The following is a 48,808-nucleotide window of genomic DNA, read 5'->3' as shown; positions in this document are numbered from 1 at the left end:
TCTCCAGATACAGCGACGCGTACAGCGAGGGCAACGGCCCGGTTCCGTCCAGTTCCTCCGGGGGCGAACCCATTCCCATGACGGTGAAAGCGAAGTCGGGGTCAGGCATGCCGCGAGCGTCGAGCACCTCGTCGATCGTGATGCGGTCCAGTTCGATCGATGTTCCCGTCAGAGCCAACGCCAATCGCTCACCGATGACGCCCGGGCTCACTCCGACGCCGAAGAGCGTCGAATCGCCTTCCTTACATGCTTGGGCGAACATGTGCTCGCGCTCGGTGCCGTGTGCGCGGGGGAAGTGCTGCCCGGCCGTCGTGATCACGTTGATCCCGGCGCGCAGCAGACGGCACAAATCGTCGTCGTGGCGTTCGTACGGAATCTGCAAACGCGGACTGTGGATGAGAACCTGGGGGCGCGAGCGGATGATCTCGTCCACGTCGCGTGTGGCGATCACGCCCGTCGGCGCGCGTCTGGCTATGTCGCCGGCATCGCGCCCGGCCTTGGCATCGCTGTAGACGTACAGGCCGACCAACTCGAGGTCGGGACGATCGATGATTCCGCGGAGCGCGGTCTTGCCGATGGCGCCGGTCGCCCACTGGGCAACACGAATCGGATCGCTCATGATCGAGTGGTCAGTTCGCCGGCGAAGAGGAGCTTGCCCAGTCCGCGTTCGTACCGAATCGGGTCTCGAGCCAGACGCGCACGGGCGTCGATTGCCATGAAATCGGTGTCGCACGTCCACTCGCCGCGTTGCATGGCGGCGAGTCCGGTCGCGGCGATGTCGAGGGGATTTTCCTTGTGGCCCTGCACGTGTGAAGCCATGCGGGTGTCGACACTGCCGACGATCAACGAGGTGACGGTGATGCCGTGCGGTTCGAGTTCGGCACGGGCGATGCCACCGAGCGACAGAGCAGCCGCCTTGGCCGGTGAATAGCCGCCCATGAAGGCGGTTGGTGCGATTGCGGCGACTGACAAGACGTTGACTATCGATCCTCCGCCGCGGGCGGCGAGGACCGGCGCGAAGGCTCGGATCATCGTCAGCGGTCCGAAGTAGTTGACCTCCATCTCGGCTCGAGCGGCCTCTCGGTCGTCGGCCTCGATCAGCCGATTCCCGGTGAACAGCCCGGCGTTGTTGACGACGACCGTGGTGTCACCGCACGCCCCGGCGGCAGTGTCGACGAGTCCTGGATCGGTGACGTCGAGTTCGACGATGTGCGCACCGGTGGCTCGGAGTTCGGCCGGCACCTCGTCGGGATTTCTCACCCCCGCATAGATTTTGGCTGCGCCCATCAACTTCGCCTGTTGGACGAAGGCCAACCCGAGGCCTCGATTGGCGCCGGTGACGAGGACGGTCGCACCCTCGACCGGAGTTCCGCGAAAGGTTGTCATGAGTTCTCCTGTGTCTGTCGGGTGTAGATGAGGTCGTCGGGGAATTTCTTGCTCTTCTTCAATGACGTTTCAGGCGCGAGCATCCCGAAGATCCAGCCTTCGGCTGTGGCCATGTCGTGGTTCCAGTCCCACCGCAGTGCGCGGTGGCGGATTCCCCACCTGCCGTCCTCGAAACCGAAGCGGTCGATCAGGCGCGCCGCGGTGAGTGTGTCGGCTATGCCGTCCGAGGTCTTGATTCGTGCGAAGGCAAGCACGTAGGACTCGACGTGTGCTGTATCCCCGTCGAGTTCGACCAAGACGTTGGTCATTGCGTGGGTGGTCAGCGATCGTGGGTGGGTGATGGCCCCGGCGATGTGGTCGATGTAGTCGTCGGCGGTGCCGGTGAAGACACCCCCGTGGTCTTCGGTTGCGCCGGGCAGATAACACCGCCTGGCGTCCTCGACGTCGCCGCGGTCTGCGGCTCGGAGGAAACGAGCCAGAACCTCGTAGATTTCTTGCTTGGCGACGAGAGCGTCGACCGGGCTGTAGTCCCTGACGTCTGGGCCCCCGCCGCTGTCGACTGCGTGAATGTTGTTGGACCTCACGATGATGTCCCTTCTCGGCTCCGGATCGGGGGCCGCACGTTGACGGAGTGCCTCTGTTTACTGTAGTAATCTCTATCACACTGTTAATTGAAGTGTCACGAGGAGGTGAAACCAATGCTTGGAAACACACCACCCGCACAACCTGGGAATGCACCGGTCGTACTCACGCTTTCCGATGTGTCGATCGAATTCGGCGGAGTCACGGCTCTCGACGCCGTCGGCTTCGACGTCCGCGCGGGACAGATCTGCGGACTCATCGGGCCGAACGGCGCTGGTAAGACCACGCTGTTCAACTGCATCACAAGGATTTACGAACCGAGTCGCGGTGTCATCACCTGGCAAGGAACCGACCTGTTGGGATTGCGTCCCTATGCGTTGGCATCTGCAGGAATCGCTCGAACTTTTCAGAATCTCGCGCTGTTCGGCGGCATGAGTGTCTTCGACAACACCATGGTCGGTGGATCGTCGCGAGGTCGCTTCGGGCTCGCGAGCGGGCTTCTCGGCCTGCCTCCGGCGCGTGCCCGAGTCCGAGAACTTCGAGAGAAGGCCTGGTACCTGCTCGAACGTCTCGAACTCGTCGACGTCGCGAATGCACCCGCGTCCGGTCTACCGTTCGGAACTCTCAAGCGTGTCGAACTGGCACGGGCATTGATGTCCGAGCCCTCGCTGCTTCTGCTGGACGAACCTGCCGGCGGGCTCACGCACAGTGAAGTCAAAGAACTGGGAGAACTGATCGTCTCGCTCCGCGACGACTTCGGCTTCGGCGCGCTTCTGGTCGAACACCACATGGGATTGGTGCTCGGGATCTCCGATCACGTTGTCGCCCTGAACTTCGGCCACAAAATTGCCCAGGGAACCCCGGCGGAGATCCAGCAGGACGACGCCGTGATCAACGCATATCTGGGGCGTGCGGCATGACCCTGCTGAGCGTCGACGATCTGCATGCCGGTTACGGGCGAGGCAATGTACTGCACGGGATTTCGCTCGACGTGGAACCCGGCGGGGTCGCTGTCGTTCTCGGCGCGAACGGTGCAGGCAAGACCACCATGATGCGCGCGCTTGCCGGATTGATCCCGCATCAGGGAACGATCACCTTCAACGGTTCGCCGTTGGGATCCAAACCTGAACGCGCCGTGGCCGCCGGCGTCAGCCTTGTCCCACAGGGCCGCGGAACTCTCGGTCAACTGTCGGTGCGTGACAACCTGCTCGTCGGCGCTGCCCTTCGTAAGGACAAGGCGGAGATCGAAGCCGACATCGAGCGGTGGTGTGAGACATTCCCCGTGCTCGCGAGGAGGTCCACACAGTTGGCCGGTTCGCTGTCAGGCGGTGAACAGCAGATGCTCGCGGTCGCACGGGCATTGATGAGCCGTCCCACCCTTCTTTTGTGCGACGAACCGAGCCTGGGGCTGGCGCCCATCGTCATTGCCGAATTGTTCGACACGCTCGGTGCGATCAACCGCAGCGACGGAACTGCACTGCTGATCGTGGAACAGAACGCCGATCTCGCGATGAAACTCGCGTCGAAGGTCTTCCTGCTCGACGTAGGCACCATCGTCGCTGCCGGAACGCCCGAGGAATTTCGTTCCGACGACGTCGTGCGCAGCGCTTACCTCGGGTACCAGGAGTAAACGGTGACACTCTTTCTCGAACGACTCATTTCCGGATTGACCAACGGGTCGATCTACGCAATTCTCGCGCTGGCACTAGTGGTGGTGTTTCGCGCCACCGGCACGATCAACTTCGCTCAGGGCGAGTTGGCCCTGTTCACAACCTTTGTCGCCTGGTGGCTGACGACGATGTCCTGGCCGATCTGGTCGGCGATCGGAGCGGCCCTGGCTTTGGGGTTCCTACTCGGAGCATTGATGGAGCGTCTGCTCATTCGGCCGGTTCAGCGTCGAAGCGACATGGCAGTGCTGATCGTGGCACTGGGATTGTTCACCGGGCTCAACTCGTTGGCCGGAATGCTGTGGGGGAGCGATACCAAGATAATGCCGAGCCCGTTCCCCAACGGTCCCACCGACTACATCTCGGTGGGCGGTGCGCGCGTGTACGGCGACGCACTGGGCGTACTGGTGGCGCTCGTTGTCCTACTTGTGTTGATGTCCTTGCTCTTTCGCAAGACGAGAGTCGGTCTGCACATGCGTGCCGTCGCGGACAATGCCGAATCTGCCACTCTCGCCGGAGTTCCGACCAGCCGGATACTCGCAATCGGTTGGGGAGTAGCAGCTGCCATCGGTGCCCTGGCCGGTGTCCTGGTCACTCCGCTCTCGCCGCAACAACTCGGTCTCACGACCATGTTCCCGATCTTCATCGCAGCATCCGCCGCAGCGCTGTTCGGCGGTCTGGACAGTCTCGTCGGCGCCGTGGTCGGCGGGTTGACGATCGGTGTCCTGGAATCGATGCTCAGCGGCTACATTTCGGTCATCGGCGGTTCGCTGCAGCAGACATCCGCCCTGTTGATCATCGTGGTGATCCTTTTCGTCAGACCCAATGGACTGTTCGGTACCAAGAAACTGGAGCGGGTATGACGACGCTTGCCGAGAGAAATGAACCCGCCGTCGCCGAAAAGGCAGTCAGGCGACCGCGGGTAGTGGTCGCCGGATCGACGTCGTACCGGATACTCCAGTTGGTTCTGCTGGTGGCTGCCGTGTGTGCGTTGCTTCTCGCGTCACAGAGCGCGCCGTTTCGCGTGGGCCAGTTCACGAGCGTCTTCATCATCGCGATTGCCATTGCGGGACTCAATATCGTCAGCGGATACACCGGACTTCTGTCGATCGGCCATTCTGCCTTCTTCGGCCTGGGCGCGTACACGACCGGCGTTCTGATCGTCGATCGCGGATACTCGCCGTTGACCACGATCCCGATGGCGGTCGTATTGTGTTTTGTACTAGGGCTTCTCGTCGGTCTTCCCTCGTTGCGGATCAAGGGGCTGTATCTGGCTCTCGTGACACTCGCCGTCGCTGTTGCATTTCCCGAGGTGATCCGCAAGACCGGGGATCTGACCGGTGGTGCCGCCGGAATGGTGGTTCGCGCAAATCTGCTCGTTCCGCCGAAATGGACGGGTCTGACCCGAGCCGACACCTACCTCTGGATCTTTTGGGTGTCGGTGGTGACTCTGGCGATCGTCATGCTCCTGATTCGCAATCTCGTCAAGAGTCGATTCGGTCTGGCTATGGTCGCGGTGCGTGACAACGAGATCGCGGCGAGCGCAAATGGCATCAACGTCGCGCGGGTCAAGATTCTCGCTTTCGGGCTTTCCGGCGCGATCACGGGCCTGGCAGGTTCACTGTTCACGATGTACATCGGCGCGCTCTCACCCGAATCCTTCTCGCTGATGAAGTCGATCGAGTTCATCACCGGACTGGTGTTGGGCGGAATCGCAACCCAATTCGGCCCGATCGTTGGGGCAACGGCAGTGGTGTTCTTGCCGTACTACACCGGAAGCGTCACCGACGGCCCCGTGTCGGGAGTGGTGTTCGGCGCGGTGCTGATCGCGATCGTGTTCTTGATGCCGGACGGAATCGTCGGACGGATCAACAGCGTGCTCCGACGGTTCGTCCTCGTGGTTCCCGCAGATCATCCCAAGTATCGCGAGGGTGAACCTCGCACCTGAGCGCCGTCTCCCTCGCCCACTCTCGTTTCCCTCAACTCACAGCAAGGAACTGGACGATATGAAAAGGCAGACCACGATTCCCGCAGTCATCGCCGCTGCGGCACTACTCCTTTCGGCCTGCGGAGGTAGCTCCGACGCAGAGAGCAACACGTCGACATCGGCCGGCGCAGTATCGGTCGACGACTGCAGTGATCCCAGCGGTGCCGCAGCGCCGATCACCGACAAACTCACGGTGGGATGGAGTGGGCCGACGTCAGGCCCGCTCGCCGATGCCGTCGGCAACGTGATCGAAGGAATGCGAGCACGGTTCGAGGTGGAGAACTCGGCCGGCGGCGTCGGCGGCGTCAAGCTCGACGTCGTGGTCAAGGACGATGCATTCTCCCCGGAGCGCGCCAAAGCCAACGTCGGAGAGTTCATTCAGAAGGACAAGGTCGACGTTCTGGGCACCTTCGGGGCCGGGCAGTTGAACGCCATCGCGGACGATCAGACCACTGCCTGCGTGCCGTTGCTCTTCGCGCAGGCAGGCATGCCCGAGTTCCGGGTCATCGAAGACTTCCCGTGGACCACGGAGTATCTACCGGATCCGGGCGTCGAGATGGAGGTAGTGGTCGAGAGCTTGAAGAAGAAGTATCCGAACGGCGCCAAGGTCGCACTGGCCACGAACCAGACCGAGTCCGGACAGGGAATCGCCAACGGCTTCAAGTCCGCGATCGAAGGAACCAACTTCGAGATCGCGGCGGAGGAGGCGCTGACCGACCCCAAGACGGCGGCTTCGACTCTCAAGGCCAGCGGCGCCGAGGTTTTGGTGGTCGCCGGTGTCACTACCGACTGCCTCGCGATCACTCAGGCGATCGGACGTGTCGGATGGAAGCCCGACACCGTGATTCAGCCGTCGAACTGCGTCGACGGTGCGACCCTGTATGCACCCGCCGGTGATGCTGCCGACGGGCAGCAGGTGATGGTGTGGCTCAAAGATCCCAACAACGCTCTCTACAAGGACGACGCGGCGGTGCGCGACTATCTCGCCGGTGCAGCGGCTCACGGTGCAGATTCCCCGACCAACAGCTACACCGTGAACGGCTGGGCCATCGGTGACCTGTTGGTGGACAACTTCACTCGGGCCTCTCAGTCATCCGACGGACTCTCACGTGCCACCATCATGAGTGCCGCGCGAACGCAGGACTACCACCCGCCGATGTTCATCGACGGAATCAAGTTCACGATGACCGCGGACCATGCGTTGGGAATCCTGGCCTTTCAGCCGTTCGAGTGGAATGCCGCTACTCAGGCGTTCGAGAAGCAGGGCGACGTGATCGACATTTCCGGCCGTTACGAGAACTGAATCGAGTGCGCGAATGAACAAGACACACAGGGGATTGCATCCTCGCGTCAAGGTGGACGAATACACCTCGAAAGGGTGGTGGTCCGACGAGACGATCGATCACGTGTTCCGGGTGCAGGTGCGGACCCGAGGGGACGAGCTTGCCGTAGTTGATCCGGCGAACCGCAGCGAGTTGTCCGGCGGAGATCCACGACGCCTCAGTTGGAACGAACTGGAGAGCGAAGTCATCTCGCTCGCTGCGCGCTTCACCGAGGCAGGCTTGGGCCGGGGAGACGTTCTGGGCGTTCAGATGCCTAACACCGTCGAACTGGTCGAGGTCTACCTTGCAGCGTGGTCGCTGGGGATCGTGGTCTCACCCTTGCCCATGCAGTACCGCGAACGTGAAGTGGAAGGAATGGCCAACCAGGCGGCGTTTGCAGCATTTGTCACCGTGCCCAGCTTCGGCGACAGATTCCCGGCTACGGAGATCGCTGCAATCAGATCCCGGATTGCCTCTCTGAGATCGGTATTCGTCTACGCTCCCGAATCAGAGCTTCCGGCTGAGCTTCCCACCGGCGTCGTGGGGCTGAGTCCTCGCGCAGCCACCGAATCGCAGCGAAGTGCTCTGGACAGACGAAACACCGAAGATCCGAACGACCCCAACGACGCGATGACGATCTGTTGGACCTCCGGAACCGAAAGCGAGCCGAAGGGGGTCCCACGTTCGCACTACGAGTGGCTGGCCATCTGCTGGGCCACGATCGATGCTCCCGACATCGTCGTCGACGACGTCCTGCTTAACCCGTTCCCGATGGTCAACATGGCCGGAATCAACGGAATGTTCCTGCCCTGGCTCCGCACGGGATGTGTACTGGTACAGCACCACCCGTTCGACCTTCGAGTGTTCCTCGGACAGATCGAGGCCGAGCGGGTGACATACACGGTAGCGCCGCCTGCTCTGTTGTGGATGCTGCTTGCCGACGAGTCGATGCTCGCGGCGGTCGATCTGTCGAGCTTGACGCGGATCGGTTCGGGTTCTGTGCCACTGCAACCTCCGATGGTGCGGGGATGGCAGGAGCGATATGGAATCGGAGTCATCAACTTCTTCGGATCCAACGAAGGCATCAGTCTGCTCTCCTCGCCTGCGGACATGCCGGATCCGGACGACCGCGCACGGTACTTCCCTCGTTTCGGTGTCGAGAACTTTCGCTGGAGCACCAGGATCTCGGACTGGATGGACGTTCGCTTGGTCGACGTGGTCACTGGCGAGGACATCACGGAAGTCGGGCACCCGGGTGAGTTGCGAATCAGCGGACCGACGGTCTTTGCCGGCTATCTCGGCGATCGGCCGTCACCGTTCGACGAGCGCGGATTCCTGTGCACCGGAGATATCTTCGAGATTGCCGGTGATCACGGACAATTCCTCCGCTACCTGGATCGCGGCAAGGACCTGGTGATCCGCGGTGGAATGAACATCGCTCCGGCCGAATTGGAGGGGTTGATCGCCGAGCATCCGGCCGTCGCGGACGTGGCCGTCATCGGCGACCCCGACGAAGTGCTCGGTGAGCGCGTCGCAGCAGTGGTGACACTTCGACCCGAGACGGAACTCGAACTCGATGCTCTGGTTGCGTTCCTGAAGGACAAGCGCATCGCGTCGTACAAACTTCCCGAGCGGCTGGAGATTCGGAAAGAACTGCCGCGCAATTCGACCGGAAAGATCCTCAAGCGTGAGCTTCGACAGAAGAGTGTGGCATGAGTGTGATGAACGACAGTGACAAGCTTGCGTTGGCGCGTGAGATGTTCCAGGCGTGGGACGTCATGGACTGGGCACGCGTCGTCGACCTGTTCGCCGAAGACGGTGTGCTCCACAGCGTGATGCAGGAACCTCTTGTCGGCAAGGAGGCTGTAGCGGGCCGAATTGCATTGCTGGCAAGTAAGTGTGAACGGATCACCCTGAAGATCGAGTCGCTCGGCGTGATCGACGGCAGGGTTTTTGTACAGCGAGTGGACGATTTCCACTTCGACGGGACCCACGGCGTCGTTCCTGTTGTCGGAATCCTCAGCATGGCAGACGGGCTGGTCACAGAGTGGCTCGAGTACTACGACCGTCCGACACTCTTGAAGGGAATGGGTCTTGTCTCCGATTTCGAATAGCGGGATTTCGAAAAGCGGGATTTCGAGGAGCCGACTGCCGACGATCGACATCTCCTTGGGTTTGTGGCAGGACCGTCCGCCACGGGAGGTGACCACTACTGCACGCCTCGCCGACAAACTGGGGTTCGGCCGAGTGTGGGTGGGGGAGATGGCGACGTACGACGCCTTTGCTCTGGCGACGTCAGTCGGCGCCGGCTTCGAGCACTCCGAGTTGGTGGTCGGCCCGCTCGCGGTGACGGTTCGTGATCCGGCGATGATCGCGATCGGGGCGGCGTCGGTAGCCGACCTGACCGGGCGTCACGTGTCGATAGCGTTGGGCACGTCCAGCGCTGTCGTGGTCGAAAAATGGCATGGGCGAAGCAGATCCGGGGCAGCACGTGCACTCGCGGAGTCCGCCCGCGGTGTGCGAGCGCTCATGAACGGCGAGCGGGGCGAAGTCGCCGGAACGGTGATGCGGACCAGCGGATATCGGCTGCGACTTCAGCCGCCGGGTGGGCGGCTGATCGTTGCAGCTTTCGGAGACAAGGCCCTTCGCGCCGCGGTGGAGTTGGGCGACGAACTGGTGCTCAATCTGGTCAGCCCGGAGCAAGCGGGGCGCCTGATCGCACGGTGCAAGGAAATCGCGGCTGAAATGGAAACGCCAATGCCCCAGGTGTCGGTTTGGGCGCCGGCGGCCGTGGCAACCGAAGGCCCAACTCAGATGTCGATCGATCAGCTCAGACGTGGGCTTGTGCCGTATCTCGCTGCCCCCGGGTACTCGGACATGTTCGTACGAGCAGGGTTTGCATCCGTGATCGAGGCAGCCAGGGCCGGGACCGCGCCTCGAGAGATCTTGAGTCAGGTCTCGGACGCGATGGTCGCGACAGTGGGAATCGTGGGAACCGCGGCCGATGCGCGCGAGCAACTCGAGGCGTATCGAGCGGTCGGTGTGGACACCGTCGTGGCCGTGCCTTCATCCACTGATTCGGATCCGGCCGGGCAAGTGACGATGGAACTTCTTGCCGAGATGGTATGACGAATCCCCGACGAACTTACTCTCAGGTAAGTTCGTCGGGGATATGTCGAATCGAAGGAGTTGCCGTGAGTGATCGTGTTCATGTCGAGGTAGTGCAGTCGGTGGCGTACGTGACGCTGAACCGGCCGGAGAAACTCAACGGTCTCGATCTGGACATGCTCGACGCGCTGGTGGACGCGGCCCGAACGATCAGAACTGATCGTTCGATCCGGGGCGTGGTTCTGCAAGGCGCGGGCGACGCATTCTCGGCCGGATTGGACTTCGCTTCTGCCGGCAAGCAGCCGAGCCGGATGGCCAAGGCCTTTGCGAAATTTCCCGGTCAGAAGACCAACCTCTTTCAACGCGCGTGCTGGGTGTGGCGCGAATTGCCCGTGCCGGTCATCGCGGTCGTTCACGGCCACTGCTTCGGCGGGGGACTGCAATTGGCGCTCGCCGCAGACTTTCGATTCACCACCCCTGATTGCACGTTCTCGGTGATGGAGGCGAAGTGGGGATTGATCCCCGACATGACCGGAACGGTCACGATGCGCGAACTCGCGGCGATGGACGTCGTGAAACGCCTCGCCATGACTGCTGAACTGTTCGATGGAAATCAGGCTCTCGAGTGGGGGTTCGTGAGCGGAGTAAGTGACAATCCGATCAAACCGGCACAGGAACTGTTGTCGCAGATCATGACTCGCTCGCCGGACGCCGTCGCAGCGACGAAGACGTTGCTGCACAAGACCTGGAACCGATCGCCACGCGGTGCGTTCTGGATCGAATCGCGGATCCAATTGGCGCTGATGAGAGGCAAGAACCACAAGATCGTACGCTCCGTGAATACTGCGAAGACGTTGCCGGAGTTCGCCATTCGAAAGTTCGGCTGACAAACTCCGGCATCGCGACGCCGTGGGGCGTTCTCATTCAGGTCGATTACACCATCAGATCTCGTCCGGATCGGTCCTTGATGAGCGTCGTGGCGACAAACGACACTGCGGCCAACAGGGCGAGATAGATCGAGATGGCAAGAGTGCCACCGGTCTTGCCGAGGAGCCATTGGGCGACGGTGGGAGCAAAGGCGCCGCCGAAAATGGTGCCGACGGCGTAGGAGATCGACGCGCCGCTGTAGCGGATCGAAGCTGGGAACAGTTCGGCGAACAATGCCGGTTGAGGTCCGTACGACAGTCCGAGTCCGACCGAGAACAGGATCATCGCCACGTAGATCCAGCCGAGATTGCCGGTGTCGATGAGGAGGAAGAACGGCACCGCGAAGAGGATCATTGCGAGGTTGCCGACGTTCATCACCGTGGTGCGGCCGCGCCGATCCGACCAGTAAGCGCCGATCATGGTGAAAACGCCCCACGTGACTGCACTTGCGAGCGTGGCAATCAGTAGTTCGGTCTTACCCAGGCCGTAGGTCTTGGTTGCGTACGCGACGATGAATCCGCCGATCACCATGTAGCCGTTGCCGTTTGTGCCGATGAAGGAGAGGGCCGCGAGTACGACCTGCTTCGGGTGTTTCTTGAACAGAGTTCGGATCGGCGTGTTGCTCTCGGTGCGGCGTTCCTTGAGTTCGGCGAACACGGGTGACTCGCTGACCTTGCTTCGAATGTAGAAGCCGACGCCGATCAACACGACGCTGAGCAGGAACGGCACTCGCCATCCCCAGGTGGTGAACTGTTCGTCCGTGAGGGTGAACGTGCACAGTGCCAAAACGCCGGTGGCGAGCAACATTCCGAGCGGTACGCCCATCTGGACGAACGCTCCGAAGAATCCTCGACGCTTGGTGGGTGCGTGTTCGACGGCAAGAAGAGCAGCCCCACCCCATTCGCCGCCCGTCGAGAATCCCTGCACGATTCTGAGAAGGATCAACAGGATCGGCGCCCAGATCCCGATCGAGGCATACGTCGGCAGCGCGCCGATGAGAACCGTCGCGGCCCCCATCATCGCCAACGTCGCGACCAGGACACGTTTACGGCCGAGTCTGTCGCCGAGATATCCGGCCACGATGGCGCCGAGAGGACGGAAGACAAAGCTGATGCCGACCGTGACGTAGGAGACGATCTGGCCTGCCGAGCCCATCGGCTTGAAGAACAGGTCGGCAAAGATCAGGGCTGCGGCTTGGGCGTAGATGAAGAAGTCGTACCACTCGACGGTGGTGCCGACCATCGACGCCATCGCGGCGCGGTCGTACTCCTTCGCGGCGGGCTTGGTGCCAGTTCTGGTTGTGGTCATCGAGCTACTTTCTGCCAGTCACGTGGTTCACCGGCGCGGTGAACTGCGAAGTCGGAACAGGGGAGAAACGCTGTTCGATCTGCGACGTTGCCGGTGTGCTCGGTGCATGCTTTTGGCTGACTCGGAGCGTTCCTGCGCGATCTCATTGTCGATATTGGCAACCGAATGATCGGTAGGTAATGAATTATGCAGAAGTGTGAGCGTCAACACAAGGGGTGCTGGAAAGGTCTGATTATCTGGTTCAGAGCATGCGAGAAATCAGTTGCTCAGGTGTGGAGCGACGCGGCGATCCGCAGATCGATTTCCCTGGCGCTGAGCAGATGGTCGAGGACGAGAACCGCACAACCGAGGATCCCGGATTGTGCGCCGTGGCTGACCGAAGCGATCTGAAGCTTTCGGGTGGCAAGCGCCGTTGCGTTGCCGTAGACGGACTCCCGAAGTCCGGCGAGGAAGAGCTCGTCTGCCTCGGCCATGTCGCCGCCGATGATCAGGACCTCGGGATTGAGGAGGTTTACCGCGCCGGAAATGACGTCGCCGATAAGTCGGCCGCTGCTTCTGATGAGCCGGCGGGCTTCACTGTCGCCGTCCAGGGCGAGGCGGACAACGTCACGCACGTGCCCGACGCTTCGGCCCTGATCTCGGAGGGCGTGCACGAGAGCCCAACCGCTGGCGACGGTTTCGACGCAGCCGACATCGCCGCAGCGACACTTCATGCCCCGCGCTGCAGCGGTTTTGGTATGCCCGATCTCGCCGGACGCTCCGAGTGAACCGCGTTGGAGGATTCCGCCCATGACGATTCCTGCGCCGAGGCCGGTTGACGCCTTGATCATCAGGAGGTTGGGCGCACTCTCGCGTCGTTCGCTCAATTCGGCCAGGGCCATCACGTTGGCATCGTTGTCGGCAAACAGTGGCGCCGTGGTCACCGATGTCAGATAGGGGGCAAGAGCGACGCCGTCCCATCCCGCCATCATCGGAGAGTCGAGGCTCGCTCCCGCGGCGACGTCGACCGTTCCGGGAATGCTCAGTCCGATTCCGATGACCTCGGTAGGCGCGCGGTGGACCTGGGCCAGTAGTGACGAAAGATGCTCGGCAATTTCGGGCATCAGTTCGTCGGGGCCGACCCCGACCGACTTGTCGATGTCTTCTGCCGCGAGGATCGTGCCCGCCAGGTCGGTGACGGCAAGTTGTGCCCGCGATCGACCGATTGCCACGACGAGAACCACGCCGGACGAGTTCGCGAAGGTGAGAGTGGACGGCGGCCGGCCGCCCGTCGACGGGCCCTCGTCGTCATCGGCGATCAAACCAAGCGATTGAAGTGCTGCAACCCTGGCCGATACCGCCGTCCTGGACAGGCCGGTGAGCTTCCCGATCTCGCTGCGCGTGGTCGCGGAACCGCTGCGTATCAGCGTGAATACCTCTCCCGCGGTAGCCGGAGTCGTGGACGGTCGGGTCATTGTCCTATTCAAGCATTCCTCGTCGGTAACTTCAGCGTGCGAAAGTTGGCATACTTTGTCCACAAAAAGACGTAAGTAGGTCTTGTGAAAAAGCAGAAGTAGGCATAGTCTGTGTCTTGACTCACTGCCACGGGCGTCCGAGGAGACGAGTCGCAGTTTCTGTGAAGCAGGGCGCATAAACAGGGGAGAACCTGATGAGCCGCACCGATACACAAGAGATCGTCGAGTTCGCACGTAAGTGGCAGCAGTTCGACGGTGGACCTGACGAAGAGATCTTTGTAACCTTCGGCCTCGCCCCGGACGAGTATTTCCGCAGGCTGCAGGCAATTCTCGACGACGGCGTCGTAGCGCTGACTCCGCCGGTCACCGGCGAACTCGCAACGGTCTGTGCACATCGACTCGGCCAATCGGCCAGGCGTCGATAAGCCCGACCCGGCGTCAGCCCAGAGTCACCCGAATCCGTTTCACCCGAGTAAGGAATTGAGGTCGCCATCATGCACAAGCACCTTCCGATGCCGTACCCGACCGCCGAAGTGTGGGACTGGCAGCTGCAGGGAGCGTGCCGTGGGCACGATTCCGCGGTGTACTTCCACCCGGACGGCGAGCGTGGACACGCTCGCGAGAACCGTGAACGCAACGCCAAGAAGGTCTGCGCGACGTGCCCCGTGCTCCAGCAGTGCCGCGAACACGCACTCTCCGTCCACGAGCCGTACGGCATCTGGGGTGGAATGACGGAGACCGAGCGCGCAGAATATGTGCGATCGCTGCGTAAGCGCAGCAACCGGATGCCCGCGGTCGCCAACGCGAGCTGACGGTCCTTCGGAAAGGACGCCAGTGTGACCCTCGTAGCCGGTATCGATTCGTCTACCCAGTCGTGCAAAGTCATTGTCCGTGATGCCGATTCGGGAGAACTGGTACGAGAAGGACGGGCGGCCCATCCCGTCGGTACCGAGATAGATCCGACATGCTGGCTCGAGGCGATGGACAATGCAATCGCCGCGGCGGGTGGGCTCGGCGACGTCGCAGCGGTATCCGTCGGAGCTCAACAGCACGGCATGGTGTGTCTGGGCAGCGGCGGCGAGGTCGTCAGGCCGGCGCTGCTGTGGAACGACACTCGTTCGGCGAAGGCTGCGACGGATCTGGTCGAAGAACTCGGCGGATCGAAGGCGTGGGCCGACGCGGTTGGCGTAGTTCCGGTCGCCGCGGTCACGGCAAGCAAGCTTCGATGGCTCGCAGATCACGAGCCAGGCAACGCCGATCGCACTGCCGCGGTGTGTCTTCCGCATGACTGGCTGTCCTGGAAATTGGGCGGGTCCGGTTCAATCGAGGAGCTCGCCACAGACGCGGGCGACGCAAGTGGAACCGGCTATTACGCTGCCTCGACGCGCGAATACCGTACCGACTTGCTGGCGTTGGCATTTCGCGATCGCACCCCCCATGTTCCCCGAGTTGCATCGCCGAACGAAAAGATCGGAAGCACTGGCTCCGGGGGAATCATCGGACCGGGTACGGGTGACAATGCCGCAGCCGCACTGGGTTTGGGAGCAGTCCCCGGTGACGTGATCATCTCGATCGGAACATCCGGCGTCGTGTCGGCTGTATCGGCCACCCCCACACACGATCCCAGTGGAAACGTGGCAGGATTCGCGGACGCAACCGGCCTGCACCTGCCGCTGGTGTGCACTCTCAACGGCGCGCGCATTCTTGATGCGACAGCGTCCATTCTCGGTGTCGATCACGCCGAACTGTCCCGGTTGGCGCTGACCGCGCCCCTCGGAAACGACGGGCTGGTCATGATTCCGTACTTCGAGGGCGAGCGGACGCCCAACCGCCCCGACGCCACGGGAGCGATGCACGGTTTCCGGCTGCAGAACTCGACGCCGGCGCATTTCGCGCGCGCCGCAGTCGAAGGGCTCCTGTGCGGCTTGGCCGACGGCGTCGACGATCTGGTTCGTCAGGGCGTCGAGGTGAAGCGAGTTCTCCTCGTCGGAGGCGGAGCGAAGTCTCGCGCTCTCTGTGAGATTGCGCCGGCAATTCTCGGAGTGCCGGTCGTAATCCCTGCTCCGGGTGAGTACGTCGCCGAAGGGGCATGCAGGCAAGCAGCATGGGCACTGTCCGGGGACACGCGGCCGCCGGTGTGGCCGAAACCGGAAGAGCGACGATTCGACGCCGAACCAGCTCCCCACGTGCGCGAGCGCTACGCGTCGTTGCGCGAACTCACCGAAGGCGTCTGAGCGCTCCCTACAGAAGCCCGAACTTCCGCACTGCGTCGAGTAGCGCGTGTGGGCGTTCGGTCGTCGGCAGGGGATCGACGAGTGCGAACTGGCAACCGACGTCTCGGGCCGCGCCGTCGGCGACATCACTGTCTCCGATCATCAGGGTCTGCGCCGCATCCACATCCAGCTGTGCCAGGGCGTATTCGAAGATCGCGGGTTCCGGTTTGACTGCACCCACCTCGAACGACAGGACGAACTCGTCGACCCAGACGTCCCAGCCGCGGTCGACGAACGCCGGACGGATGTCGAAGGCGATGTTGCTCAAGACGGCAGTGCGTACACCCTTCTCCGACAATGACTTAAGGACCTCACCGGTATCCGGGTACGGCGACCACTGGTCCGGATCGACCAGCAGCGCGTAGAAGGCTTCGGCCCGAACCGGATCCGGCACTCCGGACTTGCTCAACACGTCGAGGTACGCCTGACGATGCAACTTCGGATCCCGGTCGCGGTTCTCCCACGCGTAGATCCCGGCTTCGTCCATCTCGACGGTTCTGCCCACCGGCGCGGTCATCCGACGCATCAACTCGGCTTGAGCGTGCACGTCGAGCGGATCGCCTTGGTGATCGACGAGGTGCTCGGTCCAATCGTCGCTCTCCTCCAAACGGAAGAGGGTTCCGGAGAAATCGAACAGCGTCGCGGCGATATGTCCGTCTTGATGGGCCGTGCTGTCAGTGTTCACCTCGACAGGTTATCGGCGTCCGCTTTCCGATGCTTGATGTGAGCCAGTGCACGCGTACTTTGAGAGAGCACATTTTCCGAGGTTCCCCCGACGGGCACGATTTCGATGCCCCGGATGAACCGTATGACGAGGGGGATCCTCCGTGTCCGACCACGCGAATACACCAGACCTGACGAAGCCGTCCGGCGAAGACCCCCACCTCTCACGTCAGCTGTCCAACCGGCATATCCAGCTGATCGCCATTGGTGGTGCCATCGGCACCGGACTGTTCATGGGATCGGGCAAGACGATCTCGCTTGCCGGGCCCTCCGTGATCTTCGTGTACATGATCATCGGCTTCATGCTCTTCTTCGTCATGCGGGCGATGGGGGAGTTGCTGCTCTCGAACATGGCGTACAAGTCGTTCTCCGACTTCGCCGCGGATCTGCTGGGCCCCTGGGCGGGATTCTTCACCGGCTGGACCTACTGGTTCTGCTGGATCGTCACCGGCATCGCGGACGTCATCGCGATTTCCGGATACTTCAAATACTGGTGGCCAGGTCTCGCGGCATGGATACCTGCTTTGCTGACGATCGCGGCGCTGCTGCTCCTCAATCTCCCGACCGTTCGCGCCTTCGGTGAAACCGAGTTCTGGTTCGCGCTGATCAAGATCGTCGCCATCGTCAGCCTGATCATCGTCGGCATCGTCATGGTCGTCTCCGGGTTCACGGCGCCGAACGGTGCCACCTCGGGTATCGACAACCTCTGGAACGACGGCGGCATGTTCCCGACCGGATTCATGGGCTTCGTGGCCGGCTTCCAGATCGCCGTGTTCGCCTTCGTGGGAATCGAGCTCGTCGGCACGACAGCAGCCGAGGCGAAGGACCCGGAGAAGAACCTGCCGAAGGCCATCAACTCCATCCCCATTCGTGTCCTGCTGTTCTACGTCGTTGCACTGACCGTGATCATCGCGGTGACTCCGTGGCGCGAAATCAGCGCTGACAAGAGTCCGTTCGTCGCCATGTTCACGCTCGCCGGCCTCGGCATCGCTGCATCTGTCATCAACTTCGTCGTGCTGACCTCCGCTGCATCTTCGGCCAACTCGGGTATCTACTCCACCTCGCGCATGGTGTTCGGCCTTGCACAGGAGGGCGACGCACCGCGGGCACTCGGCAAGCTGAACTCGCGCAAGGTCCCCGCGAACGCCCTGATGTTTTCCTGCATCTTCTTGCTGGCGTCGCTGATCCTGCTGTTCTCGGGCGATTCCGTAATCGAGGCCTTCACCGTCGTCACGACCATCTCGGCGCTGCTGTTCATGTTCGTGTGGACGATCATTCTGGCGAGCTACATGGTGTACCGGAAGCGTCGTCCGCACCTGCACGAGGCGTCGAAGTTCAAGATGCCCGGCGGCATCGTGATGTGCTGGGTCGTGCTCGCGTTCTTCGTCTTCATCCTCTGGGCGCTGACAACCAAGGACGACACCCTGCAGGCACTTGTCGTCACGCCGATCTGGTTCGTGGTTCTGGGAATCGCGTGGGCGATCATTCGTCGCCGACCCGCTCACCGGGCACGATACGACGCATTCAAGTCAGAACTGGACGCCAGCCGACAGAACGGCGAGAAATAGTTTTGGTCAAGATCGGGTAACGGTGGCGGCCGCCTTGATCAAACTGTTACATTCTTCGGCAGACAGAGGAGCGGGCTTCATCAGAAGGACGCTGCACGCCGACGACTGACGGAGTACACACTGTGGGAAACCACCACCGCACGGGCAATGACGATGTTGTCTTCGAGATCGATCCCGAGGCAGCAAGCGGCCGCCACCGCACCCCGTCGGCTGGCCCTGGTGCCGGTGTCAAGGCGGGTGTCGTAGCTGCGGCTACCGGTGCACTCCTCGTCGGTGTAGGCCAGATGGGTGCAGGAACCGCTGCTGCGGCGCCGGCAACACAGACCATCGCCGGCATCGAAATCCCGCAGGGTCTGCTCCCCGAGGGCGTTGTCGTTCCGGCTGAATTGGCGGCACTTCCCGCTCTCGACATTCCCGAGCTTCCCGATTTTGCTGCCGATCTCAACACGCAGGCACAGCAGTTCCTCGCGGGGATCAACCCCGGCACCTCTGCTCGCACCGTGCAGCCGGTGTCCGGAACGCTGACCTCCACCTTCGGTTCGCGCTGGGGAGCACACCACGGCGGTCTCGACATCGCGGCTCCGATCGGTACGCCGATTCTGGCTGCAGCAGACGGCCAGGTCATCGACGCCGGCCCGGCGTCAGGTTTCGGCCTCTGGGTTCGCGTCCAGCACGACGACGGCACGGTCACCACGTACGGCCACGTCAACGACTACCAGGTCAACGTCGGCCAGCGCGTCAATGCTGGCCAGCAGATCGCCACAGTGGGTAACCGTGGCCAGTCCACCGGCCCGCACCTGCACTTCGAGGTTGCCGAGAACGGCGCAAAGGTCGACCCCGCAGCGTGGCTGCAGGCTCGCGGCGTGGCTGTCACCTGGGTAGACAACTCGTAAGAGAAACTTTCGGAGAACTGCGGTGGCGTCGGGAAATTCTTCCTGGTGCCACCGCAGTTCTCGTTTGTCGGTGACACCGGCCGGATAGCCTTCAGTGACGTTGATCGTCGAAGGGGGAATGCGCGATGGGTGCAGAAGTCACGGCGCGAGAATTCACGCGGGCGGACCGTAGGCTCTTTCGCAAGAAAGTGCGGTCTTGCGTCGACGCCATGAAGCAGATGCTCGATGGTGGTGACTTCCGAGACGCCGTCGACAAGCCGGCGCCGCTGCTGGGCATGGAGATCGAATTCAACCTGGTGAACGGGGACATGGCTCCTGCGATGTCCAACCGGGAAGTGCTCGAATCCATCGACGACGCTGCGGTTTTCCAAACCGAGCTCGGACAGTTCAACGTCGAGATGAACGTTGAACCCGGCCCACTCACCGGTGATGCAACTTTCGAATTGGAAAAGAAACTGCGCGCCTCCCTCGACGTCGCAGACGCGCGAATCCATGCGCACGACGCCGAGATGGTGATGATCGGGATGCTGCCGACCCTGCAACTCGAGCATCTCGATCGAGAGTGGATCACCGCGAACCCGCGCTACGAATTGCTCAACGAGCAAATTTTCACCGCTCGAGGCGAGGACATCGAACTCGACGTCGAAGGCGTCGCGCTACCTGGCAGCGACGTGGAAATCCTTCGGGCCGATACCAATTCGGTAGTCCCGGAGGCGGCATGTACGTCCATGCAGTTGCATCTTCGCGTTGCGCCGGAAGAGTTTGCCGCGCATTGGAATGCCGCGCAGTGTCTGGCCGGCGTACAGGTGGCGTTGGCGGCTAATTCTCCTTTCCTGGCAGGCAAGGCACTCTGGCACGAATCGCGCATCCCGATCTTCGAGCAGGCCACGGACACAAGAACTTTCGAGCTGAAGAACCAAGGTGTGCGGCCGCGGGTGTGGTTCGGTGAGCGGTGGATCCACTCAGTGCTCGACTTGTTCGAAGAGAACTCGCGGTACTTCCCGGCCCTGCTGCCTGACGTGTCGGACATCGATCCACTGGAAGTGCTCGCGGCGGGCGGGGTTCCGGAGTTGAGCGAGCTTCAGATGCACAACGGCACGGTCTATCGCTGGAATCGTCCGGTGTACGACTGCTCGGATGGCAAGCCGCACTTGCGTATCGAGAATCGAGTGCTGCCGGCCGGACCGACTGTCGTCGACATCATGGCCAATGCGGCCTTCTATTACGGCACAGTTCGGGCGCTGGTGAACGCGGAGCGGCCACTGTGGTCGCACATGTCGTTCCATGCGGCAGAAGAGAACCTGCACATCGGCGCCAAGTACGGACTCGACGCAACCTTGTACTGGCCGGAGATCGGTTGGGTCGGTGCCGACGAGTTGGTCCTGCGAAGGCTGCTGCCGTTGGCGGACGAGGGTTTGGCGGACTTTGGATTGTCCGCCGCGGCCCGCGATCGGTATCTCGGCGTCATCGAGGGGCGGTGCCTGAATCGGCAGACCGGTGCCGCCTGGCAACGAGAGCACGTGGCGCGCGCGGAGGCCTCGGGCGCGGACCGCTCGACTGCGCTCACCGGAATGCTCCGCGGTTACGTCGAGAACATGCGGGCGGGAGATCCCGTTCACACCTGGCCCTGATTGCTCTGCTAATTCTCCTATCCGTCAACAGTTTCGGGGACCTAAGTCCCCGAAATGAAGAGGGGGCGACCCCAAAAAAGCCGGACAAGTGGGATGGTTAGAGTGAAAGTGGCTCGGTTACTTCTTCAGGAAGGTGGGCACATGAGTTCACGCGAACATAACAGTGTTGTTGTCGGAGTCGAGGGTTCGGACACTGCGTCCACTGCGCTCCGCGAGGCCGCGAAAATCGCCGCCCAGCGCGAATTGCGACTCGACATCATCCACGCTCTCGACTTCGCGCCTTACGGTTTCGGCGGACCGTACGTCGACGCGGGTGGGGTGTACGAATGGGTCGAAGAGGCGGGAAAAGCGATCTTGGCAGAGGCGGAACAATTCGCCCATGAGATCGATCCGAAACTCGAAGTTCACACCGAAATCGCCATCGGCAGCGCAACTCAGTGGTTGATCGAGAGTTCGGCGCAGGCCAGGCGGGTCGTTGTCGGAGCGTCCGCTTCGGGCAAGGCGGCGACGGCAGTTCTCGGTAATACAGCGGTCGGTGTTGCCAGTCACGGCAAGTGCCCGGTCATCGTCGTGCGGGACCGCGACGGCGCAGTGCCTTCGGAGGGACCCGTCGTGGTCGGCGTCGACGGCAGTGCGCTCAGCGCGCAAGCAGTGGGCGCGGCATTCGAGGAAGCAGCGTTCCGCGGCGCCGAGTTGGTGGCGCTGCACGTGTGGAGTGACCTCGGCAGCGCGGCATTCGAAGACCCGAGGGCAGCTGCGCTTGCCCCGCAGTCTCTCGAAGAGGAAGAGCACGCAGTACTCAGCGAGAGCTTGGCCGGTTGGTCCGAGCAGTACCCGGACGTGAAGGTCCGGCGCGAGGTATACCTCGACAACCCACGAGGACGGCTGCTCGACTGGTCGGCAAAAGCGCAGCTTGTTGTAGTCGGCAGCCGTGGCCGTGGTGGATTCCGTGGCATGCTCCTCGGCTCGACCAGCAATACTCTGATCGCTTCGGCCAAGTGCCCCGTCATGGTGGTTCGCCCCGAAGAATCCTGACCTCTCCAAGTTCTCCCGCTACCCCGTTCGTTTCGGTCATCGAATACGAACGGGGTAGTCACATGAATGCGGACTCATGTTCCGTAGTGTTCGATGTGAGTTAGGTGTTCGATGGGAGTACCAAGGCTGTGTGCGCGTCGCACACGGCGGCAATCGTCTGGATTGGGGTTACAACGTGCGTATCGGTATGGGTTTGAACTACAGCGGCGGGTTCGCCGAAACCGTCGAAGAGGTCGGTGACCTGGAGAAGGCGGGCCTGGACATCGCCTTCGTTCCGGAAGCGTATTCCTTCGACGCGGTCAGCCAGCTCGGTTACCTGGCGGCCAAGACGTCGACCATCGAACTCGCTTCGGGAATCTTCCAGATCTACACCCGTACGCCCTCGTTGACCGCCATGACGGCAGCGGGCCTGGACTTCGTCTCCAACGGTCGCTTCGTTATGGGCCTGGGTGCTTCCGGACCGCAGGTGATCGAGGGATTCCACGGCGTCAAGTACGACGCTCCGTTGGGACGCACGCGTGAGGTCGTCGAGATCTGCCGTCAGGTGTGGCGCCGCGAGAAGGTCGAATACCAGGGCAAGTACTACCAGGTTCCGCTCCCCGCCGAGAAGGGCACCGGACTGGGCAAGCCGCTCAAGCTGATCAATCATCCTGTGCGTGAGCGCATCCCGATCCTGATCGCTTCGCTCGGACCCAAGAACGTCGAACTGACGGCTGAGATCGCCGAAGGCTGGGAACCCATCTTCTTCCATCCGGAAAAGGCAGCAAGCGTATGGGGCGAGCCGATTGCGAAGGGCAAGGCCAAGCGCGATCCGAGCCTCGGCGAGCTTCAGGTGTACGCGTCGCCGGCCCTGGCCATCGGTGACGACGTCGACCACATGCTCGACTGGGTACGCCCGAGCCTTGCGCTCTACATCGGCGGCATGGGCGCCAAGGGCAAGAACTTCTACAACGACCTCGCGGTGCGATACGGCTACGAAGAGGCCGCCGAGAAGATTCAGGATCTCTACCTCGCGGGCAAGAAGGACGAGGCCGCAGCAGCGGTCCCGGACGAGCTGGTTCGCGCCGTGTCGTTGATCGGTCCCGAGAGCTACGTCAAGGAACGCGTCGCAGCCTTCGCCGAAGCTGGCGTCACGACGCTCAACGTCACGCCGTTGGCGGCCGATCGCAACGGCCGTGTTCAGCTGATCGAGAAGTTCCGCAAGATTTGTGACTGACCCTGCCGTGCGCCTTTATTAACCGCCGGCGGTTAATAAAGGCGCACAGCAGAGCGGGTGATTCGGGATCTCTTGCGCACGAAACCCGATTTTCGGCGCTTTCATATGGGACTTTTTTCACTTCTGACCGGTCGGGTTCTTCGCCTAACGTGGATCGAGTAGCCAGGATTTGCGTGCGAATCCGGCACCGGTGGCCTCGTTGACGCCCGAAAGGGATGTTGGCGGGGCCGTTGCCGCAGTCCACCCGAACTCCGAATGTCCGATTCGGGACTCGCGTCGGCTGATGAATCCTTTTTGCCGTCATTGGGCAATAGTGTGAGGGCGAAGAGATTCTCTGGTCGATCGTGGAGGGACGAACATGAGTGCAACCAAACCCGTAGTCGTGGCAGTGGACGGCTCGGAATCGGCGTCGTCGGCTGTCGTCTGGGCCGCTCGAACGGCGGTGGCGCTCGGTCGTCCGCTGCACATTGCGACGGTGGTGCACATCCCCGCTTTCTACTACTCCGAGCCGTACCTCGCCGAGAGCTTCAAGGACGAACTTCGCCGCACTGCCACCGCTCGTCTGGACAGCGCGCAGATCCTCGCGCGGCAAAGCATCGACGACGACCTCGAGATCGTCACCGAACTACTCGACGGCAGCGTCTCCGATCGCCTGATCGAATTGTCCAAGGGCGCGTACATCATTGCGCTCGGGCCCCGCGGGCATGGTGAATTCACCGGATTGGTCGTCGGTTCCGCGACGGTGTCGGTGGTCTCGCACGGCGAATCTCCGGTGGCGGTAGTCCGGGGCCGGACGCTTGATGGTCGACCGCCGACCGAAGGTCCTGTCGTCGTCGGTGTCGATGGATCCGAAAGCAGCATCGAGGCAGTCGAGCATGCTTTCGAACAGGCATCCGCTCGGGGTGCAACATTGATCGCCGTCAACGTGTGGAGCGATGTGAGCGTGCAGCCCTCCCTGGGCGCCACCCCCGACGATCCACTGTGGAGCAGCATCCAGACAGGTGAGGAAGTTGTCCTTGCCGAGCAATTGGCTGGTTTCACCGAGCGCTACCCGGACGTCGTCGTCGAGAGAGTCGTCGCGCGTGACCGTCCGGTCCGAGTGCTGAGCGAATACGCGGAGACGGCGCAATTGATCGTCGTCGGCAGCCGTGGGCGCGGCGGATTCGCGGGAATGCTCCTCGGATCGACCAGTCGGGCACTGCTCCATACTGCGGATTGCCCGGTTCTCATCGTCCGGCACGTCAACAAGTGAAGAGAATGCATTCAATGACTTTTGAGTCCACCATCTCCGGTACCGTTCGACGTGAGATGTCTTTTGGAGGGGTTCGATGACAACGCGGATATTCCTGGTCGACGATCACGAGATCGTCAGACGCGGATTGTTCGACCTACTCGGCGGGGTCGAAGACTTCGTGGTGGTGGGTGAGGCCGCATCCGTGGGAGAAGCATTGGCTGCGGTACCGCAGAGTAATGCCGACGTCGCGGTTCTGGACGTACGGCTGCCGGACGGCAACGGCGTCGAACTGTGCCGCGAACTGCGCTCGATGCTGCCCAACCTGCGCTGCCTGATGCTCACGTCGTACGCGGACGACGAGGCACTACTCGACGCGATCATGGCGGGCGCTTCGGGATTTGTCCTCAAACAGATTCTCGGAACCGATCTGGTCGCTGCGGTCCGCACAGTCGGGCGCGGCGGTTCACTGCTCGACAGTCGGGCGACGGAGGCGCTGATGCAGCGGATCCGTAGCGACCGCACCGCTGATCCGTTGGCCGAACTTTCCGATCAGGAGCGAGCAGTCTTCGACCTCATCGGAGAGGGACTCACCAACCGGGAGATCGGCGCGCGATTGTTCCTCGCGGAGAAGACAGTCAAGAACTACGTGACGCGTCTGCTCTCGAAGCTGGGCATGCAGCGTCGTACTCAGGCTGCGGTGCTGGCCACCGAAATCCGCAGCGGCAGTCGATAGGTCTACCGACCGGACTTCGGTCGATTCGAGTTGGTGCGCCCGAGCGGTACTCGCCAGAGCAGGCGTGCACCGCTCGGATTGTGGTTGACGATCGTGCACGTACCGCCGCAATGTTCGGCACGGCGCTCGAGATTGTGAAGTCCACTCTTGTGGAAGTCGGAGGGGAGTCCGACGCCGTCGTCTTCGATCGTGATCGCAAATTCGACGTCCGCGGTGACTGCGATGGTGATGTGGTGTGCGTGTGCATGCCGAAGGACGTTGCTCAGCCCCTCACGCAGCACAGCTTCGGCGTGCTGGTGGATCCCGGGATTCACCAGAGTGTCGATGGCGCCGGAGAATTGGACGCTGGGGGTCACGGCGGACTGTGCGGTGGCGTCGCCGATGACATCGAGGAGGCGTCGGCGCAGGCTCGACGAATCGGTGGCTGTGGGAGTCTGCAGATCGAAGATGGTTGTCCGAATCTCGCGGACTGTCTTGTCGAGTTGTTCGAGGGATCGTTTGACAATCGCGCGCGCCGACTCCGGGAGGGTCTCGTCCGGAAGCGTGCTCTGCAGGCTCATTCCGCTCGCGAACAGTCGCTGGATGACGTTGTCGTGCAGGTCTCGTGCGATGCGGTCGCGGTCGGCGAGAACCGACAACAGGCGTTGCGCCTTTTGTTTCTCGTCGAACTCGATTGCAACGGAGCCGAGTTCGGCCATCGACTCGATTCGGGTCAGTTCGTCGTGATCCCAGTGCGTGTTGGTCGAGTTCGACGCCACGATGACCGCGCCGACTACACCCGAGGCGACGCACATCGGTGCCACGACCGCACTTCCGGCCGACGGCACCAGTTCGGTGAGTGCACCTAAAGTGGTGAGTACCTGTAGCTTTCGAGTGCTCCGCACCACGTCGAACGGATAGGTCGTCGCTGGAATTCTGACTCCACGTGACGTGGTTCTGGCGCTGGCTGCAGCGTGAACCTGTGCGTATCCGTTCTCGCAGATCACCACGATCACGTCGTCGACGCCGGTCAGGTCCCGAACGCGACTGGCAAGAAGTTGCAGGCCGTCTTCGAGCGAGTCACCGGCCAGCAACCGCGAGCGAATGGCAGATGTTGCGGTGAGCCATCTTTCACGAGTTCGTGACTGCTCGAACAGCCGGGCGTTTTCCACAGCGATGCCGGCTGCGATGGCGAGGGCCTCGAGAATGACCTCGTCTTCTTGGGTGAACTCGGCTTTTCCGCGCTTCTCAGTCAGGTAGATGCTTCCGAACACCTTTCCTCGCATCATGATCGGCGCCCCGAGGAAACTCTCCATCGGTGGATGATTTGCGGGGAATCCCACCGATTCGGGATGGTCGCCGAGATGCGCCACACGCAAAGTCTGCGGGTGATTCATCAGAACACCCAGAACGCCATGACCTTCGGGGAAATGCCCCATGGTCGCCCGTTGGGACCCGGAGATTCCCTCGTACACGAATTCCGAGAGCCCGCCCCCCGGCGCCGCAACCCCCAGGGCGCCGTAGCGGCAATCCAGAACCGTTGTCGCAGAGGTGATGATCCGTTGGAGAGTCAGGTCGAGATCCAGACCTGAACCGACCACCAGGACCGCCTCGAGCAGACGGTGGAGTGTCGGTATGTCTGCATTGGAATCGCCCAGGCGGTCGAGCAACTCGCCGAACGTGCGTGCCGGACTGTGACCCGATGCTTCGACCATGGTCGAAGCATATCGTCTCGCGGAACGTCAGCCCTCCTGACGGCGACCTTCCCACCACGACGACCAGTGATGCTTGATTTCGTCGAACTCGTCATCGCTCAGGTCGTAGGTGGTCAGCAGGATGGACATGCCTCCGTCTGGCCGCTGCGGAGTCACCGACTGGGTCGCGACAGAGAGTAGACCAGGGCCGAGATCTTCGACTGTCAACCCGAATTGGTGATCGGTGACGTAGTCGACGACGCCTTCGAAATAGTCGCCGGGAGCGATTGTCGCCGCGTACCGACTTCCCGCTTCCAAACCGATTTCGGTGAGCCCGAGGACGGTTGCCGCATTCTCGCCAGGGAGTAGCAGGCCGTCGAGATAGATGGTTCTTCGCTCAGCGAGTCCGTGGTGCTCCACTGCGAATCTGAGCAACTGGAGGAACGTCGTCCATCCCTCGGTGATGTCGTCGTACCAGTCGTCGGCGGCGGATTTGGCCGGCCGATCGATGCGGACGACCGTCTTGCCGTCTTGTTCGAGAAGTGAGAAGCGGTCACCGTTTCCGAGTTTCAGCGTCAGTGCCTCGGGATCGGCCTCAGCGGTGGAGTAGATCTGGGCGATTTCGTCGTCGAGACCGTCGTACTCCCAGCCGAACCAACGACGAATCAGCGACGGGTCGCGCAGGGCGGGCCACAGAACGGACGGGGCTGCGACGATGGACACTTCGATCACGGTTTCGCTCACCCGGAAGACGGTACCGACTTCAACCCTTCATGGCGACGGTGAGCAGAAATGCAACGTCTTCGAGCGCTTCGACGCTGTGGCGGTCGGCCGGCACGGTGAGGAAATCACCGGTGGATCCTTTCCACTGGTCGCTCCCACACACAAGATTCAGCTTCCCGCTCAGGACCAACAGTGTGGCTTCGCCCGGACTGTCGTGTTCGGCGAGGCTCTTGCCGGCGCTCAGCGCGATCACCGTCTGTCGCAGGCTGCGCTGGTGGCCGCCGTAGACGGTTTGTGAACTGCGACCGCTGGTCGCCGAGCCCGCCAGTTTCAACTGTTGGCGAGCGAGAGCGGTCAGTGACTTCTTGTCCATCGAAGACCTCTCGGAAGCGGTGAATGTCGTTCTTGGAGTATGACCGACTCACTCGCGAGGTGCCTCGTTATCGGCGGAAGTCGGTCAGCGCGTGTATTCCAGCCAGCGGAAGCGCAGCCCGCTCTTCTCCGAGGTCTGCCAGGGCTCGTCGGACTTCAGGTTCCATTCGGGGCCGATCTCGGGAGCAAAGGCATCACCGGCGATGTCGAGGTCGACCTCGGTCACCAGGAGATGCGTCGCGAATGGCAGTGCAGCCGAATAAATTTGCCCGCCTCCGACGACAAATACGTCACCGTCCGGCAACGCCAAGGCGTCGTCCAGCCTGTGGACTACCTCGGCGCCTTCGGCTTGCCATTGCGGATCGCGCGTGACGACGATGTTCCGACGTCCGCTGAACGGCCGGAACTTCAGCGGAATGGAGTCCCAGGTGCGCCGTCCCATGATCACCGGATATCCCATGGTGACGCGTTTGAAGTAAGCCATGTCCTCGGACACGCGCCACGGGATCGTGTTGTCGACGCCGATGACGCCGTCGTGGGCCTGCGCCCAGATGAGGGTGACTGTGCGATCGGTCATCGTCAGACCGCTACCGGCGCTTTGATCGCGGGGTGGTGCTGATAATCGACGATCTCGACGTCCTCGAAGGTGTAGTCGAAAATGGAGTCGCGTTTGTTCAGCTTCAAGGTCGGCAACGGAAGGGGCTCGCGACCGAGCTGCTCGGTGACCTGGTCGACGTGGTTGTCGTAGATGTGGCAGTCACCGCCGGTCCAGACGAACTCGCCGACATCGAGTCCGGCCTGCTGGGCCATCATGTGGGTGAGCAGCGCGTAGCTGGCGATGTTGAACGGAACGCCGAGGAACATGTCGGCGCTGCGCTGGTACAGCTGGCAGGAGAGCTTGCCGTCGGCGACGTAGAACTGGAAGAACGCGTGGCATGGAGCCAGCGCCATCTGCGGAATGTCGGCGACGTTCCACGCCGAGACGATGATTCGCCGCGAATCGGGGTTGGAGCGCAGGGTCTCGACGGTCTGCGTGATCTGGTCGATGTGCTCGCCCGAAGGGGTGGGCCAGCTACGCCACTGGACGCCGTAGACGGGGCCGAGTTCGCCGTTCTCGTCGGCCCACTCGTCCCAGATGGAGACGCCGTGCTCGTGCAGCCACGCCACGTTGGAGTCGCCGCGCAGGAACCACAGGAGCTCGTTGACGATCGACTTGAGGTGGACCTTCTTGGTGGTGACGAGCGGAAAGCCGTCGGCAAGATCGAAACGCATCTGGTGACCGAAGATGCTGCGGGTGCCGGTTCCGGTTCGATCGGATTTGGCGGTACCCGTCTCCATGACGAGCCGGAGGAGGTCTTCGTAAGCAGTGGAGACAGTCACGGGAATCAGTCTAGGGCCTGCCTTGCTGTGCGCCTTTATTAACCTCCGGCGGTTAATAAAGGCGCACGGCAATATAGCCTCGGCACATGCGCGAACTCTTGGTGATCGGTATCGGTGCGGGTGATCCCGACCAGGTGACGGTTCAGGCGATCAAGGCTATGAACAGGGCCGATACGTTCTTCATCATCGGAAAGGGTGACGAGAAGCAGGCTCTGGTCGACTTGCGAACCGGCATCCTCGACGAGCACGTTCACCTCGACTACAAGGTGGTCGAGATCACGGACCCGCCGCGGGACCGAACCCCGACCGATTACGAGGGGGTTGTCGAGGACTGGCACGAGCGTCGGGCCGCGAAATTCGAAGCGGAATTCGCGGCCGAACCTGGCGTCGGAGCGATTCTCGTCTGGGGTGATCCCTCCCTCTACGACAGCACTCTGCGGATCGTCGAGCGGGTGCTCGCTCGCGGGAGAGCGACGTTCGACTACTCCGTCATCCCGGGAATCACCAGCGTGCAGTCGTTGGCCGCACAGCACCGAATCGTCCTCAACCGAATCGGCGAACCCATCCACATCACGACCGGCCGCAAACTGGCCGAGGGATTACCCGACGGCGTGGACAACGCCGTCGTCATGCTCGACGCGCATTGCACCTTCACTCAGGTGGCCGAAGACCATGCCGAAATCTGGTGGGGGGCATACCTCGGAACCGCGGACGAGGAGTTGATTTCCGGCAACCTGCGCGACGTCGAAGATCGGATCGTCGCGCGCCGGGCGGAGCTGCGCGAGAAGCACGGTTGGATCATGGACACGTACCTCGTTCGGCGCTGACACCGACCGCGGATTCGCGGCCTCGATCCTGCGCTCTTGATCCCGAACGACGGTCTGCGCACCTATGATCTGCGCATGACATCGTTCGGGCAGGACCGACTGCAGTCGATTCTGCCCGCGCCGCGTGGCCGTGAAAAATCAGCTGTGAAGTCGGCTTTCGACCTTCTCGTTCAGTGGTATCGGCGTCCTGATCAATTCGACAGTTTCAATCGATACCTCGCCACGAAGGGCCTGGAGCTAGCCGTCCGATTGCTGGTCATCGGTTCCCTGACGACGGTCATCGTTGCGATGACTCTGCTGCGCTTCAGCGACGCGGGCGTGCACAACCACGTCACCAGCGTCGTCAATGCCGTCATCATCGGAGTCACCGTCGCGGTGATCGTGCTCTTCTGCCTTCTGCCCGAAATCACGCGTCGGTGGTCGTACTTTTTTGTCGCCTACTGCGAGGTCGGCGTATTTGTCGGTGTGTTCTTGAACAACGACCCCTTCATCGGGTTGATCCAGTGCGTGCTCTTGATACTGATCGGTGGTTACATCGCGTATTTTCACAACGCGAGACTCCAGGCGATTCACATCGCCCTGTCCATCGTGGTTCTGGCAGTGGTCGGCCGAAAGGTCGCGGTCTACGCGGATCCTGCGTTGGCCACCGCACTGTGTCTGATCATCGCCACCGGGATCGTGGTCATCCCGTTCGCCTGCCAGTTCGTCCTCTCACTTCTCGGCTCCGACGCGGACAGCTCGGATGTGGATCCGTTGACCGGCCTTCTGAATCGGCGCGGGCTGCAGCGAGCTGTTGTCGAAATGGGGGCAACGGGGCATGCGTCGAGCAAGTCGTCGTATGTCGTCGCGATCATCGATGTCGATTCGTTCAAGAGCGTCAACGACTCGCGGGGGCACGAAGAAGGCGATCTCGTACTTCGTCAGATTGCTGATCGACTGCGGTGGTGCGGCGGCGAGAAGGCGCTCTTCGCCAGATTCGGTGGGGACGAGTTCGTCTTGGTGGACACGATCGACGTCGGTGCAGCGCCCGCATTCGAGGACAATCTGCGAAGGCACCTGCGAATCGACGATCGTGATCCGGCGGTGACGACCAGCGTCGGAGTCGCGATCACCTCTGCCGAATGGTCTTCGATCATTTCCGACGAGGAATTGACGGAACTGTTTCGAGTAGCAGACGCCTCGATGTACCGCGCGAAGGCCGCCGGCGGCGATCGAGTTGTGATGTGGGACGGCAAACAGTGAGAATTGTCTGATTGCGGGGAGTTGACTGGATTACCCTGACCCTATGGAATCTGCCGAGAGTGTGGAGCGTTCGGACGCCGTCGCGTCTCAACGACCGCTCTCCGGCCCCGCATTCCGGCTGATCTCTTCTCAACTTGTCGATTGGTATCGGCGTCCGGACCAATTCGACACCTTCAATCGCTATCTCGCGGACAAAGGGTTGACCGTCGCCTCGCGGTTTCTTGTCGTCTGCTCGTTGGTGCTGGTCACCGTGATCATGTTCTTGACTCGCTTCAGTCCACAGGGACCGACCACTCCGCACGCGCGCACCGCGAACGCAGTCATCATCGTCATAACCGTGATGATGGCCGTCGCCCTCTCGACGAGGCGCAACCTCTCCCGTTCCTGGTCATACGCCTTTGTGCTCTATTCGGAAGTGGGAATAGCGGCCGCAATGCTGTTGTATTCCAATCCACTTGCGGCACTGGCACATGCCGTGATGTTCTCGGTGATCGGCGGATACATCGCGTTCTTCCACAATGCTCGAATACAGAGCCTTCACATGCTGTGGGTATTCGTCGTAGTCATCGGCATTGTGACGCGCATTTCCGTTGTCGAGAACTATTCGGATGTTCCGGTTCTGATCGCTTTGACAGTTCTCGTCGGCGCGGCGATCTACGTGATCCCCTTTGCCTGTCAGTTCATCTTCTCCATCCTCGGCACCGATGCGCTGAATTCGCAGTTGGACCCACTGACCGGACTACTCAACAGGAGGGGACTGGCCGACGAGGTGCGACTGCTACTGGAGCGGTCGTACGCGAATTCGGCGCTTGTCGTTGTCGCCGCTGTCGACATCGATCGATTCAAGACCATCAACGACGAATATGGGCACACAGTCGGGGACGCTGTGATCGAGAAGGTCGGATCGAGACTGGTCGAATGCGCCGGCCCGGCGGCCTTGATCGCACGGATCGGCGGCGACGAGTTCATCATCGTCGATTCGGGCGATCAACGCTCGGTCGATCGACTCGAACAAGAACTTCAGCGATCAACGGTCACTGCTCCCGACCATTCCGAGGTCGCCCTGAGCGTCGGAATCGCGAAGGTCGCAGGTCCTTTCGAATCGCCGGACGATGCACTCATCGCCTATCCCACTTTGCTGCGACGTGCAGATCGCGCGATGTACGCAGCGAAGGCGCGCGGTGGACACTCGGTGGTTCTGCTGACCGAAACGGACTGAGCACACGGTGAGTGTCCGTGGTCGGCGTTAGTCTGATGCCATGCCTGAACTACCCGAGGTGGAATCGCTGGCAGGGTTCCTTCGTCAGCACGCGGTCGGCGCAGTAGTGGGACGCGTCGATATCGCTGCATTGAGTGTGCTCAAGACCTTCGATCCGCCGATCACGGCTTTGCAAGGGCGTGACGTCACGGGCGCCGCCCGCTTCGGGAAACATCTGGCTCTGGATTGCGACGGGTTGTGGTTGGTCACGCATCTCTCCCGTGCCGGTTGGATGCGGTGGCTCGATAATCCGTCGCCAACGCCGCCGAAGCCGGGGAAGGGGCCGTTGGCGCTGCGCGTTCATTTCTTCACACCTGAAGGGTTGACGCCGGCATTCGATCTCACCGAAGCCGGCACCAAGAAACGCCTCGCCGTGTGGGTGGTGAACGATCCGCAGGAGGTTCCGGGCATCGCCCGGTTGGGGCCGGACGCGATGGCTGTGACAGAAGCTGAGTTCGCAGAGATTCTGGGCGGGACGTCGGCGCGGATCAAGAACTCGATAGTCGATCAGTCGCTGATCGCCGGCATCGGGAACGCCTACTCGGACGAGATCCTCCACACCGCGAAACTTTCGCCCTTCGCGACCTCGTCGAGGCTGACGCCGGAGCAGATTTCGACGCTGTATGCCGTGATGCGGTCCACGCTGGCCGACGCGATCGAGCGTTCGGAAGGTCAGGACGCGGCCCGACTCAAAGGTGAGAAACGCTCGGGAATGCGAGTACATGCGCGCACCGGACTTCCTTGTCCGGTGTGCGGTGACGTCGTACGCGAGGTGTCGTTCGCGGAGCGTTCTTTTCAATACTGTGCGACGTGCCAGACAGGCGGTAAGCCGTTGGCGGACAGGCGAATGTCGAAACTGCTCAAGTAGCGAACTGCGCCGCGAGTAATTCGACGAATTCGCGGGCGAGCGCCGACGAATGGGTGGGTTCGGTAATTGCGTGGACGATCCGATGCGGGGCATCGGTGATCGGAATACAGACCAGTTCGGGATGTAGGGCGCTCATGGACTGGGGGAGCAAACCGACACCCAGGCCGTTGGCAGTCAGTGAACAGATCAGGTCCACCGAGTTGGCTTCGAGCGTTTTTCCGCGTGGGACCTGTGATTCGGCGAAGGCTTGGTCGGTTTGGACACGGGCCTCGCTGCCGGAGGCGAAGTCCACGAGAGTGTGATCCCGTAGGTCTTCGAGTCTGATCGACGAGGCCTGGGCAAAGGGATGGTCGGGAGCAACAAACGCTGCGGTGGGCTCACTCCACAACGGTGCGGCGGCAAAGCTCCTGGGTAAGCGGCCTGCGGCCAATCCGACGATGCCGACGTCGATTGCGCCGGACCGGACTCCTTCGATAACTACTTCACTGCCGTACGGTCGCGCGGTGATGTTGATTGCAGGGTGGCGGCGTGTCAGATCTGCCAGCGCACGGCCGACGTCGACGCGCCCCGCCGAGGTAATGGTGCCGACCGTCAGCCGCACTTGCTCGTTGCTCCGTGCCGAGACATCACTGACCAGTCTCGACACGGCGCCGAGCACCTCACGGGAGCGGGCGACAAAAACCTCCCCGGCAGCAGTCAGGCCGACGTTTCGACTGTTGCGGTTGAATAATTCGACTCCCAGTTCCTTTTCGAGGTCTCTGATCTGGGCACTCAACGCGGACTGTGAAACGTGCAACCGCGCGGCAGCACGGCTGAAGTGTCTGTCTTCCGCGACTGCCAGGGCGTAGCGGATGTGACGTAGTTCCATTGCACCAATCTATCGCTTCTGGAGATAGATCATGCATATCTATCTATTGGACGCACGTCGGTGTGGGCGGTCATGCTTGACGACATGATTTCAAGCGACGCGCGTCCGAGGCTCGGACTACCGATAGTGCTGCTGATGGCTGCAGCGACGGGTCTGTGCGCGGGCGGTAACTACTTCAATCAGCCACTTCTCGATTCCATCTCGGATCACTTGAACGTCTCGGCATCCGCAGCGGCCGCGACGGTGACCATCGCACAGGTCGCGTATGCACTCGGATTGATACTTCTGGTTCCGGTAGGCGACATGGTCGACCGACGCAAGCTGACGGTAGGGCTCATGCTGCTGGCGGCTACCGGTCAAGCGGTCAGCGGATTTGCGCCCAACTTTGCCACGCTTGCCGTGGGAATCGCAGTGGCAGGGGTCTTTTCGGTTGCTGCCCAGGTGCTGATTCCGTTTGCCGCCTCACTGGCCGAACCTGAGAGGTCCGGTCAGGTGGTCGGAACGATCATGAGCGGACTGCTGATCGGAATCCTGTTGGCGCGCAGTGTTGCCGGCGTCCTCTCCGGGCTGGGAGGTTGGTCGACGGTCTACAAGGTTGCGGCGGTTCTGATGGTGGTGATGGCCGTGGCACTGTGGCGATCTCTGCCTTCCGATTCCGCCGATCGACCGAAGGCAAGCTACGGGGCGACGCTCGCGTCGGTAGGGAAGTTGGCTGCGACCTTGCCGCGCCTGAGAACTCGATCGGCCATGGGCGGGCTGGCTTTTGCTGCCGTCAGCACAGTCTTCACGACAATGGCCTTTCTTCTCTCCGGCGAATTCGGCTACAGCGATACTCAAATCGGCCTGGTCGGACTACTCGGCGTGGCGGGAGCGTTGATGGCGACCGTGGCGGGCAGACTGGCCGATCGGGGACTGGGTCAGGTGGCGACGGGCGGAGCTATCGCGATTCTGTTGGTGTCGTGGCTTCCCTTTGCCTCCGGTGCCACGCATATAGTGTGGTTTCTTGTTGCCATCGTTCTTGCCGACCTCGCGCTGCAGGGAGTGCACGTCAGCAACCAGAACGTGATCTACGCCCTTGTCCCCGAAGCGCGTTCGCGTGTGAACTCGGTGTACATGACCACCTACTTCGTGGGTGCCGCCGTGGGCTCGGCTGTGGGGTCGATGGTGTGGAAGTCGTACGGCTGGAACGGAGTATGCATCGCCGGGTTGGTCTTCTCCGTTGCAACGGCGTTGGTGTGGATGCACGATCGCCGGCTGGAAAAGGCTGAACTGCGAATCCCGGAATCCCTTGTCTCGGTGGGATAGGCACCCGCACCTTCTCGGATCCCCGCACCTGTCAGATTTCGGCGCCTGTCAAATTTCGGTACCGTCCACCAGGATCTTGCCGACGCGTTCGGGATAGAACGACACGTGGTTGTCGATCCCGGACGCTTCGGCGGTGGTGAACGGATAGAACCACGCCAGATCCGCGATCGGTGCGAGTTCGGTTGTGCCGGTGAAGGACAGATACGACGCAGTGCCCTTGTACGGGCAGGCCGTGGTGGTCGGGGACGGCACAAAGTACTCGCTGCGAACGTCGATTCTCGGAATGTAGTACCGCGTGGGCAGTCCGGTTTCGAACAGCAGTCTGGGTCGCGTCGTCTCGGCGACCAGTACGTCGCCGACAAAAACCTGGACGTGTCGGGACGAGGGGAGTGCGTCGATACGTACGTATGGATCGCGGGCGTGGACAAAGACCTGTTGATCCTCCTCGTACCAGGCGTCCATCCGATCCCAATAGAACGCGACGTACTCACTCAGGTCCAGGGAACCTTCGAACTGTTCAGGGTAGGACCAGACGGCGTCCTCGGCCCGGCGATCCCCGATCTCGATCGTCCAATAGGTGGCGTCACCTTTCCATGGGCAATGGGTGGTCGTCGACGTCGGGACGAGGAATTCGGTGCGAACGTCCGCGCGAGGGATGTAGTACATCGGCAGGCGGCCGCGTTCGAAAAGGTACACCGAACGAGTGGTGTCCGCGACGGCGTGACCAGCGAAGAATGCTCGAATTCGGCGGGGGTTCGGCTCCAGTGCGATCCGCCCGTTGGATGCTGTGATCTGTGTGTCTTCTGCGTGAGTCAGTGCTGTGGACATTCGCGAATGCTCCTGAGATCGGCAGGGTGGTCCTTCCCATCCTGCGCTCGGCAGCAGCTATTTGACAGGTTGGAGTCGAAATACGCGGATCTGGCGCCCGAATGCTCGATCGGCGTAGGTTTCGTACGGCGGCCACGTTGTGGTCGCGAGCTTCCACAACTTCTTACGCGTGGCGCCCTCCGCCAGACTCGCACCGACCGGTATTTCGACGCCCTTCACTGTCACGATTGCGGTGGGGTTTGCCATCAAATTGAGTGTCCACGCTGGATGCGTATCCTGCCCCCAGTTGGATCCGACGACGACAAACGCATCGCCGTCGGGTGCGTACAGAAGTGGCGTGGTGCGAGAACGGCCGGTCTTGCGGCCAGTGGTGGTGAGCAGTAGCTGGGTCACGGTGTTCTCGCCGACGAGTGAGAGCTTGCCGCCCGACACTCTCTGCACTGCTCGATCGAGCGGAACCAGATCCTTGCCGAGATCCGAGAACCATTGTGTATGGCCGACATTGCGCATCAATGACCGGTAGATATTGCGCATAGGACCCCTCGGTTTCTCGGCACTGTTTCGAGGCTGGTGCACCTCGACTCGAAAGAGTCTGCCACGTCAGGTCACAGATACCGGAGTCCCAAGGTCCCGAAAGGAATGAAGCGGTCAGCCGAATTCGGTTTTGGTGGAGTGGAATTGGGGCATACCTCCGAAACCGTTCGTGTGCGCGCGTTGGACGGCCATTGGAAGGTCAAGCCTCCGTGGTCAAGCCGCCGAGGTCAAGACTCCGAGGTCAAGCCTCCGTGGTCAAGACATCGGGCTCTAGCCACTCGACGCCGAGCAGTTCGGACAGCGACCGCAGACCGGATCGATCACCACCTTTCAGACCTGTAACCGAATTGAGATTGCGCAACATAACCGTGGCGACGTCCTCTTCCTTGGTGCCCACGCCGAAGGGTATGACCCATGGACACGTCTGGTAGTCGCGGTGTGACCGACCGAATGTCTGTTCTGCCGCGATCCCTGAGTATCGCGGTTGATGAAAGATTCCCGTCCGTGGCAACGAGGACGCGTGAGTGCCGTCGGGGAGTGCTTCGTTGGCGTGGAGCGAGATCGAGGTCGTGACATTGAAGACGATGACCGGTGCATCCCCGCGTTGAAACCGCAGACGTTGACCTTCCTTGTCCGGCACCGCGCCGAACAGTTTTGCCACCGAGATCCCGGCGTCTTCGATCATCTCGACCAGTGGATCGCCTGCCGTGGAGACGAATTCGACGGCCACCAACACCTGCTTGCCTGCCTTGACCTGCGCCTGCGCCCACTGGGCCGTCGACTCGGCGCGGATCATGCCCGCCTTCTGTCGATAGCGCAGAACAAGCGCACGGCCCCGCGCGATGTTGCGGCTCTTGCGGGCCAATCCCATTTCGTAGGCGTACTCGGCCCACTCGGTCTCGTACTCGGCGCGCTGGGCATGCGTGAGGTCGATCGGCATACCGTCGAGCGGAACGGGTCCCCACGGAGTCGGTCGATGAATCATCAAGGGCGGTTTGCTGTTCGACATCCATCCACGCACGGTCTCGAGCGCCTGGGATTGCAGGGTCGCTGATTCCTTCGCCTCTGCGCTCCACGTCCACTTCCCGTAGGACTTGTCCAGCGGAAGGCCGGACTCGACAAGCCTGGCACCCAGGTCGGACCAGTACTCCGAAGGTTCTGAATGCAGCTGCGCAAAAAGCGGCGCCAGGTAACGCTGATCTGCCGGCGTATGTCCCGGTGTTGCTGTCACGGACAGGACGAACGGCGCTTGCTCGTGTGAATTGGAAAAGCGCGCAACCTTCTCGAAGGCAGCTGTGCGCTGTGTGTCGTTGCTGTACAGCTGGGCCTCGTCCGCGATCACCACACCGAAGGTGTACTTGGGACGGCCGTTTCGCGCGATCAGCTTCTTCAATTGGTCAGGCGACATGATCAGCCAGCGGAATCCGCCGTCGCCCACCGATGCGATGGAATAGCGCCAATGCGGAATGGTGATCTGTGCGGGTCGATCGACGAGGACGAGGATGTTGGTTTCGCCGCGTTCCTCGGCAATCGTCTTGGCCGACATCACTGCGATCAGCGTCTTACCCAGGCCGGCATTGTCTGCCAACAGAAATCCGCGTTTGCCGGCCCGAGCAGCGTCGACGACGGACGCAGCCCCCGAAACCTGCTCGGGCCGAGGAATTTTGGGTGCAGCAACCGGGCGTTCGCCGGTGCTGTCATTGATGTCGTCCTCGACCCACTGCTGATACGAGAAGGGGAGTGCCTTGAACGGAGCGAGTTCTACAGGCAACTCCGTGCCGACCCACGCGTAGCTCTTCCATTTCTTGACGAACTGCGCACCAGGCGCCGGCGTCCGAAAGGGTACGTCGAGAAGCCAGACTCGTTCGCCCGGAGCAGCTGTCGGAACGTCGGGCATCACAGCGCGTGATCGTTTCTTTGCGACAGTCTTCTTTGCGGCGGTCTTTTTGGTTGCACTCTTCTTGGGAGCAGCCTTCTTCGGTGCAGCCTTCTTTGCGGCAGCCTTGCGTGCCGTGGTTGCTTTGCGTGGTGGCATCAGGCGGTTTCTGCTGTGAGGAATTCACGCAGCGTGAGCGCAGGCCGGCCGACAAGGTCCTCCACGGTGCTCGTGATCATCGCCAATTCACCCTGCGCGATTGCGGTGTACGTCGACACCCAAGCATCGAGCTCCCAATCGGGTGCGTTGTACGACGCCCGCGACTCGTAGGCTTCCTCGAGCGTTTCCTCGACGTACGTGGTCCGCTTGCCGGTGACCTCGGTGATGATGCTCGCGGCCTCGGAGAGCGTCAGTGCCTCGCGTCCGGTCAGGTTGTACGTCTGTCCGACATGAGAATCCAGATCCTGCAGAACCGACACGGCGACGGCAGCAATGTCGGACCGCGCTACCGCGCCGACAAGACCGTCACCTGCGGGTCCGCGGATCACACCGTCTTCACCGGCGAGAGCGGGTAGGAAATCGAGGTAGAAGCTGTCGCGCAGGAAGGTGAATGCGAGTCCGGAAGCGCGGATATGTTCCTCGGTGATCCAGTGATCGCGAGCGAGCGTGAACGTCGCGTCCGGAGCGGCACCGAGGAAAGACGTGTAGACGATGTGCCTGACCCCGGCCTCCGCTGCGGCGTCGATGAAGGTGCGGTGCTGATCCAGGCGATCTGCGCTTTCGGCCGCCGAGACCATGAAGAGGGTGTCGATTCCGGCCAGAGCCGCGAGAGCGCTCTCCTGATCCCCGTACGTGGTCTCGGCCGAATCGGCACCGGGGAGCTGCGGTAATCGGTTGACCGAACGCGCGATCAGTCGCTGCGGGACACCGGCGTCGGCCAACGACTGGGCCACCAGTCCGCCGATATGGCCGGTAGCGCCGGTGACGGCGATCCTCGCAGACCGTGAATCTACGGACATGGTGCCCCTCCTTCGGTCGGTGTGCATCCCATCTTGCCGGAACCCACTCCCACGTCAGGTCACGACGCGACGATTACACCGCGAGCCACCGACAGAGCGTCGGACAAAGCTGTCCTGGTGTTGTCGTCGAGGGGCAGCAGGGGCCGGCGGGGAAGGCCGGCGTCGACGCCGAGAAATTCCAACCCGGCTTTGACCGTCGACGGCAGTCCGCGACTGACGAGGACCTTCAGTAGTGGCTCGATCTGTTCGAACACAGCGGCGGCACCCGACCGATCACCGGATTCGAGTAGACGCCAGAAGTGCACCACCTGTTCGGGGGCCAGACACGGTGCTGCCGTGCACCATCCGCTTGCGCCTGCAGAGAAAGATTGCAGTGCAAGAGGATTGCTGCCGTTGAAGAAGGGGATAGTGCCACCACTCAGTTCGTTGATGCGGTTCATGCGGGTGATGTCGCCGGTGGATTCCTTGATCATCGTGATGCCGTCGACGGTGGAGACGAGGTCGACGAGAAACTCCGGCGACATGTCGATCCCTGTGGTCGCGGGATTGTTGTAGATCATCGTGGGAATGTCGACGGAATCGGCGACCGCACTGACGTGTTCACGAATCTCCTGCTCACCCAGATGCCAGTACGACGTGGGGAGGATCATCATTGCGTCGGCACCGGCGTCTGCCGCGATCGATGCTCGGCGGAGTGCTCCCGCCGTCGTCAGATCCGACACTCCGACGACGGTGGGGACTCGTCGGTCGACGTAGTCGACAGTTTCCCGGGCGACCGACTCCCATTCGGCGTCGTCGAGATAGGCGCTCTCGCCGGTGCTGCCGAGTGGGGCTATCGCGTCGACACCACGGCTGATCATGCTGTCGAGGAGCGTGTGTAGCGGCTTGGGATCGAATGCTCCGGTGTCCCGGTCGAACGGGGTGATGGGGTAGGCGACGATTCCCTTGATTGTGCTGCTCATGGGGTTCTCTGTTCTGTTGGTGGGAAACGAAATTCAGTTGGTCAGTGCGTCGGGATGATTGCGGAGAGCCCGACGGGCGTAGTACGCGAAGTTCGCCTCGCTGCGCCGAGGGGTCAGTGTCCAATCGTGAGCCTCCTTCGCCAGGCGAGGCGGTAGCGGCTTGATGTCGCCGGCAGCCATTGCCAGCAACTGCAGCCGCGCGGCCCGCTCGATCAGATGCCCGAGGGAGCATGCTTCTTCGACCGTGTTGCCGACGACGAGTTGGCCGTGGTGGGCGAGCAGAATTGCCCGCTTGTCGCCGAGCGCAGCCGAAATGATCTCGCCCTCTTCGTTTCCCACGGGAACTCCGGGCCAGTCGGCGAGAAATGCGCAGTCGTCGTAGAGGGGCGCGATGTCCATTTGGGAGACGACGAGGGGAATCTCGAGCATCGACAACGCCGTCGCGTGCAGTGGGTGTGTGTGGACGATGCAGTTGACGTCGGGTCGGGCGCGGTAGATCCAACTGTGGAACCTGTTGGCGGGGTTCGGCATGCCCTCCCCGTCGAGGACTTCGAGGTCCTCGTTGACGAGCAGGAGGTTGTCCTCGGTGATCTCGTCGAACCCGAGGCCGAGTCGCTGGGTGACAAACGTGCCAGGCTGCTCACCGCGGGCGGAGATCTGGCCGGCGAGACCGGAATCGTGGCCGGCGTCCGACAGCGCGCGGCAGGTCAGTGCGATCTTCTGTCGAAGTGTCCAACTGCCTGTGGTTACTTCGGTGAGCATTTTCGTCTCGGCGGTGGCCATGAGTTCTTGCTTGCTCGCATGCATCGTGTCGGTCATGGGGTGTGCCTTTCTCGGGGCCCGGAATCAATGACATTCAGTCACCTATAGGACACAAAGTGTCATATAGGACGGAAATGTGCAACCCTCAGGACGAGCGTCGGTGATCGTCGCAGGTCAATGTGTTGGTAGGGTGATGACACAAAGTCTCGTGAGGGGAATCGAATGGCAGCGTTTTTGCGAACACATCGGCGTCGCGCCGGTCTGACGCTCGAGGGCCTGGCCGAGCAGACCGGTCTGACGAAGAGCTATCTCTCGAAGGTCGAGCGGGGTATCAGCACCCCGTCGATCGCGGTGGCGCTCAAAATTGCACGGGTGCTCGATGCCGATGTGGGACAACTGTTCTCGGACAGTATGGAGGGCAATGCCATGACGATCGTGCGCGCCAAGGACCGCGTGATCGACCCGGCTTCCTCCGTGCAGTCTTCCGTCTACGATCCGATCGCGCCCTCCATGGTCGGAAAGGCCATGCAGCCGTTCGTGGTTCATCCGGCGTCGGTGATGGGTCCCAAGTTCATGGACCACACGGGAGAGGAGTTCGTGTTCGTGCACTCCGGATCCGTAGAATTCGAAATCCCCGGACAGACGATGCACCTCGACGCCGGCGACAGCCTGTATTTCGACGCGAATACGCCACACCGGATGCGATCGGTGTCGGCAGATCGTGCGGTGGTGCTGGTTGTCGTCTACGACAATCCTTCGACTGGATCACCCAGCGGTGACTCACTGGAAGCGCACTGCGGGGTGAGCAGATGACCCTGGGGATCGACACGACACTGACGCTGCTCGCGGCCGGTCTGATCTTCCTTCTCTCCCTGTGCCTGGGAATCTGGAAGTACCGACAGATGGCCACCTCGGATAATCACCTCGCCCATCCGTATGTCGACATCGCCCACCGCGCAGCCCTGATGTACTCGTTTGCGACGCTGCTGATCGCGGTGTTCGTCGAACTCAGTGCGTGGCCGACGTGGATCAACCTGACCAGTGCCGCAGTGGTCGTGTTCTTCTTTCTCGCAGCGATTTTCAGCTACATCGCTCACGGTGCGATGAAGGACACCGACAATCAGTTCGAGTCCGCCGGTCCGCCCCTGCACCTCGGAATGTTCCTGCTGATTCTCGGTGAGGTGGGCGGATTCGCGGTCCTGCTCGCAGGTTTCGTGAAAGGCCAGTTCTTCTGACCGGGCTTCAGCGTCGGTGCTCGTAGCCGATCCAGGCGCGTCGACGCTCACCCATCGGGTCGTTCTCCACTCTGGACGTCTCGTCGAAGATCATCGTTTGCCGCTCCGGGACGGAGTAGGCGGGCCAATCCTGGTCCGGCACTCCGTGTCGGGCGAAATGGATCCAGTGGCGCTGCACGGTGGAGGTCACCGCGGCCAGTCCGCGACGTCCACCGACCGCGGTCAAGGCCGCGGTGAGTGCATCCGAACGGCCGAAGACCGCAAGCAATTCGGTGGCATGGGTAGCGCCCATGCCGATGAGTCTGAGCAGGCGAGGCGCAAAATCGTAGCGGTAACTGTAGGTAGGAGCTACCTGGCAATGGCCCTGTGCGCACAGTATTGCCGGTTCCCAGAAGGTGATGTCGCCGCCGAGATCGGCGGCAGCGAAACGATGCGGATACGTGGGATACGCCGCGAGCGCACGTGCTTTCACTTCAGGGGTGGTGTGGGAGAACATCTTCTCGATCCGAACCGGGTTGGTAGGCAAGATGTCGAGAACGCGCGGAAAGATCCGCCCCTCATGGAGATTCGAACCGACGAGCAGCGGAACGGGGTGGGCCCGTCCGGCGGCGAACACGTCGAGCGGGTGTTCGGGAAGAATGTCGTCACCCACTACAGGGGCGAATGCCCGTGTTCCGGGTTCTTCGTCCGCGCCGCGTCGCGCAAGTTCTTCGCCGGCGTCGACCAGTTCCTTCACCGAAGCGGAGCGCAGCCACGAGGCAGGATCGGTTTCCGGTGCGTCTGCGATCTCGAGGAACTCGCGCGCCCATCGCTGCGCTCGATCCTTTCCGTATGCCGAAGCAGCCGGCGGACTTTGAGCAATGGCCCGAGCGAACAACCCTCGGGCCGCGGGCGTTGCCATCAGAGTGGTGACAGCGTTGGCGCCGGACGATTCACCGAAGACGGTGACGGCGTTCGGGTCGCCACCGAAGGAGGCGATGTTGCGCTGGACCCACGTCAGCGCGGCGATCTGATCGCGCAATCCGAGGTTCGTGTCGAATGATTGTTCAGCAGTGGAATACTCACTGAAATCGAGGTAGCCCAACGCGCCGAGACGATATTGGATCGAGACGTAGACGATGTCGCCACGTTCGACCAGGCTCGTTCCGCGGTACATGGGCGTCGACGGATTCCCGCCGTTGTACGCGCCGCCGTGAATGAAGACCATGACCGGTCGCAACGAATCCGACGGTACCTGCGGGGCCACGACATTGACGAAGAGTGAGTTCTCGTCGAAGTTGCTCTTGCGCTGCGGAGACGGAGAGCCGAATGCTTCCGCCGGGCGGACACCATTCCAAGCCTCGACCGGCTGTGGTGCGCGAAATCTCCAGCGGCCGGTCGGGGCCGCTGCGTAGGGGATTGCTCGCCAGGTGCGCAGTCCTCGATCGAGGCGCCCGCGTACGACCCCGGAATCGAGAGTGATCTCGAGGGGGCTCGTCACGGTAGGGAGATGTCGGTGCCGTGGCTACGGTAACCGCTGTATCCCGACCAGGCCAAGCGTTGTTCACGTCTGGGATCGTTCTCGACGCGGACGATCTCGTCGAAGATCATGGTCCGACGCTCCTGCGCGTCGTAACGCGGCCACGACCCACGCGGCGAGCCGTGCTTGGCGAAGTGAAGCCAGTGTCCCTGAACAGATTCGGTGACTGCGCGCAGTCCGCGCCGACCGCCGGGAAGGGTGAGGCCGCGCCCGACAAGGGTGTCGCCGATACCGAAGACCGCGAACATCTCGAAACCGTGAGTGGCGTCGAGGCCGAGCCAACGCATCATCGTCGGCGCAAAGTCGAATCGGTAGGCGTACGTCGGCGCCGATTGTGCGTGAGCCTGCATCAACTCCACTGAAGGGTGCCAGAACGTGACGTCTCCACCGACATCGATCGCGGACTGCTCGTCGGGATAGCCGGGATAGGTTGCGAGGATGCGCTTTCCGGCCTCGGGATCGGTGAGAGCGAACATGGTGTCGATGCGCGACGGGTTGGTCGGGAGTGCGTCGAGCACCTTCGGGAACAGCGTTCCCTCCCGTCTGTTGGTGCCGATGATCATCGGAACCTGGTGTGCCGATCCTTCATTGAATGCGTCCAAGGGGGAGCGCGGCAGGAAGTCGCCGTCGACGACTGGACCGAAGGGATGTAGTCCAGGCGTGTTCGCCAGTACCTCGGCACCGAGTCTGCTGCCTGCTCGGCCCAATTCGACGGCAGTCGCCGAGGTCAAAGCCTTCGCGGGCGGTAGACCGGAATTGAGGATCTCGACGAAACGCGCACCCCAGGCGTGCGATCGCTGCGTGCTCGAGACCAGATCAGGAGCCGAACTCTCGGCGATCGCACCAGCGAACAGTCCCTTGGCAGCCGGAGTAGCCATCAAGGTGGTGACGGCAGTGGCTCCGGCGGATTCACCGAAGATCGTGACTTTTTCAGGATCCCCACCGAAGGCAGCGATATTGCGCTGCACCCATTGCAGGGCCGCGACCTGATCGCGCAGTCCGAGGTTGGAATCGAATGCCCGCTCGGCCGTGGAGAAGGGTGTGAAATCGAGGTACCCCAGAGCACCGAGGCGGTAGTTGATCGAGACGTAGACGATGTCGCCGCGTTCGACGAGGGACACACCGGAGTACAAGCCGGTAGCCGAGGTCCCGATGGTGTTTGCCCCACCGTGGATGAAGACCATGACCGGAAGCGGGGTGTTACCGGCGTTCGCTGGAGCGAGCACGTTGAGTGTCAGACAGTCCTCGCTGCTCGGCTGGTACTTCCCGGGCGAAAGCAGCAGCCCCTTCTTGTGCTGGACCGAGGCGTCGCCGAACCTGGTCGCGTCTCGTTCTCCGGTCCATGGTGTGACCGGCTGTGGCCGCGTCAGACGCAGTGTTCCGACCGGCGGCCGGGCGTAGGGAATTCCGCGCCAGGCACGAAGTTTTCCCACCCGGCGGCCGCGTAGGGTGCCGTCGGCCGTGGTCACAAGTATGTCGGACGCCATGTCGCGACTATACGTACTTCGGGATCGCGTCAGCGGCGAGCCTCCAGCAATCGAAGCCAGACCTCACTGACCGTCGGATACGAGGGCACCGCATGCCAGAGAGTTTCGAGTGGGACGGCGCCGACGACCGCGATTGTCGCCGCGTGCACCAGATCGGACACTTCGGGCCCGGCAAAAGTAGCGCCGAGGATCACCTCGGTGGCCTTGTCGATGACCAACTTCGCGCGCCCGGAGTAGTCGTCGCGCAACAGTGAGGATCCTGCGACGGCCAGTTCGATCTCCACGACTTCGACGTCGTAGCCGTCGTCGCGAGCTTTCTTCTCGGTGCGTCCCACCCACGCGATTTCGGGTGAGGTGAACACCACCTGGGGGACCTGTCCGTTGTCCGCCGACGCCGTGTACCGAGGTCCCCTGAGTCCGCGGCTCTCGGCCCGCGCGGCGATGACGTCTCCGCAGACTCTCGCCTGATACTTGCCCATGTGGGTGAGGGGAGAGCGACCGTTGATGTCGCCGACGGCGTAGAGCCACTCACCTTGGGCACAGAGGTGATCGTCAGTGGTGACGTACTTGCCGTCCTCGAGGCCGATGACGGACAAGCCGAGATCGGCCGATGTCGGCCCGCGGCCCGCCGCGACGATGACCTCGTCGACCTCGATCACACCGGAAGAGGTCTCGATGCTGACGGGTCCACCGTGGATGTGGCCCTCACCGGTGTCCTTGGCGTCGGGTCGCGACACCGAGTTGACGGCGGTGCTCAGTCGAACGTCGACGCCGCGGGCGCCGAGTGCTTCGGCAACCATCGTTCCGGCAAACGGTTCTGCCGATTTCAACAGAGCATCGCCTCTCACGAGCAGTGTCACGTGAGCGCCGAACGACGACAACCACGTTGCGCACTCCGTTGCGACGACTCCGCCGCCGATGACCGCCACCCGCGACGGAACCTCGTGGAGATTGGTCGCATCGCGCGACGTCCACGGGAGTGCTTCACGCAACCCCGGCGTCTTCGGGACAGTGGCAGTTGTGCCCGTGGCGAGTACGACGGCTTGGCGGGCGCGGAGCTTACGGGTCCCGTCGACGGTCACAGCGCGCTCGCCGTCGATCACCCCGTGGCCTTTGATCACTGTGATTCCCGCGGAGGTGGCCCAGTCGACCTGGGACGAATCGTCGTGGTTGTGGGTGAACGAGTCGCGGCGTTTAAGGACGGCCTCGACGTCCAGCGGTCCGGCCGGGATCCCGGGCAAGGCGTCGGCCGCCTCGAGGACCTGCCCCGGGCGCAGTAGCGCCTTGCTGGGCATACAGGCCCAATACGAGCATTCACCGCCGACCAGTTCGTGTTCCACGATTGCGGCGGTGCGATTACTTCCGGCGATGGCGTACGCGGCGGCGTTCTCGCCGGCGGGCCCACCGCCGATCACGATGACATCGAATTCGTCGGTCATGCTTCCACGGTATGTCGGATCGGTCCGAGTTCGCTCGGTTACCGCCGGGTACGAGAACTCGAAGATGGTTACAGTTGCACCCATGACGCGGCAGAAGATTTTGATCACCGGTGCCAGTTCGGGTCTGGGTGAGGAGATGGCCAGGAGATTCGCCGCGGCCGGTCGCGACCTCGCGTTGTGTGCTCGGCGGACGGATCGTCTCGACACGCTGCGTGGGGAGCTGGTGGCGCAGTACCCGTCGATCAGCGTCGCAGTGCGCGAACTCGATGTGACCGAACACGATTCCGTCGTCCGGGTTTTCGGTGAGCTGCGCGACGAGTTGGGTGGCCTGGACCGGGTGATCGTGAACGCCGGGCTCGGCAAGGGCGCCAAGATCGGAACCGGAAAAGCGCACGCGAATCTTGCAACAGCGCAGACGAATTTTGTCGGCGCGCTGTCGCAGTGTGAAGCCGCGCTCGAGATCTTCCGCGCGCAGGACTCCGGACACCTGGTTCTCGTGTCCTCGATCAGCGCGGATCGGGGGCTACCCGGGCCAAAAGCGGCCTATTCGGCAAGCAAGGCCGGGGTAGCGGCTCTGGGTGAGGCGCTCAGTATCGAGTTGGCGCGCACACCTATTCGCGTCACCACCCTGCTGCCGGGCTTCATCAAGACCGACATGTCCGCCGGCGCCGGCGACGACGCAGCGCTCATGGCCAGTTTGGACGAAGGCGTCAGTGCCATGGTCGACGCCATCGAGAAGGAAACCACCCGAGCGGCGCTACCCGGCCTCAAGTGGCAAGGGATAGATGCGGCCCTACGATTCCTGCCCAACTCCGTGACAGCGAGGTTTGTCTGATGAGCATCCACATCTCGAACGGTAAGCCCCGAGTAGTGATCGTCGGTGGCGGCTTCGGTGGACTGTACGCAGCGAGACGACTCAAGAAGGCCGACGTCGAGGTGGTTCTGATCGACCGAGGGACCAGCCACGTCTTCCAGCCCCTGCTCTACCAGTGCGCCACGGGTCTGCTCTCCGAAGGGCAGATCGCAAGTCCGCTGCGACATCTGCTCGAGGACAACAAGAACACGAACGTCGTTCTGGGCGAGGCCAAGTCGGTGGACGCCGACGCCGGGATACTGACTGCCAGTCGCTTCGACGGGTCGACCTTCGAATTGCCGTACGACTACCTGATCGTGGCGGCTGGAATGCGCCAGTCGTACCACGGTCAGGACGAGTTCATCAAATGGGCGCCCGGCATGAAAACCCTCGACGACGCTTTGGCGATCAGACGCAGTCTCATTGCTGCGTTCGAGATGGCCGAATCGCTCCCGACAGCGGAAGAACGTCGACCGTGGCTGACATTCGCCGTGGCGGGCGGCGGACCCACCGGCGTCGAATTAGCCGGACAGATCCGCGAATTGGCAATGCACGCGCTCACAAACGAGTTCAGGTCCATCGACCCGGACGAGGCAAGGGTACTGCTCTTCCACGGCGACGATCGGGTGCTCCCTTCGTTCAGTCGCAAGCTCTCGGCCGCCGCCAAACGTACTCTCGACGGGATCGGCGTCGAGACTCACCTCGGCGTGCACGTCACCGACGTGTGCGAG

Annotated in this window: 48 protein-coding genes and 1 pseudogene (1 of these 49 only partly in view); 28 read left to right on the top strand and 21 right to left on the bottom strand. The window is 62.1% G+C overall.

Going from position 1 to position 48,808, the window contains the following annotated elements:
- The 3 genes and pseudogenes from ABX74_RS07365 to ABX74_RS07355 all read right to left on the bottom strand — a co-directional run.
- Nucleotides 1–619: pseudogene (locus ABX74_RS07365) on the bottom strand (dihydrodipicolinate reductase); the annotation flags it as partial.
- Nucleotides 616–1,386: an SDR family oxidoreductase gene (locus tag ABX74_RS07360; RefSeq protein ID WP_020970390.1), complete on the bottom strand. Its 771-nt coding sequence runs from the start codon at nucleotides 1,384–1,386 to the stop codon at nucleotides 616–618. The pseudogene ABX74_RS07365 and the gene ABX74_RS07360, both read right to left, overlap by 4 nt.
- Nucleotides 1,383–1,970: a nuclear transport factor 2 family protein gene (locus ABX74_RS07355; protein WP_019744806.1), complete on the bottom strand. Its 588-nt coding sequence runs from the start codon at nucleotides 1,968–1,970 to the stop codon at nucleotides 1,383–1,385. Before ABX74_RS07355 ends, ABX74_RS07360 begins: the two co-directional genes overlap by 4 nt.
- A gap of 114 nt (nucleotides 1,971–2,084) precedes the next feature.
- Here ABX74_RS07355 and ABX74_RS07350 point away from each other — a divergent pair, with 114 nt between their 5' ends.
- From ABX74_RS07350 to ABX74_RS07310, 9 genes are all read left to right on the top strand, one after another.
- Nucleotides 2,085–2,888 (top strand): ABC transporter ATP-binding protein, encoded by an 804-nt coding sequence (locus ABX74_RS07350; RefSeq protein ID WP_020970389.1) that lies wholly within the window; start codon nucleotides 2,085–2,087, stop codon nucleotides 2,886–2,888.
- The gene (locus tag ABX74_RS07345) at nucleotides 2,885–3,598 is read left to right on the top strand and encodes an ABC transporter ATP-binding protein (protein WP_020970388.1); all 714 of its coding nucleotides are present in this window, start codon (nucleotides 2,885–2,887) and stop codon (nucleotides 3,596–3,598) included. Before ABX74_RS07350 ends, ABX74_RS07345 begins: the two co-directional genes overlap by 4 nt.
- Before the next feature lie 3 nt (nucleotides 3,599–3,601).
- On the top strand, nucleotides 3,602–4,498 hold the full coding sequence (locus ABX74_RS07340; protein WP_019744803.1) for a branched-chain amino acid ABC transporter permease: 897 nt from the start codon (nucleotides 3,602–3,604) through the stop codon (nucleotides 4,496–4,498).
- Nucleotides 4,495–5,583 (top strand): branched-chain amino acid ABC transporter permease, encoded by a 1,089-nt coding sequence (locus ABX74_RS07335; RefSeq protein WP_020970387.1) that lies wholly within the window; start codon nucleotides 4,495–4,497, stop codon nucleotides 5,581–5,583. The genes ABX74_RS07340 and ABX74_RS07335 overlap by 4 nt, the downstream gene beginning before the upstream one ends.
- Before the next feature lie 58 nt (nucleotides 5,584–5,641).
- Nucleotides 5,642–6,925, top strand: a complete 1,284-nt coding sequence (locus ABX74_RS07330; RefSeq protein WP_020970386.1) for an ABC transporter substrate-binding protein — start codon at nucleotides 5,642–5,644, stop codon at nucleotides 6,923–6,925.
- A gap of 13 nt (nucleotides 6,926–6,938) precedes the next feature.
- Nucleotides 6,939–8,660, top strand: a complete 1,722-nt coding sequence (locus ABX74_RS07325; protein WP_020908682.1) for a class I adenylate-forming enzyme family protein — start codon at nucleotides 6,939–6,941, stop codon at nucleotides 8,658–8,660.
- Entirely contained in the window at nucleotides 8,657–9,058 is a 402-nt protein-coding gene (locus ABX74_RS07320) for a nuclear transport factor 2 family protein (protein WP_019744799.1), read from the top strand. The genes ABX74_RS07325 and ABX74_RS07320 overlap by 4 nt, the downstream gene beginning before the upstream one ends.
- 55 nt (nucleotides 9,059–9,113) lie before the next feature.
- The gene (locus ABX74_RS07315; protein WP_019744798.1) at nucleotides 9,114–10,073 is read left to right on the top strand and encodes an LLM class F420-dependent oxidoreductase; all 960 of its coding nucleotides are present in this window, start codon (nucleotides 9,114–9,116) and stop codon (nucleotides 10,071–10,073) included.
- 65 nt (nucleotides 10,074–10,138) lie between these two features.
- Nucleotides 10,139–10,939: a crotonase/enoyl-CoA hydratase family protein gene (locus ABX74_RS07310; RefSeq protein WP_047888507.1), complete on the top strand. Its 801-nt coding sequence runs from the start codon at nucleotides 10,139–10,141 to the stop codon at nucleotides 10,937–10,939.
- 46 nt (nucleotides 10,940–10,985) lie between these two features.
- On the opposite strand, the gene ABX74_RS07305 is transcribed toward ABX74_RS07310, so the two are convergent.
- Together ABX74_RS07305 and ABX74_RS07300 are read right to left on the bottom strand one after the other, a co-directional pair.
- Nucleotides 10,986–12,287, bottom strand: a complete 1,302-nt coding sequence (locus ABX74_RS07305; protein WP_047888506.1) for an MFS transporter — start codon at nucleotides 12,285–12,287, stop codon at nucleotides 10,986–10,988.
- Nucleotides 12,288–12,553: 266 nt separating this feature from the next.
- Nucleotides 12,554–13,741 carry an ROK family transcriptional regulator gene (locus ABX74_RS07300; RefSeq protein WP_047888505.1) on the bottom strand — a complete coding sequence of 396 codons (1,188 nt, stop codon included), beginning with the start codon at nucleotides 13,739–13,741 and terminating at the stop codon, nucleotides 12,554–12,556.
- A gap of 194 nt (nucleotides 13,742–13,935) precedes the next feature.
- Between ABX74_RS07300 and ABX74_RS07295 the strand changes: the two genes are divergently transcribed.
- From ABX74_RS07295 to xylB, 3 genes are all read left to right on the top strand, one after another.
- Complete coding sequence (locus ABX74_RS07295; protein ID WP_020970382.1) at nucleotides 13,936–14,166, top strand: DUF3263 domain-containing protein; 231 nt, start codon at nucleotides 13,936–13,938, stop codon at nucleotides 14,164–14,166.
- Between the two features lie 69 nt (nucleotides 14,167–14,235).
- A complete protein-coding gene (locus ABX74_RS07290) occupies nucleotides 14,236–14,553 on the top strand; it encodes a WhiB family transcriptional regulator (protein WP_003946343.1) in 318 nt (105 codons plus the stop codon).
- Between the two features lie 24 nt (nucleotides 14,554–14,577).
- Nucleotides 14,578–15,975, top strand: a complete 1,398-nt coding sequence (gene xylB / locus ABX74_RS07285; RefSeq protein WP_047888504.1) for a xylulokinase — start codon at nucleotides 14,578–14,580, stop codon at nucleotides 15,973–15,975.
- A 7-nt stretch (nucleotides 15,976–15,982) separates the two neighbouring features.
- Here the strand turns inward: xylB and ABX74_RS07280 are convergent, their stop codons facing one another.
- Nucleotides 15,983–16,699 carry an HAD family hydrolase gene (locus ABX74_RS07280; RefSeq protein ID WP_020908678.1) on the bottom strand — a complete coding sequence of 239 codons (717 nt, stop codon included), beginning with the start codon at nucleotides 16,697–16,699 and terminating at the stop codon, nucleotides 15,983–15,985.
- A gap of 142 nt (nucleotides 16,700–16,841) precedes the next feature.
- Here ABX74_RS07280 and cycA point away from each other — a divergent pair, with 142 nt between their 5' ends.
- The 7 genes from cycA to ABX74_RS07245 all read left to right on the top strand — a co-directional run bounded on the left by cycA (nucleotide 16,842) and on the right by ABX74_RS07245 (nucleotide 25,047).
- Complete coding sequence (gene cycA, locus ABX74_RS07275; RefSeq protein ID WP_019744791.1) at nucleotides 16,842–18,305, top strand: D-serine/D-alanine/glycine transporter; 1,464 nt, start codon at nucleotides 16,842–16,844, stop codon at nucleotides 18,303–18,305.
- A gap of 122 nt (nucleotides 18,306–18,427) precedes the next feature.
- Nucleotides 18,428–19,198 carry a M23 family metallopeptidase gene (locus ABX74_RS07270; protein ID WP_047888503.1) on the top strand — a complete coding sequence of 257 codons (771 nt, stop codon included), beginning with the start codon at nucleotides 18,428–18,430 and terminating at the stop codon, nucleotides 19,196–19,198.
- Between the two features lie 125 nt (nucleotides 19,199–19,323).
- A complete protein-coding gene (locus ABX74_RS07265) occupies nucleotides 19,324–20,829 on the top strand; it encodes a glutamate-cysteine ligase family protein (protein ID WP_047888502.1) in 1,506 nt (501 codons plus the stop codon).
- 141 nt (nucleotides 20,830–20,970) lie between these two features.
- Nucleotides 20,971–21,864 carry a universal stress protein gene (locus tag ABX74_RS07260; RefSeq protein ID WP_019744789.1) on the top strand — a complete coding sequence of 298 codons (894 nt, stop codon included), beginning with the start codon at nucleotides 20,971–20,973 and terminating at the stop codon, nucleotides 21,862–21,864.
- A 175-nt stretch (nucleotides 21,865–22,039) separates the two neighbouring features.
- Entirely contained in the window at nucleotides 22,040–23,080 is a 1,041-nt protein-coding gene (locus ABX74_RS07255; RefSeq protein WP_007727670.1) for an LLM class F420-dependent oxidoreductase, read from the top strand.
- A gap of 358 nt (nucleotides 23,081–23,438) precedes the next feature.
- The gene (locus ABX74_RS07250) at nucleotides 23,439–24,332 is read left to right on the top strand and encodes a universal stress protein (RefSeq protein WP_003946389.1); all 894 of its coding nucleotides are present in this window, start codon (nucleotides 23,439–23,441) and stop codon (nucleotides 24,330–24,332) included.
- A gap of 76 nt (nucleotides 24,333–24,408) precedes the next feature.
- Nucleotides 24,409–25,047, top strand: coding sequence for a response regulator (locus tag ABX74_RS07245; protein ID WP_019744786.1), 639 nt, complete (start codon nucleotides 24,409–24,411; stop codon nucleotides 25,045–25,047).
- Nucleotides 25,048–25,049: 2 nt separating this feature from the next.
- Here the strand turns inward: ABX74_RS07245 and ABX74_RS07240 are convergent, their stop codons facing one another.
- The 5 genes from ABX74_RS07240 to ABX74_RS07220 form a co-directional block, all read right to left on the bottom strand.
- Nucleotides 25,050–26,741 (bottom strand): GAF domain-containing protein, encoded by a 1,692-nt coding sequence (locus tag ABX74_RS07240; RefSeq protein WP_047888501.1) that lies wholly within the window; start codon nucleotides 26,739–26,741, stop codon nucleotides 25,050–25,052.
- Between the two features lie 27 nt (nucleotides 26,742–26,768).
- Complete coding sequence (locus tag ABX74_RS07235) at nucleotides 26,769–27,464, bottom strand: hypothetical protein (protein WP_047888500.1); 696 nt, start codon at nucleotides 27,462–27,464, stop codon at nucleotides 26,769–26,771.
- Nucleotides 27,465–27,483: 19 nt separating this feature from the next.
- Nucleotides 27,484–27,816, bottom strand: coding sequence for a cupin domain-containing protein (locus ABX74_RS07230; RefSeq protein WP_003946336.1), 333 nt, complete (start codon nucleotides 27,814–27,816; stop codon nucleotides 27,484–27,486).
- 84 nt (nucleotides 27,817–27,900) lie between these two features.
- Nucleotides 27,901–28,392 (bottom strand): dihydrofolate reductase, encoded by a 492-nt coding sequence (locus tag ABX74_RS07225; protein WP_047888499.1) that lies wholly within the window; start codon nucleotides 28,390–28,392, stop codon nucleotides 27,901–27,903.
- Nucleotides 28,393–28,394: 2 nt separating this feature from the next.
- Nucleotides 28,395–29,195, bottom strand: coding sequence for a thymidylate synthase (locus ABX74_RS07220; RefSeq protein ID WP_003946427.1), 801 nt, complete (start codon nucleotides 29,193–29,195; stop codon nucleotides 28,395–28,397).
- Between the two features lie 86 nt (nucleotides 29,196–29,281).
- Here ABX74_RS07220 and cobF point away from each other — a divergent pair, with 86 nt between their 5' ends.
- The 4 genes from cobF to ABX74_RS07200 all read left to right on the top strand — a co-directional run bounded on the left by cobF (nucleotide 29,282) and on the right by ABX74_RS07200 (nucleotide 33,390).
- Nucleotides 29,282–30,022 (top strand): precorrin-6A synthase (deacetylating), encoded by a 741-nt coding sequence (gene cobF / locus ABX74_RS07215; RefSeq protein WP_019744783.1) that lies wholly within the window; start codon nucleotides 29,282–29,284, stop codon nucleotides 30,020–30,022.
- A gap of 75 nt (nucleotides 30,023–30,097) precedes the next feature.
- A complete protein-coding gene (locus ABX74_RS07210; protein WP_223257852.1) occupies nucleotides 30,098–31,264 on the top strand; it encodes a GGDEF domain-containing protein in 1,167 nt (388 codons plus the stop codon).
- Nucleotides 31,265–31,307: 43 nt separating this feature from the next.
- Nucleotides 31,308–32,483 (top strand): sensor domain-containing diguanylate cyclase, encoded by a 1,176-nt coding sequence (locus ABX74_RS07205; protein ID WP_019744781.1) that lies wholly within the window; start codon nucleotides 31,308–31,310, stop codon nucleotides 32,481–32,483.
- Nucleotides 32,484–32,523: 40 nt separating this feature from the next.
- Nucleotides 32,524–33,390 carry an Fpg/Nei family DNA glycosylase gene (locus tag ABX74_RS07200; RefSeq protein ID WP_047888497.1) on the top strand — a complete coding sequence of 289 codons (867 nt, stop codon included), beginning with the start codon at nucleotides 32,524–32,526 and terminating at the stop codon, nucleotides 33,388–33,390.
- Here the strand turns inward: ABX74_RS07200 and ABX74_RS07195 are convergent.
- Nucleotides 33,383–34,258, bottom strand: coding sequence for a LysR family transcriptional regulator (locus tag ABX74_RS07195; protein ID WP_047888496.1), 876 nt, complete (start codon nucleotides 34,256–34,258; stop codon nucleotides 33,383–33,385). The two genes, ABX74_RS07200 and ABX74_RS07195, sit on opposite strands and share 8 nt — an antisense overlap.
- Nucleotides 34,259–34,330: 72 nt before the next feature.
- On the opposite strand from ABX74_RS07195, the gene ABX74_RS07190 reads away from it, so the two are divergent.
- Complete coding sequence (locus tag ABX74_RS07190; protein ID WP_041815142.1) at nucleotides 34,331–35,563, top strand: MFS transporter; 1,233 nt, start codon at nucleotides 34,331–34,333, stop codon at nucleotides 35,561–35,563.
- Nucleotides 35,564–35,611: 48 nt separating this feature from the next.
- On the opposite strand, the gene ABX74_RS07185 is transcribed toward ABX74_RS07190, so the two are convergent.
- The 6 genes from ABX74_RS07185 to ABX74_RS07160 all read right to left on the bottom strand — a co-directional run bounded on the left by ABX74_RS07185 (nucleotide 35,612) and on the right by ABX74_RS07160 (nucleotide 41,601).
- Nucleotides 35,612–36,391, bottom strand: a complete 780-nt coding sequence (locus ABX74_RS07185; protein ID WP_047888495.1) for a DUF427 domain-containing protein — start codon at nucleotides 36,389–36,391, stop codon at nucleotides 35,612–35,614.
- A gap of 57 nt (nucleotides 36,392–36,448) precedes the next feature.
- Nucleotides 36,449–36,925: a nitroreductase/quinone reductase family protein gene (locus ABX74_RS07180; RefSeq protein ID WP_019744776.1), complete on the bottom strand. Its 477-nt coding sequence runs from the start codon at nucleotides 36,923–36,925 to the stop codon at nucleotides 36,449–36,451.
- A 241-nt stretch (nucleotides 36,926–37,166) separates the two neighbouring features.
- Complete coding sequence (locus ABX74_RS07175; protein WP_047888494.1) at nucleotides 37,167–38,960, bottom strand: DEAD/DEAH box helicase family protein; 1,794 nt, start codon at nucleotides 38,958–38,960, stop codon at nucleotides 37,167–37,169.
- Nucleotides 38,960–39,820 carry an SDR family oxidoreductase gene (locus tag ABX74_RS07170; RefSeq protein ID WP_047888493.1) on the bottom strand — a complete coding sequence of 287 codons (861 nt, stop codon included), beginning with the start codon at nucleotides 39,818–39,820 and terminating at the stop codon, nucleotides 38,960–38,962. Before ABX74_RS07170 ends, ABX74_RS07175 begins: the two co-directional genes overlap by 1 nt.
- 59 nt (nucleotides 39,821–39,879) lie before the next feature.
- Nucleotides 39,880–40,782, bottom strand: coding sequence for a dihydrodipicolinate synthase family protein (locus ABX74_RS07165; protein WP_047888492.1), 903 nt, complete (start codon nucleotides 40,780–40,782; stop codon nucleotides 39,880–39,882).
- 33 nt (nucleotides 40,783–40,815) lie between these two features.
- The gene (locus ABX74_RS07160; protein ID WP_019744772.1) at nucleotides 40,816–41,601 is read right to left on the bottom strand and encodes an aldolase; all 786 of its coding nucleotides are present in this window, start codon (nucleotides 41,599–41,601) and stop codon (nucleotides 40,816–40,818) included.
- Between the two features lie 165 nt (nucleotides 41,602–41,766).
- Here ABX74_RS07160 and ABX74_RS07155 point away from each other — a divergent pair, with 165 nt between their 5' ends.
- Together ABX74_RS07155 and ABX74_RS07150 are read left to right on the top strand one after the other, a co-directional pair.
- Nucleotides 41,767–42,357: a helix-turn-helix domain-containing protein gene (locus ABX74_RS07155; RefSeq protein ID WP_020908662.1), complete on the top strand. Its 591-nt coding sequence runs from the start codon at nucleotides 41,767–41,769 to the stop codon at nucleotides 42,355–42,357.
- Nucleotides 42,354–42,779 carry a hypothetical protein gene (locus ABX74_RS07150; protein WP_003946354.1) on the top strand — a complete coding sequence of 142 codons (426 nt, stop codon included), beginning with the start codon at nucleotides 42,354–42,356 and terminating at the stop codon, nucleotides 42,777–42,779. Before ABX74_RS07155 ends, ABX74_RS07150 begins: the two co-directional genes overlap by 4 nt.
- Nucleotides 42,780–42,786: 7 nt before the next feature.
- On the opposite strand, the gene ABX74_RS07145 is transcribed toward ABX74_RS07150, so the two are convergent.
- The 3 genes from ABX74_RS07145 to ABX74_RS07135 are packed head-to-tail and all read right to left on the bottom strand — an operon-like array spanning nucleotide 42,787 to nucleotide 47,224.
- Nucleotides 42,787–44,259, bottom strand: coding sequence for a carboxylesterase/lipase family protein (locus tag ABX74_RS07145; protein WP_020908661.1), 1,473 nt, complete (start codon nucleotides 44,257–44,259; stop codon nucleotides 42,787–42,789).
- Complete coding sequence (locus tag ABX74_RS07140; RefSeq protein WP_021332290.1) at nucleotides 44,256–45,785, bottom strand: carboxylesterase/lipase family protein; 1,530 nt, start codon at nucleotides 45,783–45,785, stop codon at nucleotides 44,256–44,258. The genes ABX74_RS07145 and ABX74_RS07140 overlap by 4 nt, the downstream gene beginning before the upstream one ends.
- A 29-nt stretch (nucleotides 45,786–45,814) precedes the next feature.
- Entirely contained in the window at nucleotides 45,815–47,224 is a 1,410-nt protein-coding gene (locus tag ABX74_RS07135; protein WP_047888516.1) for a dihydrolipoyl dehydrogenase family protein, read from the bottom strand.
- Nucleotides 47,225–47,306: 82 nt separating this feature from the next.
- On the opposite strand from ABX74_RS07135, the gene ABX74_RS07130 reads away from it, so the two are divergent.
- Complete coding sequence (locus ABX74_RS07130; protein ID WP_007727631.1) at nucleotides 47,307–48,059, top strand: SDR family oxidoreductase; 753 nt, start codon at nucleotides 47,307–47,309, stop codon at nucleotides 48,057–48,059.
- Nucleotides 48,059–48,808 carry the 5' portion of an NAD(P)/FAD-dependent oxidoreductase gene (locus ABX74_RS07125; RefSeq protein ID WP_047888491.1) on the top strand. 573 nt of this gene lie beyond the right edge of the window, so the window shows 750 of its 1,323 coding nt (coding positions 1–750); it begins with the start codon at nucleotides 48,059–48,061; its stop codon lies off the right edge, out of view. Before ABX74_RS07130 ends, ABX74_RS07125 begins: the two co-directional genes overlap by 1 nt.

Origin of the sequence: Rhodococcus sp. ARP2 (genome assembly GCF_001029585.1) — a bacterium.
Classification (GTDB): Bacteria; Actinomycetota; Actinomycetes; order Mycobacteriales; family Mycobacteriaceae; genus Rhodococcus_F; species Rhodococcus_F erythropolis.
This window is presented reverse-complemented; position numbering and strand designations above follow the sequence as displayed.

Bases quoted from the DNA above. Each gene is read 5' to 3' on its own strand.
- ABX74_RS07360 (WP_020970390.1), bottom strand. From the start codon at position 1,386: ATGACAACCTTTCGCGGAACTCCGGTCGAGGGTGCGACCGTCCTCGTC.
- ABX74_RS07350 (WP_020970389.1), top strand. From the start codon at position 2,085: ATGCTTGGAAACACACCACCCGCACAACCTGGGAATGCACCGGTCGTA.
- ABX74_RS07345 (WP_020970388.1), top strand. From the start codon at position 2,885: ATGACCCTGCTGAGCGTCGACGATCTGCATGCCGGTTACGGGCGAGGC.
- ABX74_RS07335 (WP_020970387.1), top strand. From the start codon at position 4,495: ATGACGACGCTTGCCGAGAGAAATGAACCCGCCGTCGCCGAAAAGGCA.
- ABX74_RS07330 (WP_020970386.1), top strand. From the start codon at position 5,642: ATGAAAAGGCAGACCACGATTCCCGCAGTCATCGCCGCTGCGGCACTA.
- ABX74_RS07325 (WP_020908682.1), top strand. From the start codon at position 6,939: ATGAACAAGACACACAGGGGATTGCATCCTCGCGTCAAGGTGGACGAA.
- ABX74_RS07320 (WP_019744799.1), top strand. From the start codon at position 8,657: ATGAGTGTGATGAACGACAGTGACAAGCTTGCGTTGGCGCGTGAGATG.
- ABX74_RS07305 (WP_047888506.1), bottom strand. From the start codon at position 12,287: ATGACCACAACCAGAACTGGCACCAAGCCCGCCGCGAAGGAGTACGAC.
- ABX74_RS07300 (WP_047888505.1), bottom strand. From the start codon at position 13,741: ATGACCCGACCGTCCACGACTCCGGCTACCGCGGGAGAGGTATTCACG.
- ABX74_RS07295 (WP_020970382.1), top strand. From the start codon at position 13,936: ATGAGCCGCACCGATACACAAGAGATCGTCGAGTTCGCACGTAAGTGG.
- ABX74_RS07290 (WP_003946343.1), top strand. From the start codon at position 14,236: ATGCACAAGCACCTTCCGATGCCGTACCCGACCGCCGAAGTGTGGGAC.
- ABX74_RS07265 (WP_047888502.1), top strand. From the start codon at position 19,324: ATGGGTGCAGAAGTCACGGCGCGAGAATTCACGCGGGCGGACCGTAGG.
- ABX74_RS07260 (WP_019744789.1), top strand. From the start codon at position 20,971: ATGAGTTCACGCGAACATAACAGTGTTGTTGTCGGAGTCGAGGGTTCG.
- ABX74_RS07250 (WP_003946389.1), top strand. From the start codon at position 23,439: ATGAGTGCAACCAAACCCGTAGTCGTGGCAGTGGACGGCTCGGAATCG.
- ABX74_RS07245 (WP_019744786.1), top strand. From the start codon at position 24,409: ATGACAACGCGGATATTCCTGGTCGACGATCACGAGATCGTCAGACGC.
- ABX74_RS07240 (WP_047888501.1), bottom strand. From the start codon at position 26,741: ATGGTCGAAGCATCGGGTCACAGTCCGGCACGCACGTTCGGCGAGTTG.
- ABX74_RS07230 (WP_003946336.1), bottom strand. From the start codon at position 27,816: ATGGACAAGAAGTCACTGACCGCTCTCGCTCGCCAACAGTTGAAACTG.
- ABX74_RS07225 (WP_047888499.1), bottom strand. From the start codon at position 28,392: ATGACCGATCGCACAGTCACCCTCATCTGGGCGCAGGCCCACGACGGC.
- cobF (WP_019744783.1), top strand. From the start codon at position 29,282: ATGCGCGAACTCTTGGTGATCGGTATCGGTGCGGGTGATCCCGACCAG.
- ABX74_RS07210 (WP_223257852.1), top strand. From the start codon at position 30,098: ATGACATCGTTCGGGCAGGACCGACTGCAGTCGATTCTGCCCGCGCCG.
- ABX74_RS07205 (WP_019744781.1), top strand. From the start codon at position 31,308: ATGGAATCTGCCGAGAGTGTGGAGCGTTCGGACGCCGTCGCGTCTCAA.
- ABX74_RS07200 (WP_047888497.1), top strand. From the start codon at position 32,524: ATGCCTGAACTACCCGAGGTGGAATCGCTGGCAGGGTTCCTTCGTCAG.
- ABX74_RS07195 (WP_047888496.1), bottom strand. From the start codon at position 34,258: ATGGAACTACGTCACATCCGCTACGCCCTGGCAGTCGCGGAAGACAGA.
- ABX74_RS07190 (WP_041815142.1), top strand. From the start codon at position 34,331: ATGCTTGACGACATGATTTCAAGCGACGCGCGTCCGAGGCTCGGACTA.
- ABX74_RS07185 (WP_047888495.1), bottom strand. From the start codon at position 36,391: ATGTCCACAGCACTGACTCACGCAGAAGACACACAGATCACAGCATCC.
- ABX74_RS07180 (WP_019744776.1), bottom strand. From the start codon at position 36,925: ATGCGCAATATCTACCGGTCATTGATGCGCAATGTCGGCCATACACAA.
- ABX74_RS07175 (WP_047888494.1), bottom strand. From the start codon at position 38,960: ATGCCACCACGCAAAGCAACCACGGCACGCAAGGCTGCCGCAAAGAAG.
- ABX74_RS07170 (WP_047888493.1), bottom strand. From the start codon at position 39,820: ATGTCCGTAGATTCACGGTCTGCGAGGATCGCCGTCACCGGCGCTACC.
- ABX74_RS07165 (WP_047888492.1), bottom strand. From the start codon at position 40,782: ATGAGCAGCACAATCAAGGGAATCGTCGCCTACCCCATCACCCCGTTC.
- ABX74_RS07160 (WP_019744772.1), bottom strand. From the start codon at position 41,601: ATGACCGACACGATGCATGCGAGCAAGCAAGAACTCATGGCCACCGCC.
- ABX74_RS07155 (WP_020908662.1), top strand. From the start codon at position 41,767: ATGGCAGCGTTTTTGCGAACACATCGGCGTCGCGCCGGTCTGACGCTC.
- ABX74_RS07150 (WP_003946354.1), top strand. From the start codon at position 42,354: ATGACCCTGGGGATCGACACGACACTGACGCTGCTCGCGGCCGGTCTG.
- ABX74_RS07140 (WP_021332290.1), bottom strand. From the start codon at position 45,785: ATGGCGTCCGACATACTTGTGACCACGGCCGACGGCACCCTACGCGGC.
- ABX74_RS07135 (WP_047888516.1), bottom strand. From the start codon at position 47,224: ATGACCGACGAATTCGATGTCATCGTGATCGGCGGTGGGCCCGCCGGC.
- ABX74_RS07130 (WP_007727631.1), top strand. From the start codon at position 47,307: ATGACGCGGCAGAAGATTTTGATCACCGGTGCCAGTTCGGGTCTGGGT.